Origin of the sequence: Acinetobacter sp. WC-323, assembly GCF_000314615.1 — a bacterium.
GTDB lineage: Bacteria > Pseudomonadota > Gammaproteobacteria > Pseudomonadales > Moraxellaceae > Acinetobacter > Acinetobacter courvalinii.
Map to the genome: position 1 here is coordinate 1 of NZ_AMZS01000037.1, position 56,709 is coordinate 56,709.

Genomic DNA, 56,709 nt, shown 5'->3' on the forward strand with positions numbered 1-56,709 from the left:
TCAACCAAACTTCGGCGATGATAGCCTGACCATTTTTTCCATAGTGTCCTACCTAAACGTTTAATTGTTCGAAGTAATTCATTTCGCTCTAGCGAGCTACTCTTTGTATCTTTCCATGGTTTCGCATTTTTTCTAGGTGGAATCACCGCATGTGCTTGCCGATCTGCAATGACCTGACGGCATTGCTTGGTGTCATAAGCTCCATCGGTATAAACAGAGTCAATCTGCTCATCTTGTGGAATCTGATTAAGTAAATCACCAAGCACCTGTGAATCACAGACATTATTGGTTGTGAGCTGAATAGCGCGTATTTGTAGGGTTTTGGCATCTATACCAATATGTAGTTTACGCCATTGGCGACGATATTCAGCTCCATGTTTCTTGCGTTTCCATTCGCCCTCACCTAGAAACTTCATCCCTGTAGAGTCTACGAGTAGATGCAGCCCATCGCTACTTTTTTGGTAGCTGATTGCAATATCAATATGCTTTTGTCTTCTACAAAGCGTACTGTAATCTGGTGCGGTCCAATTTAATCCGCAAAGTTTAATCAGACTTTGCACAAAGCCAGTGACCATACGTAAAGATAGACGGAATAAGGATTTAATCATTAAGCAGCATTGGATGGCTGCGTCGGAGTAGGTTTGATTTCGCCCTTGTTTGCCTTTTGATGGAGCATACCATTGCGTAGCAGGATCAAACCAAAGGGCAATATTTCCGCGATTAATGAGTGCTCGGTTATATGCGGGCCAATTGGTTGTGCGGTAGATTTTGTGTGTAGGCTTCTTCATTTGAAAATTATATCGCTGAAAAAGCCTTTACAGATAGGTTTGTGCAACAAAGCCAGTATCGATCCAAATGATCATTGGCGTGAAAGCTATGTGACTCGTCCTTATTATCAGGAAGCTTCACTGGATACACCAGACCTCGATTACGATCGGGACTTTTCCAAAGCATATGAGTTAGGCAGCCGCGCACGATCTGAACACGATCGTAATACCCAGTTCGAAGATGTAGAAGGCAATCTGAAAGAATCTTGGGAAGAGCTGAAAGCCGAATCAAGATTAAAATGGGAACAGGCCAAACAAGCCATCAAAGATGCCTGGGATAAAATGTAGTCCCTGCTCTCCTATAAAAAAATGAGCTTATTTAAAACATAAGCTCATTTTTATTGCGTAGAATATAAGCACTTACAAATTATAAGAAAGAGTAAATCAATAATGGATCTTATCGGTGTTTTCATCCACGATACGACTTGGGAGCTGGTCGTAGAAATCATCATTCGCTGTTGTGTCATGTTTCTGCTTATCCTGATTTTTTTGAAGCTGTCTGGGAAACGTGGCATTCGACAACTTTCAATCTTTGAGGTCGCTATCATTCTGAGTTTAGGCAGTGCCGCCGGCGATCCAATGTTTGTTGATGATGCACCGATTGCCCAAGCTTTCGTGGTCATGTGTACCATCATTATTTTATATCGCCTGGTGACATGGGCCATGATGAAAAGCAAGAAAGTGGAAATCCTGCTGGAAGGAAAACCACTTTGTATTGTCGAAGATGGCTTGATGGTGATACAGGATATGAGAAAAGAAAAATATTCCCATGATGAATTTTTTGCAGAAATGCGCCAGCAAAGTGTTGAACATCTCGGACAAGTCAAAGTCGCTTTGCTTGAAACTGATGGCTGTTTAAGTCTGCTGTTCTATGCCAATGATGACACAAAATGGGGATTGCCACTATTTCCAAACCATTATAAAAAGACAGATCAACTAAATCCGGCACTTTTTTATTCGTGTATGTACTGTGGTATGACCCAACATTTAAAGCATTTGCAGCAAAAATGCCCACGTTGCAAAGGAAAAGATTGGGCAGAGGCTTTAAATACGCCTCACATCAACTAGCAAAGAGTCTTCACACTAGCGTGCAATGTGGCGCCTCGTTTACGGTACGGCGCAGCACATTTTTTCAACTGCCAATACGGAAAACTTTTCCAGTCCGTGGATGGGTAAAGGTTAGGTCATCATTCAGCGGGATCACTTTATCGGTAATGACCACTTTAAATAAAGGTGACCAGGAAAAATCATTTATATTTACATCTATCGGGGGCAGTTTTTCATAAATCTGCTCCACAATAATTTTATCTCCTGCTTCACTACTCGCATCAACTTCTTTTAACATATATTGTTTCGACATCTTAAAAACTCCTGTTTCAAAATAATCGTGGCAAAATACGAAAGATTATTTTATTTCATTAAATCGGTTCTTTGTCTTTAAAGTATGAAATAATTTCTTCACCACTATTTTTAGTTTTACTCACAATATTACCTGAATCATCATAATAATAATTCGGCATCACTACCTTATTTTTTAGTTTTGTTTCAGTCTTCTTGGTAGAAACAATCAGTTTCTCTACAAAGCCTGATAGCCACAGTATGTATTCGCCTTTATTTTTACTTTTTGGTAAAATACTCACGTCCAGATCAATCGATAATGCTTTTGATTTCATTAATAAGTCTTCGAAATTAATATAATTATAAAGCATTTTAAAATCTGAATCTTTGGCAGCATTCCTTAACTCAATCATTAAATTATTAAGATCTTCTACATGATCATCAGTGAACTCATATTTTGTTTGAACCTGATCATAAATTTGTTCTGCTATTTTTAAATATTGATGCATGACATTATTCCTTTATATTCTATTTAGGAATTTTGCAGTATTTACAGTAATCAATTGTTAATATTGTTTTAAGTTATGAAATAGCCCTTAAGCTTCATATACATAAACACTACATGATAAGTGAATTAAAATGCATTAACACAATTTAATGTGATTAAAATCACAATAAAAACTGTCTAGGCTATTATTTAATTTTTGGTCCGCTATCAATAATAAAAATGACTAAAGTATGAGCTTGGTACTTTAGTCATTTTTCCCAACGGGTCTTTTGACTTATGAAGCTGGGGATTGTCCTGAATTTGAAGTCGTATTACCTGTCTGCACACCTGATGTACCTTGATCGTTCATCATTGCTGGTGCTGATGAATGCTGCATATCATCATGCATTTCATTATTAGGGCTTACAGGTGCTGCCTCCATAGAATGAGGTGTGGTGGTTTCACCTTTGGTCATTGGATCATCGGCATCCCGGTTTTTATCACAGCCAGCAAAGGCAAATACACAACATAATGCTAGACTTTTCACGTATAAATTCTTCATTTTTCATTACCTCTCACTTGGTTAATTGAGTAACTCAGATGAATCTTAAAGAACTGCTCTATTCATCCATCATCCACACACACTTCTTTTTACGTTCATGTTGCAATCGGCTTTTTCGACGCTCAGATAAATGTTTGTGATGTTTAGCTGAATCTCGCTCCCACTCATCGATATCCATCATGCTGTCTAGGACATATTCAGCGTTATAAGGGGACTTGGAACCGATCAATTGATTATCTTTGGTACTCATCTATTATTTCCTTATACTTATACTCGACTTTATATTTAGCAAAATTTAGGCTTAATATAAGGGAAGCTTGATTACAAGCTTCCCTTTCAAATTATTTCAGGAACTTGCTCAGCACTTTCTTGCCTTTTACGCTATCGCCCATGCTCAGATCATCATCTTTTTTCTCATCAGATAATTTATTTTTATCTTTATGAGACTTATAATAACAACCTAGAGCAACACCAGTTCCTAAAGTCAAAATCGTTTTTAACATGTGGCACCTCTTAATGTATTTAAGCAACCTCTATACTGAAGATTAATCATGTAAATTTCCCTGTTACTTTTTTTACTTTTCTTAAGAAATGCAATCTTATGTAATTATAAAAATTATACACCACAACCAAATATCATTTTAACTTATTGAAAAATACATATTAAATTCAGAACCTATGTGTTTCTATATTATTCAATATATATCTCGAAACAAGTTAATAGAAAGGTATAACAACTTTCAAAACCAAAACAAATGATATAAAGAAATTAATTTCGATGCATATATGCTCATACTTTCATAATTATTTGGGAAAGGAGAAATAATAATGGCTAAAATCAAAGCTTTTGAAGCGGGTTCAATTCAAACATTAGAACACACCATCAATGACTGGCTGAGAAATGAACTTACCCAGAATAATCATCAGGTCAATATTAAATTTATGAGTCATTCGTATGGCAGTGAAAATGACCAAAAGTTTACAGCATTAATTGTTTATGAATATTGCTAATTGAGCACAAACGCAAGGTCTAATATTGCGAAAAATAATATTAGACCTTGTTGGGTTATATATTATAAAAAGCTAGATAACAGATAAAAACAGAACAGCACCTTGAGCAAACCTAAGTTATTCTTCCAATACTGCTATTTAGTTGCATAAAGCTCCTATTACTCACAAGAACAGGCACAACACTCACAATAAAAAACCTAAAACTCTTCATAATCTCTACATAGCTTGGATTTCGGGAGAGTAAGATATGCCACAATATTTACGTATAGCTGAAACAGTTTATCGACAAGTAAAGGAAAATAAAGACTTCCGGCAGGATCCATTAGAAAATTTAAATAATTTAATGATTGAGATTCGAAAAGAACTCAAAGGGTCTAAATTAAAATTACTTTATAACTTTATTGACTTTGAAGAATGTCTGAACAGGCCCAATGCTGAATGTAAGGTTAAACTGGATGTGAGCCTTATTCCGGCGATAAAAAATGAAGGTGAATTCATCTTGTGGTTAGCAGGTTTTATCCAAAGAATTACCACCGACGGAAAGAGAAAGCTCCCGCCTATTCGTAAAGAGATTCCTCCAGAATTTAAATACACCTCACCTAAAGCACCTCAGAAAACTGCACCTGTTCAGCCAGAATACTCTAAAAGTGGCGAGCTGATTAATTCCTATTTTAAATCAGATGAATTTATGGAAGCATTTAATAAAAGCCACTAATTCAAGAAAATAGAAGTGGGCTCTTGACCGTTCACACTTCTATGATTTGCTGACCAGTTTCAGCTACCGCCTGTACGGGCGGTTTTCTTTTTTCTACGCATACCACTACATAAAAAAACCCTGTTCTTAAAGAACAGGGCTTGGAGACTTCAACTTTAAACCATTATTTGGATAGATCTGTCGTCCGGTTCCATGCATCTCGTGAAGCATGGCGTGCTTCATCCCAAGATAAACGCGAGTCCGCTTTCCCTTCTTGATCCCAGTGTGTTCTTAATTCTGGTTCAACATCTTCAAAGGCCACGTCTGGCTCATAGCCATAACGTTTTTCATAGCCTACCCGATAAGCACCACGATAATCACGATCATAGTCCAGATCAGGATACTTGGCTTTGGCCTCATTATAATAAGGCTGATTCAGGTAATTTTCGCGCCAGTAGGCATCTTCTACAGTCGGATCAATCGCCTCACCCACCGCATTACCGGTTAAACCACCAACAAAGGCACCTACGGCACCTCCTACCAGTGTACCCACAGGTCCACCTGCACTACCGATTGCGGCACCTGCTACCGCACCACCTGCTGCCCCAACACCTGTTCCAACCGGATGCGAACCTGGTTCACCGGTAATTGGATCAGCATTTAATTCTTTTTTTACTTCATCAGATGAGTTCTTAATACGCTCACGATCATATTGGTCATTATTTGTCATGGTTATTCTCCTTAAAAAAATAATTTACTTGAAACCTTATGCTTAAATAGAAGTTTCAATTCATGTACGCTTTACAGTTTTAGACTAGATAACTTCTTTGTTAAAAACCGTTATAAGAATTTTTTTTAAGTTAATGACGATGATTTAAAGTAAAGCAGGAAATATATTGAAATAGATCGAGAAACTTAATGAAATAAAAACCCTCATAAAGAGGGTCTTAATACATTAACTTTTTTACATTTAGCTCAGACTATCTTTGTCTTTATTTAAATATTTTATATATTCGGCCTGATATTTTTCTGCCAGCTCCAGTTTTTGATCATCTACTAAAATTTTACCCGCTTGCTGGAAAAAACTATGTTCTTCCTCTTTAAGATGATGATGAACCACTTCAGATAATTTCTTGGCTATCGCCAGCCATCCCGGATTACTAAACTCGGTCTCTGTAAGCTGTTCGAGCAACTCATCCATTTCATGGTGCTCTGCTAAAGCATGACGGGTAATATTCAGCCCCGCATCAGACATCATTAATGGAATATAAAGATAGCGATCTTCAGCAACCGCATGAGCAAATAGTTCATTTTTTAATAAATCAAAAAGCTCTCTTCTTTCAGGGCTATCGCCCGAAGTTTTCACTAACTTTTCAGAAAACTCTCTTTGCTTTTCATGGCTTTCTCGTAAAGCTTCAAATATGGTTAATACTTTTTCACGTTTTGGCATTGTTGGTCTCTTTGGGCTATAGTGAAAAATTTACACTAAAAATCAGCCAGATATAAAATTCTACAAGCTTGCTCTATTTCTTATCTGGAACTGATTTTTATCTACGAAAGGAGTATTGAACGGGTTCAATACTCCTTCATGATCGTAACACTGAAATTAGTGTTGATTGAAGCCATTTAGAAAATCTCCACTCTTGAAATAGGAGATAATTTGCTCACTGTTTTTATCTGGGCTCATCACATTGATCTGCCTGAGATCACTAGTGACGGTAAATTCAGGCGGAATATTATCGACGATAGGAGGAATCCTTTTTTTCCCACCGACGGTAATTTTTTCAATAAATCCTGCCAGCCAGAGCACATATTCATCCTGATATTTATAATTTGGAATCAGACTGACATCGATATTCAGGTAACCATCTATAAGCTGGTTCTTAAAACCAGAATTAAACTCAATAAAATTGTAAATAAGCTTCATATCGGTACCCTTCAGCTCTTTACGGATTTGTTTGAGTAAATCATTGATATATTCGACTGGGGCTTGCGTAAACTTTTTTTCGTCTTTAAGGTTCTTATAAACTTTTTCAGCAATACGCAAATATTGTGGCATTTCGAGGGTCCTCCACTTTTTTGTATTCTGGCTTATTATCTAAAATTCAGTTTTTCTATTTGTAATCATTCTTACATTTATTGTGTTGTTTATTGCTGCTTTGCTACAGATTCATATTTTGTCATAAATAAGTCATCTTAGCTTTACTAAAGCTTGCGTTTTATCTTCAAATAAAGAGGTATCGCACTTATTTTATAAGAGAATAATTCTCATATCTAACAATTCGTTACTTGTGGTTCAGGCAGGTTCTTGGCATCGTTTGTCAGTTGCTTTATTTTTAGGAATCTCCTGCCAATGGCTAGTCCAGCACAAGCGATAAGACATAAATTACTTAACACTTTCTTTTCAAGACATTCTGTTTGGTTTCTTTGTATTTTCATTGCTTTAAGTATTACCTGGTTCAAAACAATTTATACCCCGCATAGTATTTATTATTTTATTTCAGACACCTTGTTAAACGGACTCTGGCTGGTAAGCAGTTTACTCAGCCTGGTCGGCCTGCATGATTTATTACAAAAGAAACATGCCATTTTAAGAAACTATCCGATTCTTGGGCATTTCCGCTTTATTTTTGAAGATGTCCGCCCGGAAATCCGTCAGTACTTTATTGAGTCCGATCAGGATGCATTACCCTTTTCGCGCATGCAACGTAGTCTGGTCTATCAACGTGCCAAGAATGAGAATGCAGATAAACCCTTTGGTTCCATCATTGATGTGTATGATCCCAATTACCGTTTTATTGTTCACTCGATTGCACCTTGTCCTCCCTCTGATCCAGCGTCCTTCCGCGTACAGATTGGTAATGCACAATGTAGCCAGCCCTACAGCGCATCGATTATGAATATTTCTGCGATGAGTTTTGGCAGTTTAAGTGCCAATGCAATTCGTGCCCTCAATAAAGGTGCCGCGCTGGGTAAGTTTTATCATGACACAGGCGAAGGCAGCTTAAGTCCTTATCATTTAGAAAATGGTGGTGACATTGTCTGGCAAATTGCCAGCGGCTATTTCGGCTGCCGTACTCCACAAGGTCTGTTTTCACCGGAAAAATTTGCTGAACAGGCGAAAAACCCGAAGATCAAAATGATCGAGGTGAAACTGTCTCAAGGTGCAAAACCGGGTCATGGCGGTATTTTGCCAAAGCATAAGATTACTGAGGAAATTGCTGCAATCCGTGGTATTTCGCGTGAGCATGACTGTATTTCACCATCTAAGCATCCAAGCTTTAACACCCCGATTGAAATGATGCATTTTATCCAGCAGCTTCGTGAACTGTCGGGTGGTAAACCGGTTGGCTTTAAGCTATGTATCGGTCAGCCGTGGCAATTTATGAGCATTGTCAAAGCCATGCTGGAAACTAAAATTGTTCCTGATTTTGTGGTGGTTGATGGTTCAGAAGGCGGTACCGGTGCCGCACCAATCGAGTTCAGCGACTATATTGGTACACCGTTAAGAGAAGGTTTGCGTTTTGTACATAATACCCTGGTCGGTGCCGGTTTACGTGATCAGATCAAGATCGGTGCCAGTGGTAAAATGATCAGTGCCTTTGATATTGCCAGCACTTTTGCCTTGGGCGCAGATTGGGTCAATTCTGCACGTGGCTTCATGTTTGCGGTAGGCTGTATTCAGGCACAAAGCTGTCATACCAACCAATGTCCAGTTGGCGTTGCCACCCAAGATAAAGACCGTCAAAAAGCACTGGATGTACCAAGTAAAGCCGAACGTGTTTTTAACTTCCATAAAAATACCCTGCATGCTCTTTCTGAAATGATTGCAGCTGCTGGCCTAAATCATCCTTCAGAAATCAAGGCACACCATTTAGCTCAACGTATGAATGATCGTGAAATTAAAAACTATGCACAGATCCATTTCTTCCTGAAAGAAAATGAGTTGTTACTGGGCGATTTGAAAGATGAAGACAATTTCTACTATCGGATGTGGAAACTTGCCGACCCAAATCATTTCTAATTTATGTAAAAAAGCCACTTTAAAGTGGCTTTTTTATGGCTTGTATAAAAATCAATTACCGGCTAATCAAGCGATAAATGCCAAAGATTGCAAGCATCAGGATCAGCAGAAATTTCAGATAAGCAGTCCAGTTGTATTGTGAGCCCTTACCCTGCCAGATTTGTACTTCTACAGACTGGAACTGCAGGTTTGAGGCTTCTATCAATTCCGCATGCACTGCATAATTGATTCCGTTATTTGACTCACTTACTGAAAATGGATCTGAGCTCACCACCAGCAATATCGGCTCATTGGCATCGTAATGATGCGAATCATTGCTTTGAAAGACTTCAGGATGATAGCCATTTGAAGTTTCACTTTGAACACCCCCAATCCACTTCAACACGGTTTCTCCGGCTTGCACGGTGCTCCCTTTCACAACCAGCACAAAACGATAAGGATTTTGGGCTGCATCAGCCTGAAAGCTGATTCCGACATTCGGTCTTTGAAAGGTGTCTTTTGGAGGATCACTGACTGCCTTGTTTAAGGCCTGAATCTCACTCGGAGTCAACAGGATCGAGTTCACCAGCTTTTCGCCATATTCTCCAGCTTTAGGCGCATGCCTCACCTGACCACATGCAGTGATGATGATGCTGATACTCACTATTAATAAAATTCGAATCCAATTCATATGCAAATTGAGATGAGCATGTTTACCAAATCTTTGCATTTAAAATACACTCACCGCAATATGACGATCCAGCATCCAGCGAATCACCGGGCCTTGTTTTTCCACAGGTAAAGACAAAATATATTCGAACGTTCGTATCACGACTTCACACTGTTTATTTTTGTCTGGTGCAGTCTCACCGGCATTGAGCAGATCGGCATCAGCCGCATAATCCTGTCTTAACTTTTCAGCAATTTCAGTCCATTCTGGTGGCGCTTGCATACGATCGACCACTGAACGTGAACCTTGATGGGTTAACATATAATTCAGTGCGGCAGCGGTCTGTTGCTGCGTAGCAATACTGAGTAAATTTCTTCGTTGATCGATTGTGGTTTTAGCGTACAGCGGAAATGCGATAGGAAAGCAAGCACCCTTGCGTTTGGCATCATAAAGTTGCTGTAAATAAGCTTTTGTCCATAACCGTTGCCCTTCATCATCTGCCTGCTTTTCGACTATCTCCCGAAGCTTCCACCACAATGTGCTGCTGACTGTGGCCAGCATTTCTTCAGGTTGAACGGTCGCATTGGCCGTTTGCTGAATCGTTTCGTAATCTTTAATTGCATGTTGTTTAAGTGGTTGTAGTAAAACAATCTGATCCAGAAGGTTCTGACGTTGTTCAACTGGACTGTTCTGTGCAGCTTGTCCTGATGTTAACTCGTGCTGTGAACAACGATTTAACAAAAAGAAAACAGCGAAAATTACCCCGATGACCATCAATGCTGCTCTCATTGCGCATTTCCTTGTTATTTTAATATGTGAAAATAAATTACTTTAAGATCAAAACGTCATTAACGTTTAATTGAACAGGTGGAACTGGTCTGCGTCACCAAAGTATTGGTAGCGGCATTGCAACTGAGATAAATTCCCCCATCTTCAGTACACACGCTTGCGGCATACAGCTGAGGATTATTTTCCAGTAATTGCGCTGGTCGATCTGTATAACGGGCGAATCTCTGCAATGCCTGAATGCGTTGTTTACATTGGCTGAACTCAAGTATGGTTTTTTGAAATTCGGATCTAGAGGTCACTGTTCTGGTTGTATTGCTTGCCAGATCCTGCGTATAAGCATTGTTCTCATGCGTGATGGCTTGCTGCCGTTGTTGTTGCAGCTGCCGGCAATCACCGCTAAAGCCATCAGCCGCCGAACCGGTACACGCTGTTTTCTGGCTTGCCTGAATCGCACATGGCCGACTTTGATAGGCTGTACCCTGACGGGTTACACATTTATACAGCTCTTCAGCACAAACCGGAAAGGTCGCACCGAGCAGAATCAAGACACAAAAACCCCTTAATGTACCTTTTTTCATGATTTCCCCGAATATCTAATTCATTGATATTTTTTATAATATTCGAGATTCTATCACTTAAATAATGGCTAAAAAAGCGAAATCAATAATAATAATGGTTAGGTTTGGCATGCAAAAATGCCGGAATCAGCCCTGTGAGTGCGGCACGAATATCTGCCCGTTCATTGATCAGCTGATGTGAGCCTTCTTCCAACATCAACAAGGTCTGTAGTCTAAACTTACGGCGGATGTATTCAATGTTATAACGCCAGTCCACCGTTTGATCGAGCGCTCCCTGCGCCAGCCATACCGGAATACGGCAAGCCGGACGCTGTTCCATTTCCAGCATCCATTTCGACATCGCCAGAATCCAGTCCATACCCATCATACGAGGCTGTAAAGGATCGGTTAAACGGATAAAACGCAGAAACTCGGGATTGTGATTATTACGACGGAAATGTCGTGGTACCTGACTCTTGATACGGCGAATAATGCCCAGCCCGACCGAGTTATGCCACCATGCCGTTTTCGCAGGCCGAATTAACGGAGAGAGCAATAATACCCGATCAACAATCGGGTCTTCACGCCGTTCAGCAAATTCCAGTAAATGATGCATCCAGATGGCACCGCCCGTACTTTGACCGATTCCCAGCCACGGCTTCGGTAATTGTCTGGCGCCACGTACTGCATCATAAACCGCATGCAAGACTTGCTGATAATGATCAAAATTTTGAATACTGGCCGGTGAACCATTGCTCAGCCCATGCCCCGGAAGATCATAGGTCAGCACGCTAAAGCCCTGATCCAGAATTTCCTTGATAATCGGCTGATAGATGCCACTATGTTCCAGATAACCATGCAACAGGCAAACGGTACCCTGAATCTTTTGCTGCTTCGGCTGGAACACCTGTACATGTAAACGGAACAATGGCATTTCCACATAACCCTGCCAATGCTCGCAATCCAGCACGTTTAAACCATAGAGTTTACGATAGGCCTGTAGTGGTTTAGATGGTTCAGCAATAACGGATAAATCCAAAGGTTCCAGCACCTGCGGCGTGGTTTCCCGATTTGGCACAGGTAAATCCAGTTGTTTTAGAATTGTCGGATTTAAAAATGGAATATTGGACATTAGGGTATCTCTCGACAATCACTTGAACCAATCAACATATCACGAATTGTAGCCAGCATTTCGTAGTTCGCTCGGCGACTGTGGTCATAGTTTTGTTCGCTCGGACGCCAGTCTGTTAAGGTCGTTGGCATAGGTGCAATCACAGGAACCGTTTCAATACCGCTTAAGGCAAATAAACGGCGGGTACGCGGCATGTGATATTCATCGGTAATCAGAATCACTGTCGGTGCACCGCCTTTCTTTTGCAGCAATAACGAGCTGAATCTGGTGTTTTCACAGGTATTCATACTTCTATTTTCAAGTAGCTTGGCTTCTATACCGCGCTCTTTGAGCCATGCCTGCATATAGGGTGCTTCAACGCCGCTCAAGACAATTGGTAGAGCATATTGCTTTTCGACTTCAAGGGTTTTCTCCAGACGCAAACGGGTGTAATTGTTGACCACAATATCTTTACCGTTCGCGCCGAGTGTTAAACCACCACCCAGCACCACAATCGCATTGGGCTGAGACATACTTTGTGGTTCAGGTACACCGTCTTTATTCTTTTTCAGCTCAACCAGATCTTTATTGGTTTCATCCTTATCCTCTTCATTGACGGGTAACTCAATAGGATAGGTCTCAAGAAAAGCCATATATTTACCCATCAGCGCCTGATTGTCCGGGGTATTCCACTGTAAAAAGTCTAATGGTGTAGTGATGGTCACCGCTGAACTGGCCTGATCCTGATCAGCTCGCTCCCCCATCAATGGAATAGCTGTCTGCTTCTTTTCTTCAGCACTTTCTTTTTCCTGCTCTTCAGCAATCAGCTGTTGAAGCAATTTATAACGGGCCTGAATTAACCTTAAATCTTCAGATTGTTCAGACTGAAAGGACTTTTCCATCAGCTTGAGATAGGCTTGGCGTGCAATCCACAGATTCGAACCCGGTTCCAAAGTCTCATGCTCACTTAAAGCGGCCGGCTTCTGGCTTTGTGCAGCGACTTCATTCACGTCGACAGGCACAAAGCGGTTCAGCCCTTTCACCACCAGTTGTGAATAAAAAGGCGAATATAAAAAAAGTACAAAACAGCCCAATAGCACAAAGAGTATGGTAATTACCCGTACTAAACTGACCATCCAATGCACTTTAGCCATAAATCTCCTCATCCACGATGGGCTTGAATCAAACCACATTCACTATATAACACAGGTTCAGGCTCTAGCTGAATACTAAACTTTTGTTTTACATCACTTTGTACAGCCTGATAGGTTTTTTGTACGTCAGTGAGTGCGGCGTCGGCATAGTTGACCAGGACCAAGGCCTGTTTATGAAACATGCCAACTGGCCCTAATTGCTTACCTTTCCAGCCTGTTTGGTCAATCAACCAGCCTGCTGCCACTTTAACATTGCTGTTCGGCTGTGGATAATGCGGTATGTTTGGAAATTGTTGAGTAATTTTGTCAAATTCGGTTTGCGACAAGACCGGGTTTTTGAAAAAACTGCCCACATTTGGAAATTCTTTAGGATCGGGTAATTTGCTTTGACGAATCAGGATGACCTGATTTTGCAAATTTTCTGCACTGAGCTGATCACCTACTGCTTGTTTTAAATCCCCATAATTTAATCTGAGATCTGCTTTTTTCAGTAATTTAAAAGTGACACTCACAATGATGTAACGGTTAGGATCATCCTTGAAAATGCTATGACGATAGGCAAACTGGCATGCCTGAGCCGGAATCGAATCAAACTGCTTCAGTTGACGATCGTAAACCTGAACAGAGTCAATAAACTCTCCTGCTTCAACCCCGTAAGCACCAATATTCTGGACTGGCGATGCACCGACCAGACCCGGGATCAAAGCCAGATTTTGTAAACCGAACCACTGCTGCTCGGTGCTATATAAAACAAAGTCGTGCCAGACCTGACCTGCACCCACTTTAACACTAACCGTATCGGCATCCTGAGCAACAACTTCAATGCCCTGAATATTCAAATGAACCACTAGGGCCTGTATATGCTGTGGCAGTAATACATTACTCCCGCCAGACAGTACCAGCACATTGAGCCCGTGCTGCTCAGCAAAATCCAGCGCTGCAATGATGTCATCTGCCTGATTGATCTGGACATAATGTGAAGCAATAGCATTAAGATTTAATGTATTTAAACGCTTAAGCGAAACCTGCTGTTGTACTTGCATGTTAAATTAAATCCTATAACCCTGCTTTTAATTGCTTTTTAAAAATATCGACCCATGCCTGACTGCTCGATTCACACTGATCCAGCACCCGATCAAAACCGTCTACACCGCCGTAATAAGGATCTGGAACTGCCTGCTGGCCAAATTCAGGATCATGTTCACTCATCAAGGCAATTTTTGCCCGAATCTGCGCTGCACCAAATTGCTGGGTTGCTTTTTGCATCAGCGCCTGAATATCATCAAAGTTCTCATGATCCATTGCCAGAATCAGATCAAACTCCACAAAATCATCTAACTGGATTTGTCTTGCGCGCAATGCTGACAGATCATAACCACGTTGCATTGCATGTTGCTGACTGCGTGCATCAGGTGCCTTGTTGGGATGATAATTACTGGTGCCTGCCGAATCGATCACCACGTCCAAGCCATGGGCATGACAATAATGTCTGAGAATTGCCTCTGCAGTGGGAGATCGGCAAATATTGCCTAAACAGACACATAACACCTTATATTGTGCTGTCATTAGCTATACATTCCAACATACTGTTCTATAAGGAGATTAAAATATTGCATGCAAAATTCCTGCAAAATAAAGGCAAACCTGTTCAATGTGATTCTGCATGAGCTGACCACGTTGATCTCAGGCTATTCTGTCAAAAATTGCGTTGATTTGAAAGGAAATAGTGTTGATCTCTTTTGAATATTCTGTATGAATATGTTCTTTTTCGGAACGAGTAATACATTATCGCCATCAATCAGTCTGCATAAGCCATTCATAATCACCAGACAGATCAACCAAATTTATTTCTAAAGAGCGAGTATGCTCATCTGAAAGCTTAAGAAATCACTTTTATGCTCAGAAAATATCTCTTGAGTTAAGCCAAATAAGGCTAGGTCTTTGAGTTCTTATTTTGATCAGAAAAAACTTAAAGGATATAACAGAGATGTCAGCATTTTTAATTATTATTGGATTTATTCTGGCTTTGTCCGGAATGATCTTTGGACCGCATCTATTTGCTAAGCACATAACAAATATCCAGGAAGCCAAAGCCATGAGCTTTTTATGTATGCTGCCAGGCGTATTGAGCTTGGCAATTGGTTTCTATCTGAGACAAGTACTAAAAACGTCCTGCTCTTGCATTTATAAGATTAAAGTTAAAGTAAAGCCCTGACTAAATCATTAAATATACATACAGGTCTGTATACAAACCCAATTATCAATTACCATAAAATGTAACAATACAATTTCATTTTAATTGCAATATATATCACATGATTTATACATTTTTATAAATCTAATTATTACTTTAAAAATCTTAACTTGAGGGTTTCCCATGAAAAAGATACTGCTTACATTCACTACATTACTGGCAATTTCTACTGCTGCAATGGCAACTGATCTCAGTCCGAAGCATGACACGATTCGCGGCGGTGGTTGTGGCTTTAGCTGTGGTGGTGGCCATTAACATCTAAAATTAATATACAACCTCAGCACAGCCAGTAAAGGCCCTCATTAGAGGGCTTTTACCCCTCGTCTAAAACCAAAAAGACAATCAAAACATAAGTTTCATTTATTTATATATGATCTAGCCACCAAGAGAATTAACCATGCCAAAGCTGATACACAATGGCCAATCGTTATACTATACAGATTCAGGCCGCGGTCCGATCACCCTGATATTTTCCCACGGTTTATTGATGGACAATGAAATGTTCAATCAGCAGATTGAATTCTTTAAAGATAAATATCGTTGTATAGCCTGGGATGAAAGAGCGCATGGTCAAACAGCCAGTGATTCAATTGAAGCATTCAATTACTATGATTCGGCAGATGATCTGGTTGCTATTCTGGATAAATTAAATATACAGAAAGCCATCCTTGTTGGCATGAGTCAGGGTGGCTATCTATCACTACGCTGTGCTTTAAAGCATCGTGATCGGGTAAGTGCTCTGGTGTTGATAGATACACAGGCCCAGTTAGAAGACCCTGAAAAATTAATGAATTACAAACCTTTGTTTGAGCAGTGGATCGATCAGGGCCTGACACAAGATATCGCTGACTTTATCGCCCATGTCATACTCGGAGCAGATGCACCTGAAAGATTTGTATGGCAGGAAAAGTGGAAAAGCTGGCAACCGCATAATTTAGCCGCTGCCTTTAATGCGCTGCTAGATCGCAAAGATATTTCTGAAGATATTGCAAAGCTTAAGCTGCCCGCAATTGTTATACATGGAGAAAAGGATATCGCAATTGGGCTAGACCGCGCTAAAGATATGGCTTTACGCTTAAATTCAGAACTGGCCGTGATTCCGGAAGCTGGGCATGCAGCGAATCTGACCCATGCCGAACAGGTCAATCAGGTCATAGATAATTTCCTTAACACCCTCACTCAGGATTCATGATCAGTAGAGTTAACAAACAGAATCTAGAGTTAAAAAATCAAATGACTAACTACACACTAGCAATGATGAATCTTGATCTGATCTATTAAAGTATGTGCAGCATAAAATAGTGTGTAGCATTAACTTTTATTAGATTAACTTTACATTCTGAAATGTGAGCAGCCGTTTGAATTGTATAAAATACAAACTAAGCAGCTCAGCTATTGTTAAAGGTATTATTTTTGAAGATTAAAGCCGTTGTTCTTCAGGACGAAGAATTAAAAATTCATAAACTCCGGAAAGTTCAAGATTCAGTTTATGATTCTGCCAAAAAGAGCAAAGTCTCAACCTGGCTATGGATTTATGCTGAAACAGCAGAATTTTTCAATTTCCATATCTGGGAAGAGCTGGACAATGCTTATCTCAATAAAGTCATTCATTATAAAAACAAGTTTTACAAAGTGATTGAAATCGACCCGACAGATAAGGTCCGTTATTCTTGAACCCTCCATCTGATCGGAAACTTCCCGGCTTTTAATAAAAATCACCTTAAAGATAAGGATGAATACCGCGCTGGTTTAGTCCTACTCTTTTACGAATATAACTTTGATTTTCATGCAGAAGTGCTTCTAGCATGCCCTGCACATTTTGCTCATTCAGCACTGAAGGCATGAATTCTTCGCAGCCTAAACCATGAAAGAAAATATCGACCTTTGAGCTTTTTTGAACATACTTCATCGACCAGTTCTTAAAGCTGTACTTCCTAATTTTTTTGATTTCAAATTCAACAATATCCTGATGTCTTGGATCTCTTTTGATGCTTTCAAATAGAGGTAAAACAATAAAGTCTTCCCCTTCTAGACATTGGAAATATGCATTATTTGCATAATACAGTACCCCAAACACCAGATTTTTTGCATTAAAGTCTCTGGCCCTAGTCAGGATATTACTGAGATCATCAATCAAATCGTCAGCCAGGCCTTGTCGTGAACTTGCATAGCACAATTGAATTTTCATGTTTTTCTCACCTATTGCATGCTATGAATCAATTGACTTTTAATCATTTAGCTCAAAGGCATAGGGTTCGGTTGCATATTCGGCAGCAAGAAGCGTTATGAATGAAGATATTGAGTCTGTGGTCAGTAAAAATGGATTAAAATCGTCTCTATGATGTTCCAGGAAAAAATCACTCAATCTTTTATTGATGGGTGCAAATTTCATATTCCAGTGCTTAAATAGTCCGAAATCGCAGTTTTGATAAAATAAAATTTCGCAGTTTTTATGGCGCTCATCTTTTAAAATTTTCTGATAAAAAAGTTCATCTACTATACTTTTACGCCCTTCTAAGCACTGAACAAAATATCCATGACCATAGTAAAGAACACCCGTAATATCATTACGAGAATTAAAATCAACTGCTGTATCAAGAATTGTTAATAAATCCTGTTTCAGGTCAGGATAGATATTTGTCGCCTTACTTGCATATAAAACTCTAACGAATTCCATCTGGGACGTGCTCACATCTAAAAAATTAAAGGGAGATAGATAAATAATTCACTTAAATGAGGGAGTTATAGTGTTTAATGTCCACATATACAAAGCTTAATCACCACCATACAGGCTTTTGTTTTTTAATGCTATTTTTATTTTTTCCAGCTTTCTGTATGTCATATACCAGCCTTCTGTTAAAAAATATTAATCGATTTTTTTTAGAAATTTATCAATTAAAAATAAAAAATTGATTTCACTATGAATTAATGAATATTTTCTGAAACATTGTGGTTATTTTTTAATCAAATGTACGATATTTCTCATAATCATGTACGCCAAAGCTTATACCGATCCATTTTCCAATCCCTATAATTTTCTCATACACCAGCATTTCGATAATCCATTATTTTTATTGAGTTTAAAATAATAGCCATGATCATTTTAAACGATAAAAACCCATATAAAGGCTTACTTTAAATAATGGTGTAGACCCACACCCTACCTTTGAGATGAGGCCCTTAAAGGTAGGGATTTTCTTATGCTCAGCAATAGAGGCAAAACGATGAATATCATCAAGAATTTTTTTATTTTTGCTGTTTCGGTAATCGTTATTTCTGTATTGATCATCTTGTTTGATAAAATCGGAATGAATAAAAACTTCAATCTGTTATTTTCATCTGTTCTATATTCAGTTTTTATTACTCTGTATTTTAAGCATATTGCCATCAGTTTATTATGTGTGTTTGCATATTACTCGCTATTATTCCTACTTACTGATTCATTAGAAGTTTTTTGGATGCTTTTAACTTCACTCTCGACATGCATTTTAATTGAATTTGTAATGCCAAAACTCAAGAAAGATGTCCTCATATCGTTTTATAAGACCAATAGCTTATAAATTTATCCACATGTCAATCACGATCCCGTCTACCCTAAGGATTGGCTAAAGATAGATAAAGACCCGCTACTTCGTAGCCAATAGAAGTGGTGTATGCATACAGATAAATTAAATAAAAATCCATGCAGATGGGATAAATTGTTGAACATCAATAATTAAAATCAAAACGCTCTTATAAGATTGAAAAGAGCGTTTAAATAATTAATTTGAAGTTATCAACTTATAGCGCGCGCTGATTCACCCTTTGTGAAAGCTGTTCAGCAGATTCCTTTCTCTCTGAATAACGATTTGTGAGGTACTGACTTTGTCCACGCGTAAGTAACGTAAATTTATAGAGTTCCTCCATCACATCCACAATGCGGTCGTAGTAAGAAGAAGCTTTCATACGTCCATCCTCTTCAAATTCCAAAAATGCTTTAGGAATCGAAGATTGGTTTGGAATCGTAATCATCCGCATCCAGCGCCCCAAAATACGCATCTGATTCACGCTATTAAACGACTGAGACCCTCCACTGACTTGCATCAATGCCAACGTTTTGCCTTGAGTTGCACGAATTGCACCGCCAGCAAGCGGAATCCAGTCAATTTGTGATTTAAAGATTGAGCTCATAGAACCATGCCGTTCAGGTGAACACCACACCATACCTTCCGACCAAGCCAAGAGCTCATGTAACTCTTTAACCTTTGGATGCTCAGTGTCCGCATCTTCAGGTAAAGGCAAGCCTTTAGGATGAAAGATTTTTACTTCAGCACCAAACTGCTCCAGAATCCGTCCTGCTTCCATCACCGCTAATCGGCTGTATGAACGTTCGCGGTTAGATCCATACAACAACAAGATACGTGGTGGATGATCAAGCTGTTTAGCTTGTACATTTTCTAAAGTAGGTTGATCAAGAAGATTCATATCTACATTTGGGAGAGTCATAAAAATTAAACCTCTTCTTTAAAAAACTTTTTTCTAAGCCACAAAGACACACTGACTAAAGCAATCAGCACAGGTACTTCCACTAGAGGGCCAATCACCGTGGTGAATGCCACAGGTGAAGCTAGACCAAAGGTTGCAATTGCAACAGCCAACGCCAGTTCAAAATTATTACCTGCAGCTGTAAAAGAAATTGCTGTGGTTTTAGCATAGTCATTCCCCATCCATCTGCTCATAAAAAAGCTGATAAAGAACATCATCACAAAATAGATTGTGAGCGGGATCGCAATACGAATTACATCTAAAGGCAGACTCACAACTTCCCCACCTTTCAAGCTAAACATCGCCACAATCGTAAACAATAAAGCCAATAAACCCAGGGGACTGATTTTAGGCAAAAAGACATTTTGGTACCAATCTAAACCCTTAGCTCGAACCATAGTCAATCGTGTTATAAAGCCAAGGAAAAATGGAATTCCTAAATACACGAATACCGCATGGGTGACTGTCCAGAAATCAACATTGATCACTTGTCCTGCCACACCAAAATAAGGGGGTAACAACGTCAAGAACAACCAAGCATATGTACTAAAGAATAAAATCTGGAAAAGACTATTAAAAGCCACCAAGGCAGCGACGTATTGATGATCACCACAGGCCAAACCGTTCCATACCAGAACCATGGCGATACAGCGTGCCAATCCAATAAGAATTAAGCCGGTCATATATTCAGGATAACTATGCAAAAAAAGGACAGCCAATAAAAACATTAAGACTGGTGCAATTACCCAGTTTTGTACCAAGGAGAGTGTCAATGTTTTCTTGTCTTTAAAGACCTGTGGTAGAGCCGCATAGTCCACTTTGGCCAAAGGTGGATACATCATCAGAATTAACCCTATTGCAATCGGGATATTGACTGAATCCACACTCATTTGATCCAAAGTAACGGAAGCTTGTGGGAACAACACACCTATCGCAATCCCTATTGCCATGGCAATAAAAATCCATAGCGTAAGGTTACGATCTAAAAATGATAATCTGGGTTGAGCCATGAGATTCTCATTCAATATCAGAAATTCGATTGAATGCAGCAATCAATTCAGGACGTGTCATGCTCACTGTATCCAGTTTAAATAAAGCATCTAAACGACGATTGATATGATCGACAGTCACTTGGAATGCTTTTAGCTTTTGTTCTTTCGGTAAATCCAAATGTGAAGGATCAGCCAAGCCCCAATGAGCTTTGATTGCCCCACCCAAATAAAGCGGACAAGCTTCCTGTGCTGCTGCGTCGCAAACTGTGATGACCACATCAGCTTGATATTGCTCACAGTCATCTATGGTTTTACTCCACAATCCCTGTGTGGAAATCCCCATATTCTCAAGCGTTTCGATTGTTAAAGGATGAACTTGTCCGGATGGTTTACTGCCAGCACTAAATGCCTTCCAGCCATCAGTTGCACGCTGGTTAAATAAAACTTCTGAAAGGATACTTCTGCAACTGTTACCGGTACATAGAAATAAAAAATTCATTATGTTTACTCACATTGAATTAAAAGAGGCGAATTAACGTTTGCATTTATTATTTTCTCGTCATCCTGATTCGCAATAACGCTTAGAACAGAAAGTGCCCATTCAGGCAGATCCGGATTTAAGCTGTAATACACCCACTGCCCTTTTCTTTCGTCTAGCAATATGGAAAGGTTTCTTAATAGGGCTAAGTGTCGAGAAATTTTCGGTTGACTCAGTTCAAGTTGTTCTGTGAGTTCACAGACACAAATACTGTTTTTAGCGACAACTAACCTCAAAATATCCAAGCGGGTTTGATCTGAAAGACATTTAAAAAAATCAGTTTGATTCATTTTCAAGCTCAATACATACTTTCATATAAATATACGCATATCCACATATTGAAACAAGTCATTTAAGCTAAAATATTTTGCTTTCATAAAATGCCCACTGCTTAACATTAATTTTTTAAATTTATGTTCTTTTAAAAAGTTAAATGATTAAATCTCAGCTATTTACTCGATTACAGTCCATCAACCTCAAATCTACTCAAATAAGACTGTTCTAGACTGGCTGGTCAATAGACAGAACTGTCTATATTTATTTGATAATATGCCGTGGAAAATTGCCACTGTGAGTAAAGTTTATTATGCCAACACGATATATCGTTGTAGGGTGTCCTACAACTGGTGGCGGTAAAGTCATCACAGGCAATCCTAACTTTTCAATCAATGGCCATGCGATTGCCTGTATTGGCGATGAAGCAACCTGCCCCAAACACAGTTGTGTATCTATCATTATTACAGGTGACGCCACAACTCAGCTTGGTGGTCGATCGGTTGCTCGTATTCATGACTCACTTTCTTGTGGTTGTAAGTTGCTACAGCTTGAAAATGCCTCATCGTGATGTAAAGGCGCTGATACCTCTCTCAATTTCACGACCAAGCCAGATCCTGAACAAGATGCGCTTATCGCTCTCATTTATCGAATAGACTACTCTTTATTCGAACCAGTCAGTTTTTCAGCCAAAGAAACACCAAAAATCTTAAAAAATAAATATTTTTCAATTATTTAAATCCATAAACCTATAAAACCCATCCCTTATTCGGGACGACAGATAGCGCTTAAAATTACACTGTTGAAACGCATCTTATGTTAATTTATTGGAGCAATAACCTAGAGTCGCATTATAAAAATGATGTATGTATGATGAAAAAATAAGGATGTATGTATGAACCCGTTTCAATTTCAAACCGTTCCCAACATCATTGCGGGGCTAGGTTCGATACAAGAACTTAAAAATATTTTAACCCAACACAACTATCATAACGCCCTGATCGTGACCGATGCCGGCATGATTCAGCATCAGTTGCATCAACCGGTTCTTGAGATTTTAAAAGAAATTGATCTGGCATATCTCATCTATTCAGATATTCAGGCCGATCCACCTGAACATATTGTTCTGGAAGCCGTGGATTTTGCCAAACAGGAAAAGATCGATGTGATCATAGGTTTTGGCGGCGGTAGTTCCATGGATGTGGCCAAGATTATCGCTTTGCTTGCACATCCAGCGCAGCAACAGCAGCTCAGTGAAATCTATGGCGTGAACCAGGCAAAAGCGCCGCGCTTACCTCTTATCCTGATTCCAACCACGGCAGGTACCGGTTCAGAAGTGACTCCCATCTCGATTGTCACCACAGGAGCCACCACCAAAATGGGCGTGGTTTCTCCGATTCTCTATGCTGATGTTGCCATTTTAGATGCTACTTTCACACAAGGACTCCCTGCCCATATCACGGCGGCAACAGGTATCGATGCCATGGTGCACGCGATTGAAGCGTACACCTCGAATATTAAGAAAAACTTTTATGCAGACATGCTGGCGAAGAATGCACTCAAATTACTGAATCAGAATCTGGCAAAAGTCCTCAAGAATGGTGCCGATCTGGAAGCACGCCAGAATATGCTGGTAGGTTCAATGCTGGCTGGTCAGGCTTTTGCCAATGCACCCGTTGGCGCAGTGCATGCGCTTGCTTATCCATTAGGTGGACATTTTCATCTTTCGCATGGGCATACCAATGCGTTGGTTCTGGTAGAAGTTTTAAAATTCAATGCGCCCAAAGCCAAACAGCATTATGCCGAGCTCATGCAACTGTTAGATCCACGAAGTACGGGATGTACCGATGGCTTATGTGACCTGTTTATTGATCATATGCAAAACCATCTGGATCAAAGTGGCCTGACTCTGAAATTAAAAGATCTGGATGTTCCAGAGGCCAAACTGGCCCAATTGGCGAAAGATGCCATGCTACAAACCCGCCTCTTGCAAAATAATCCAAGAGAAATGACCGAACAAGATGCTTTACAGATTTATCAGGCGATTTATGCATGAGCAAACCCGTTTTAAAAACCCGGCAACAATTTAAATTTTTTTTCCCGATTCAGACCCGTTGGGCTGACAACGATATCTATGGTCACGTCAATAATGTCACTTACTATAGTTATTTCGATACCGCTGCCAATTCATTGCTGATTCAAAAAACCGGATTTGATATTCACAACAGTGAAATTATTGGTCTGGTCGTCGATTCGGCTTGTAGCTTTTTACAGGAACTGTCATTTCCGGAAATGATTGAAGTGGGTGTGGCGATTGGCAAAATAGGAAATTCATCTCTTAGATATGAATTGGCGATTTTTAAACAGGGTCAGCCGCAAGCGGCTGCACAAGGGCATTTTGTGCATGTTTTCGTTGATCGTGAAAATCGAAAAAGTACTGCCATTCCAGAGAAAATGCGGGAAGTTCTCGAGCAATATTTGCTGCCTAGTGAATGAAGTTAATATAAAAAAGGCAAAGCGATTAAGCTTTGCCTTTTTATTAAGACTTAAGGCTTCAATTGAATATTGTGCAATTCCGCATCAAAAGTTTCTACCAGACTTTTAATGGTGGGTTCTTGATGTAACAACTCGACAGCACGATTAAAGGCTTTTTGCTTACGTTGATTCTGCATCAACAACGGCGTATTTGAGTCCACTGCACCGTATTGCACATTAAAATGGGTTTGTGGCCATTGCGTTTTTAAGGCATCTTCCAGACCATGCTGTAACTGTGACAGCATGCCTTCATACTCCTGAGGAATCACCAGAACACAGGTGCCGTTAATTTGCCCTTGCATCACACCATGCTGTGCCAACTCCTGTACGGCAGGTGAAAGCTGGCTGGTTCTAAACCAGTATTCCCATTTTTCCAGATTCCACTCGCCCTCCAAAGTCTGCTCACGCAACTTGAGAATGTCTTGTGGCATTAAATCGTCTGATATTGCTGGAGCAGTAGCTACGCTTGTAGCTGTTGCAACCACAGTGTCTACAACCTGTTGCTTGATAACAGCAACTGAAGACTCTGCTTCCACTACAGGTTGCGGTTCAAGCTGCAGCTCATCTACGGGAGCAGAATTTTCAACATTCTCTTCAACCGGGAAAATCAGAACTTCTTCCGAATCGGTAATACTCGATTGAACGATTTCTGTCTGTGCTGAAGTTTCCAGACCGATCAACTGGCCCGCTTCTGCATCAAACACCATCAGATTATTGTCTGGTTTTTGCGCAGCAGGTTCAGGTTCAGGTTCAGGTTCAGGTTCAGGTTCAGGTTCAGGTTCAGGTTCAGGTTCAGGTTCAGGTTCAGGTTCAGGTTCAGGTTCAGGTTCAGCATTAACTGCTTGTTGCAGAACCGCAAGTTGATTTTCTGTATTTACATGTTGTACTGGTTGCTGAACTTCTGCTGCAATCTGGGTTACAGGCGTTGCACTTACAGTGACTTCATTTAAGCTCATCGGTCTAAATGCCAATAAGCGTAACACTGTCATTTCAAAGCCTTGCTCTTGCGTCACTGCCAGCTGTAACTCTGCCCGCCCTTTGCATGCAATCTGATAATAAAGCTGTAAGTCCTGAGCGGAAACTGTCTTAGAAAGCTGTAAAATTTTCTGATTGATTTCTTCACTATACTTCAGCGCAAGATCTGGCAAGTATTGCAACAAAGCCAGTTCATGTAAGGTTGAAACCAGTTGATCCAGCACCAGAGACACATCGAGGGCTTGCTGTCTAAATTGTAGAAGTAGCTGACTCACACGCGCTTGCTGATTTTGATGAATCGCCAGAATCAGGTCGTAAATAATGGTTCGGTCAATCAGGCCCAACATGTCTTTAACATCTTGGTGATGTACGGCACCTTGACCATAGGCAATTGCCTGATCCGTTAATGACAAGGCATCACGTAAAGAACCTTGTGCAGACTCGGCAATTTGCCAAATCGCATCCTGATCTGCGTCTATCTGTTCTTTATTCAGAATTGCGGTTAAATGCTCGGTAATTTCATCGACGGCTAATGGACGCAAGGTAAATTGCAGACAACGCGAAATCACGGTAATCGGTAATTTTTGTGGATCTGTGGTTGCAAACAGGAATTTGACATGCTCAGGCGGTTCTTCCAAGGTCTTTAACAAGGCATTGAATGAATGCGTTGAAAGCATGTGCACTTCATCGATCAGGTAGACCTTGAAACGACCTTGCGTTGGCGCATAAGGAACATTGTCGAGTAACTCACGGGTATCTTCCACTTTGGTGCGTGACGCCGCATCAATTTCGATCAAGTCGATAAAGCGGCCTTCATTTACCGCCTTACATGTGGTGCATACTTCACACGGCGTCGAGGTGACACCGGTTTCACAGTTTAAGCATTTGGCTAAAATACGGGCAATCGTGGTTTTCCCCACGCCACGCGTTCCTGTAAACAAGTAAGCATGATGCAAACGACCGCGTTCCAATGCGCTGGTTAACGCACGAGAAACATGGTTTTGCCCCACTAACTCATTGAAATTACGTGGACGGTATTTTCTTGCCAGTACTTGATACATGTATGCTCCTTTTCGCCTGTTAAGCATACTGTTTTTTTGAAAGACTGTGAACGAATACGCGTTCAATTGATCAAGATTAAGTACTTTATCTGATCTTTTCTGTGGTTTTCATCACTTTCATACAAGACTTGCACCAACATTCAACTCAAGGGACAATACACACCAATTTAAATGTTGTTGGTTTCATTTCCCATGTCTCAATCTTTAGCGGTACTCGGCGGCATTACCGCAGAACAGTTTCTTAATGAATATTGGCAAAAAAAACCTTTACTGGTTCGTAATGCCATGCCTGAAATTATTGGCCTATTAGAACCAGCGGACGTACAAGAGCTGGCGCTGGAAGAACATGTCACGGCCCGTCTGATTCGTCAAAAAAACAAGAATCCAAATGAATGGCATGTGAAGTCTTCACCACTCACCAAAGGTGACTTCCAGAAATTGCCTAATCTATGGACCTTACTGGTTCAAGCCGTTGACCATTACTCCTTCGATATCGCAGAGTTATGGAAAAAATTTCCGTTTATCCCGCAATGGCGTCGTGATGACATCATGGTGTCTTATGCGCCCAAAGGCGGTTCTGTTGGAAAACACTTCGATTTTTATGATGTGTTTCTGATCCAGGGTCACGGTCACCGTCGCTGGCAACTTGGTCAGATGTGTGACGAATCTACCCAGTTGATTGCTGACCAGCCATTAAAGCTTTTGGCTGACATGGATGTGCATTTTGATGAAGTACTTGCGCCAGGCGACTTACTCTATGTCCCGCCGGGTCTATCACATTACGGCGTTGCTGAAGATGATTGCTTAACCTTTTCCTTTGGTTTCCGTATGCCAAATCTTTCTGAAATGATTGATCAGGTCAGCGATAAATTTGCAGAAAACACCCTGCTCAAGAATCCATTGGCAGATATCGCACGTCAACAGACAGCACATCTAGGTGAAATTAATAGCACTGAATTTGCTTATTTAAAAACCCAACTCCTAGACTACCTCACTCAAGCACCCGAGTTTGATGCAGCCATCATGGCCTACATGAGTGAAGCAAGCTATCCAAACAATATTCCGGAACCTGAAGAAGTAGATGCGAATGATGTAGCGGAAGTGATTGGTGCAGATTACCAGATCATTTTGGAGCCTGCTTCAAGATTACTTTACCGGAAACAGGACGATTCTTTCGAGTTTTGGGCCAATGGTGATACGGTTTGCATCTCGGCAGCGTTCATGCCTTATTTAAAACAAATTGCAGATGGTGAAAGCCTATTACTGGATGAACGTTTTAATGAAGCGGATATTCTGGAAGATATCGCACTCTTGCTCAACAATGCCATTGTAATGCTATTACCGCCAAATTAATCCATATCTCCTCAAATATTCTGGCCCGATAGAGAAGCCTTTTCTCTTTCGGGCGACGCCAACGAAAGCCCCTAAAATAAATCCCTACTTTTTATATTGATTACATTTTACTGCTTGAATAAAGTCGTTTTTTAAATAGACTCAAATTAATTCATTACAAAAAATATTGAATAGAAATCATGCTTATATAACTGCAAGGAGTTTCACTTGTGTTTAAAAAAATATTAGGTTTTTCTTTTCTCACCACTGCATTGATCTTGCAAACCAGCCATGCCTGTACCCGTGCGGTTTATCTCGGAAATAATGATCATATTATTACTGCCCGATCGATGGACTGGAAAGTGGATGTCGGTACCAACCTGTGGATTTTACCCAGTGGCGTAGTTCGAGACAGCAATGCCGGCCCTAAATCGCTGAAATGGAAAGCCAAGTATGGCAGTGTGATTGCCACAGGCTATGATATCTCCACTACAGACGGCATGAATGAAGCCGGATTGGTCGCTAATGTTTTATGGCTGGTTGAATCTCAGTATCCCGATACCAAACACTCGAGTAAACCGCAGCTGAGCATTTCTGCCTGGGCGCAATATGTGCTGGACAATTATGCGACTGTCGCCGAGGCTGTCAGCGCTTTAGAAAAACAACCTTTTGACCTGACTACCGACAGTGTGCCGGGTGAACAGCGTCTTGCCACCTTGCATTTATCCATTTCAGATAAGACCGGAGACAGTGCAATCATTGAGTACATTGGCGGCAAACAAGTGATTCATCATCATAAAAAATATCAGGTCATGACTAATTCACCCACCTTTGATCAGCAACTTGCATTAAACAGCTACTGGCAGCAAATTGGTGGAACGGTGATGCTACCGGGTACTAACCGCGCAGCTGATCGTTTTGCCCGTGCCTCTTTTTATATCAATGCCATTCCCAAAAATGACAATCCTAAAGATGCCATTGCCTCAGTGTTTAGTGTCATCCGTAATGCCTCCGTACCTTATGGATTAAATACTGCAGAAGAACCGAATATTTCTTCTACCCGCTGGAGAACGGTCGCGGACCATAAACAGCAACTTTACTTCTTTGAATCTGCGGTTTCACCCAATGTATTCTGGGTAGATTTAAAGAAAATCAACTTTAAAGATGGTTTAACGCGTAAACTTGATCTTGGAAAAGATCAACAAAATACCTTTGCTGGTGATGCCACCAATCAATTTAAAATATCAAAACCATTTGAATTTCTTGGCCCACAACTACACCATTAACACTGAACCCTAGAGAGTTGAAAACATGAAAAAACCTTAAGTTTACTGAGTCTTTGTCTTGTGATGAGCGGATGCTCGACCTTGCCCGACTCTGCGACACAATCAACAGGTAATTTGGCGACAGCAGGCTCTTTAAACTGTAAAGCAAACGAACTTTGCCCCAATGTCTTTGTGGAATGGGATCAGCAACAGAAACAGCAATTAAGAGTTGAAACGGTGCTCAACAGCAGTTATGACTATTATGATATTAAAGCAATTACCTTCCTGCTTGATGGCAAAGCATTTTCATATCCGGCGACTGGCCCAACCCAGCAGAAAAATATTAATCGCCTGATTCCAAGACGCTCTTCAAACAGTTTTATTGTTCCAAGCTCGTTTCTATATGAACTCAGCAAAGCTCAACAGGTCGAGCTTTCAATCGAAACCGACAAAGGAAATATTCAGCGTTCAGTTTATGCGCCAAACCAGCCATCAATGCTCTATCAAAATTTTGTCAAGTTGATCGCTGGTCTACCAGCGCCTGCCAACAAATCGTAAAAAAGAAAATTATACGATTAAAGTCAGTTATTTATTTTAACTAAAATAACTGACTTTTAAATATTACAGTTTTATTAAAAATTCGGATTCCGAATCAATTTTCAAAAAGATCTCTGTGAGAATTAAATAAGCCATAGCAAACAACAATTAAACTCTTCTCATTATTTTCCAAACGATAAAGATTATTTGCATCACAGCACATATCTTATAAAAACAATTAGATGAATTATCACCCATTCATTACCCTCCCTGATTTTATTTAAAACTTCGTCTAAATAAACTAATTCCAGATTATTTCTTAAATATTCATATCTTTAATTTTTATACTGCCCTTAAAAAGAAAGCCTGAAGGATCAATTAAATAAATAATATTATTTTTCCCTATGATATTTTTTAAATACCATGTAGAATCCCAGCGAAAATTGCATGATGAAATGCAACTTGGTGCTCTTGGTGATGGGCTAACTTGAGGCGTTATATGTCAAAAAAAGAAGATATTATTAACACTGCATTAAGACTTTTTAATTCGCACAGTTACAACTCGATTGGCGTCGATCGTATTATCAGTGAATCTGGCGTTGCAAAGATGACTTTTTATAAATACTTTCCATCAAAGGAAAAGCTGATTGAAGAGTGTCTGATACAACGTAATATCAACCTTCAGGCCTCTTTGAATGCAACTTTGGCGGAGTGTGACCAGTCAGATCACCTAAGCCAGCTTAAGGCGATTTTTCAATGGTATGCTGCATGGTTTAATAGTGAAGACTTCAATGGATGCATGTTCCAGAAAGCTTTAGAAGAAGTCATCAAAATCTATCCATCGACCTTGCAACCTGCAACCCAATACAAGATCTGGTTAACTGCACTGGTGCAAAACTTGCTGACCAATCTCGAAATTCACAATCCGACTCATCTCGCCACGCTGATTGTCAGCATCTTGGATGGGATGACGATTCAAGCTCATGTCAACAAACATTCCGTTGAGATGAATGAATACTGGAAACGTGTTGAGCATCTGATCAATTTTGAAAAAGAATTTGCATAAGCCTGGTTATCCCTTTATGAATAAGGGGATAATCATTCATTAAATTTAAGCAGAATCTGAATAAAGAATTGAAAAAAATAAAGCGTGATTTATAATTATTATTGTGGCTCACGCTTGCGTCTGAGTGTAAAAAGAATAATAAGTATTATTACCCTCTGGCGGTTGTACTTTCGCACTCCCAATCCTTTTTATGCAGACAGATCGTTCTGTCTTGTTTTCTATTATATATACTTTCTATTAAAGCACAATCTTTTTTTCAATATTTTTATATTTGTTAAATATATTAAGCACTTAATTTTATTTTACAGTTTAACTAAAGAATAGCTTGGCCTAAAAAACTGGCCCGATTCTCAAAATGCGACAAAAAACACATTTAATCACCATAAAAACAACTTAAGCACACTATTTCCAAGAATCAAGAAAAGCACCACATTTTGAATTGTTTTATCAATTTTACTTATATGTATTTTCATTAAAAACCATTGCAATTATGCAGTTTTACTACAATTTTCTCCTATGCTGACTTTATACTAGCCACGGCTGTAACGTAACGAGTGTAAGTATGCAAAAGGATTTTGAAATCGACGCAATGAGAGAATCAGCAGGTACAATCGTCAATGTACTTAAATCTCTCGCCAATACCGATCGGTTAATTATTTTGTGTCATTTAGCTAAACAAGAGCTGAATGTTTCACAGATTGAGGAGATTACGCAAATCTTCCAACCTACCCTGTCTCAACAGCTAATGATGCTACGGAAAAGCAATGCAGTGTCTACCCGCCGTGATGGTAAACAAATTTTTTACTCCATTCTCGATCCGAAATTAAAAGCAATTTTAAATACCTTGTATGAACATTATTGCCCTCAAGCATAATTTTTGAGGAAATTACAATCAGCATCACTTTCTTTAGCATTTTTTCTGCATAATATATATGAATTTATGATTTAGACTATGATGCATGAAATTGTTCAACCAAAATGTTTCCAAACTTTTTCCTGCACGAAAATGGCTAAGTGAATATCAGTTTTCATACTTTAAGTCGGACTTAATTGCCGCGCTGATTGTGCTGGCAATGCTGGTACCCCAAGGTATGGCCTATGCCATGCTGGCTGGGTTGCCACCGGTTATGGGGATATACGCCAGTATATTGCCCATGATTGTTTATGCCTTTACCGGAACCAGTACAACGCTGTCCATAGGCCCCGTTGCCATTATTTCCATGATGGTCTTTGCTGCATTAAATCCACTATTTCCCGTGGGCTCTACCGCTTATATAGAAGCTGCCTGCCTATTGGCGCTTTTGGTGGGCATCATTTCGATGATTCTGGGGCTATTACGTTTCGGATTCCTAATCCAGTTGATTAGCCATCCGGTGATTCAGAGTTTTATCATTGCATCGGCTCTGTTAATTGCATTGGGACAGCTCAAGTTTCTGCTCGATATTCCGCTACAAGCCACAAATATTCCAAAATTTATCCTGAGCTTATCTCAAAATTTTCACCGGATCACAGTTTCAGGGATGAGCTTTGGCCTGCTCTCGGTATTGTTACTTTTTTTGCTTCCCAAATTTATCCGCTCGGAATTCCTCAACAAAGTCCTGCCTCTGCTTCTGGTCGTCGGCTCCATTGTCTTACTCAGCCTTTGGAGTGAAAATAATCTGGGCATTCAAACCGTAGGGATCATTCCAACAGGTTTACCCGGCTTACAGTTTCCAACATGGAACCTCAGTTTAGTCCAGCAACTGTTACCCAGCGCTTTTATGATTGCCATGATTAGTTTTGTTGAATCACTGGCCATAGCTCAGGCCACCGCTTTGCAAAAACGCGATGATTTAAATAGTAATCAGGAACTGATTGCTTTAGGTCTGGCAAATATTGTTGCTGGGGTAAATTCAGGTTTTGCGGTATCTGGTAGCTTATCCCGTACTGTGGTCAATGCCGATGCAGGTGCAAAGACCCCAATTGCGGGTGTACTTTCCTCATTGTTCATGATCGCTGTGAGCTTATATTTTACGGGGTTTTTCCAGAATTTACCTTTAGCTGTGCTGGCTGCAACCATTTTTGTTTCTATCTGGAAACTGGTTCGCCTGAGCCCATTTATTGAAACCTGGAAATATTCAAAAGCCGACGGCCTCGCCATGTGGGCAACATTTTTTGGTGTCACCTGTATTGATATCTCGACAGGATTGATTATTGGTATTATTTTAACCTTTGTTCTATTGCTGTGGAAAATTAGCCGACCGCATATTGCAGTGATTGGTCTGATTGAAGGGACCCAGCATTTCAGAAATGTGTCACGTTATGATGTCATTACGACCCCAACTGTGGTGGCTTTTCGTGTAGATGAAAATCTGACCTTTTTAAACGCACATGTGTTAAAAGGTCATGTGATTACAGAAGTCAGTCAAAATGCAGAGCTACAACATGTGGTAATCAATTGCTCAAGTATTAGCAACATTGACCTGAGTGCTGTAGAAATGCTGGAAGATCTTAACCGTGAATTGGCACAGTTAAATATTCAATTGCATTTGTCAGAAGTGAAAAGTTTTGTGATGGATCGACTGGTTAAATCTGAACTGACCACGCAACTCACAGGCCAGATTTTTCTATCACATTATCAAGCAATACAAACACTTTCGCCTGATATGCTTGTAGAATAAACAATTTTACCGGATTATTTTTTATACAAAAGGATGTGTCATGTTTTCCTAATTTTTTTTTAAAAACATTGTCTTAATTTTTTCAATATTTTTAAAGTAATTGAATTGCAAAAAAAATTTTATTATTCACGGTTCTTAGGTATAGAATACCGCGCTTGTTTAACCTTAAACCGTGCATAGGTTTATAAGGCCTTTATATGTTTAATGTACTGTCTCGCTTGAGTTTAGTTAGCAAAATTATTATCGCTATTTTTCTAGGGATCGGAGTAGCTCTGCTCTTTCCTAACTTTACACCCTATTTAAGTTTATTGGGTGAATTATTCATTAAAGCATTAAAGTCTGTTGCACCGATTTTAGTTTTTGTTTTAGTCCTTTCTTCGATTGCAAATTTCCAGATCGGACAGCACTCTAATATCAGACCTGTTCTGGTGTTGTATCTTGTGGGAATGCTGCTGGCGGCATTTAGTGCAGTAGCAGCAAGCGTGATGTTTCCAAGCCAGCTATTTTTACACTTACCTGCTGAAAGTGGGCTTCAAGCACCTGGTAGCCTGGCAGAAATTTTAAAAAATTTACTTTTAAGCTTTATTGCCAACCCTGTTCAAGCTATCAGCGAAGCTAACTTTATCGGTATTCTGGCGTGGGCGATTGGTCTAGGTCTGGCTTTACGTCATAGTTCGGATAACACCAAACAGGTATTGACTGATGTTGCCGATGCGGTGAATAAGATCATTCATACCGTGATTGGCTTTGCCCCAATCGGCATTTTTGGTCTGGTTGCGGTGACCTTCGCAGATGCAGGCTTGGCGACATTACAAAGCTATGCACATCTCTTGTTCGTATTAATTGGGACCATGTTGTTTGTCGCGCTGGTGATCAACCCGATCCTGGTTGGGATTACCATGAAAGCCAATCCCTATCCGCTGGTATTTACCTGTCTCAAAGAAAGCGGCATCACTGCATTCTTTACCCGTAGCTCTGCTGCCAATATTCCGGTGAATCTGGATCTGGCACAACGTTTGGGTGTAAACGAAGCAACAGCAAGTGTATCTATCCCGCTTGGTGCAACCATTAACATGGCAGGCGCTGCCGTGACCATTACGGTACTCACTCTTGCAGCAGTGCATACTTTGGGTATTCCTGTTGACCTAAGCACCATGATCATTTTATCTGTAGTGGCAGCAGTCTCTGCTTGTGGTGCCTCAGGTGTTGCGGGCGGGTCTTTGCTCCTGATCCCTGTTGCTTGTAGCCTGTTTGGTATATCATCTGAAGTTGCAATGCAGATCGTTGCGATTGGTATGATTATCAGTGTATTGCAGGATTCAACAGAAACAGCGCTAAACTCATCAACCGATGTCCTCTTTACCGCTGCTGTAGATTTTAGAGACCGTCAAAACCCATAGGTATATATGCCACTTCAACGTTTACCCAACTGGATTCAACTTGGTGCTTTTTTTCTTGCACTGAATGCCGGAATGGTAAACGTTTTAGGCTTATTTACCGTGTTGCATCAATCTGTTTCACACATGACAGGCAATGTCAGCATTCTGGCTATGAGTTTGCTGGACTGGCAGCCTGAACATTTTATCTATCTCAGTCTGGTCATTCTCTGCTTTATCACAGGGTCATTCTATAGTGGCCTGATTCTGGGGAATGGCAATCTGGCCTTTGGTCGTCGTTACGGCCTTCCTCTGAGCCTGGTGGCTATCTTTCTGTTGCTGACCTGGTTGTTGCTACCTTACTTTCCGCGTTATGGCCTGCTCTGGGCGTGTGTAGCCATGGGCGTGCAGAATGCCATGGTCAGTCATTACAAAGGTGCCATTATCCGGACAACGCACCTTTCTGGCGTTCTCACCGATATTGGTCTGGCTTTAGGATACAAAGCCCGTGGCTTACATGTAGAAAAACGCCGTATTTTTCTACATCTGCTTATTTTTATCGGTTTTTTATTAGGTGGACTCATTGCGAGTGCACTTTATCCTTATTTAAAATTAAATAGTTTTCTCATCCCTGCCGGCTTAAGTCTGGGGATGAGTATGACATACTGGATTTTTTATTTTGGTTCTTCATCAAACTCACATCTGGATTGAATTATGGTTAAAAATGCATTGCAGGCCCAATTATTAAAAGCTGGTTTGGTGGATAATAAAAAAGCGAAAAAACTGACCAAACAGGCTCAACACGGGCAACGGACCGGACAAAATGATGATGCGACTCTGAAGGCGGAGATTGATCGTGCCAAACAGGAAAAATTAGCCAAAGATCAGGCGCTGAATCTGGAAAAGCAGAAGATCCTGGAAGAGAAAGCCCTAAAAGCTTCGATTATCCAGATGATCAAGCAGCATAAAGTACAGGATATTAAGGGTAATGTGACCTATCATTTTATTGATGAAGGCAAAATCAAGAAAGTCTATCTTTCACAACAGGTTTATAACGCACTTGTTTCAGGCTCACTGGTGATTGCCAAAGATCAGGACAGTTATGCTTATCTGCCTAAAGCATTGGCAGACAAGATTGACCAGAAAATGTCAGGTTTTATCTTGGTGAATAACAATAGCGAAAACAATGATCAGGCTACCGATGAGGAAGATCCATACGCAGCTTATGTGATTCCTGATGACTTGATGTGGTAAAAGACCACGGCGTTATGTAAAAACGCCTTACAGAACGTATATAAACTGTGATCAGATTATTATAAATATCAAATACACCTTACAATTCTGTCTTAAAAGAAATGTAAGGTGTATTCGTTTGGATTATTTAGGTTTTATCCGTGATATTCGGGTTGAGTTAAGTCATTATTCCTGGCTTGAGATGATATTGTCCTTAGCTGTTTTAATTTTATTTGCAGCGCTTGCGAACTTTATTGCAAAAAGAATTATTGTTCGTGGCATTCGCCATCTGATTACAAAATTTAAGTCTCCAAACCAATCTATATTTGCACAACACAGTGTTACTCGCCGTTTTGCAAATATTGTTCCTGCCATCGTCATCATGAATGGTATCAGTACGATTCCTCATCTGCCTGCAAAAATCGTAAGTCTGGTACAAATGGGGGCGCAAGCATTCATTTTCCTTACACTTGCCCTTACGGTCAGTGAAGCTTTAAATATTTTTAACCTGATTTATCAGCGCAATCCAAAATCAAGAAACAAGCCCATTAAAGGCTATTTACAGCTGGTTAAGCTGATCCTGTTTGTGGTGTGTGGCTTAATGATCTTGGGAACTTTCCTCAAGAAAGATGTGTTTACCCTGCTTGCCGGTTTTGGTGCTATGGCTGCAGTGCTGATGCTTGTATTCCAGAACACCATCCTTTCGTTAGTTGCCAGCGTACAGATTGCTTCTTATGACATGGTACGTATCGGAGACTGGATTGAAATGCCATCTTTAAATGCGGATGGCGATGTCATTGATATGTCATTACATACAGTGACCGTACAGAACTTTGATAAGACTTTTACCACCATCCCCACCAACAAACTGGTGACAGATACCTTTAGAAACTGGCGTGGTATGAGTGAGTCCGGCTGTCGTCGTATTAAACGCTCTCTTTTCCTCGATCAAAGTAGCGTTCACTTCATGAGTGACGAAGAGCAGCAAAAGCTAAAAGATTTTCTATTACTGGATCAATATCTGGATGCCAAGAAATCTGAAATTGAAGAGTTCAATAATCACTTAAGTAACCAGTCGCGTTATAACCAGCGTCGTTTAACCAACCTTGGTACATTCCGTGCTTATGTTGAATTTTATTTACGTCAGCATCAAGGTATTGCACAGAACCAGACCATTCTGGTACGTCAAATGCAGCCAACGAGCGAAGGTCTGCCATTAGAGATCTATGCATTTACCAATACCATTGCTTGGGCCGCTTATGAAGCCATCCAGTCAGATATTTTCGATCATCTGATTGCGATTATTCCGGAGTTTGGTCTGAGAATTTATCAAGCACCATCAGGTCATGATTTTCAATTACTTACGCCAGAGCATGAAAACAAAGTTTAAATAAAATATTAAAAAAGCACCTTCGGGTGCTTTTTTAATGGATTTCGAAGTACTTCTTACACCCTTCCATCCATTCTTTAGACACAGGTGCTTCACGGGGGTATTCGGTATTTGCCAGTTTACAATCTTCCACCTTCTTTAAGCCATTGTCCGCTGGAAAAGTATAACCATAATAACCATCACTATTGCGCTGATAGCCTCCTGTTTGTCTATAGTCCAGATACAGGTAGCCCATACATAATAATAGGATCCCTAAGATTACAAGCATCACCCCTTTTAAGCTCATTGTTCTGCTCTATGGCCTATTTTTCAACATTATAATCATATTTTATTAACATTTTAGGATAAAAGAATCTTATCTTCTTAATGAGATCAGGCTCCTTTCTCACATTATATAACCAGCAATATTTTATAAATCACATAAAAAAAGCCCTAAAAATTTAGGGCTTTTTTGCTCTTTGTATTCAGTCCCACTCAAGCTGAAACTGGATATTGGTATTGGTAAAATTAGGATTCAAAAACACGCGGTAACCTGCGGCTTTTAACTCAGAGACCACAATGTCTGCGTCCTCACTACTGACTTCATGCTTGGAAAATTGTTGTAAGGCATCGCGATCGCCGTCATTGGCTCTTAATTTAATGGTACTTGAAATCTTGGAGAGAATTTTATCTACAGTTAATTTTTTAACATTGACATTTGAAATTGCAGTAGCTCGTGATGCAGGTAACAAAATTTCTTCGTTCACTGTATTCCGCCTGTGATATCAGAATAAGAAAAAAATATAATATGTTCTATTTCCACTTTTTCAAGTGTTAAAATTGAACTAAACGACATATTTTGGCGCATATCAAGAAATTCTGTATGCAGCTTGATTGATGAGTACAGCTTAACGCAAATCATCTAACTGTTTTAAAGCAAGTTTTACCGTGTAATTTACTTGATCAGGATTAGTTTGTTTTCGAGACGTGATTGCTGCTGACACTTTTTTATCAATATTATGCCCAGCCAATTGCTTTGCATCCTGACTATTGAGATAACCTACCGTTAAACCTTGAACTTCCACCCTTATGGCATGCTGATCAGATGGATTGGAAGATTCAGACAGCACTCTCGCCGCGACTTCGATCAATTTGGATGCAGGAGCTGTGTTTTCTACAATTGTTTTTAAATTAGTCTGATAAGAAGATTCTCTCACAATCTCGAACGTATATAAGACATTATCAACAAAAGAGGCATCTTCTGAAGCAGAGGTAGATAAACTTTCATTATTTTGAAATTTTCTGGCAAATAATATGATCAATAAACCAATGACCAGCGTAATTATTATTGTCCCCATAAAAATCTCCCCAATGTTTAGAGGTAGATATAGCATGTGTAAATTATGATAAATTTCTATTGTTTGTATACGGATCGCATTTAGTCTGCAAGATTTGTTATTTTTCTTTGCTCATAATATTGCAAAATACTACTCACCTTAAGCAGCAAATACCCAAACAATAATCCATTCATAATAATGCCGAGCCCAACAGCAATAATTTTTCCAGACCAGACTTGAACAATATCCAGATTCTCATTTCTGACTTCGATTTGCCCAAAGAGTACAATAAAGGCAAGGCCAGCGATACAACCTAATATCATGACAATCCAAGCAATAAAAGTATTGGTTGTGCTTTCCCTCAGTTGGGATTGGGTCTCACTCATATTGTCCCCGGAATAGGCCTAATGATTAACATTATGTGATGAATATATCAAATTATATACAGAGAAAAAGCTCCATATTGGAGCTTTTTTATTGCAGTTCGTTATTGTTTATTTACAGATGATATCCAGCTTTTCAGCATAGTAATCTGTCGAAATCTTCAAATCATTCATCAATTTTTCTTTGGTGTAATCTTTTGGCGCCACCTTTAACAAGGCTGGAATATATTTCGATTCATATAACTTCGGATAGTCCTCACAAAGCACTTGGGTCTGCTGTTGTTTAGGTGTGTCAGGATTATCCAGAATATCCATATACTCGGAAATTTTATTGTCTACGCTCTCGAAGCTTTCCTGTGCCTTTTCACTCTTTACTTCAGGCTGCTTATTACAACCTGTAAAAAGGATTGCAATCAAACCAAAGAATAGAATCTTGTTTTTCATAAGGATCTTTTAAATTCTGGAAAGTAATACAAGTGAGTGTATATCAGTTTTCATTTGAATAAGTGACAATTTCGTTTTCAGTTTCTTGTCTATTTCGTAAAGTTTAGTTTTCGGCTTTTGATGGCTCCATTCTATTTATATTAGTCAGTCATCTATCTCAAAAAAGGCTTTGCAGCTCAAAGCCTTTTTCGTTATAAGATTAATTTTATAAATAAATTTCAGGTGGATACGGCGTATCGTCACTAATTGGGGAATATAAGCTCTGCCCTACAAAGAAACCGTTTGGAGCCTGTGCAATATCAATGGTGACTGAATCGGCCATAACCTGAGGATAGGCCCAGATGAACTGTTTCATCAGTCCCAAGGGTTGATTATTTTGCATATCACCAAAGATACGCTGCCAGATCGGTGTTTGGTAAGGTTTACTCGCATCAAATCCATATAAATGCGCAATAGATGAATCAGGCACAAACCCTGCTAAATACGCGACCTTATCTTCCGGATAGTTCAAATCCTGAGTTGGAATCTCAGTCACAGCCTGATGTGCCAATCCCAAACGCGCTTCTAAAATCCAGTCATAGGCTTCCGTCATCAGATAATCAAAATTCGGATATGCATAATATTCACGTGGATAATTGATATCCGTCACCAGAGTTTCGATTGGGGTGCGAATGGTCGGGAAGAAAATCAGCGGAGATACTTTTGCCTGTGGGTATTTGGTCTTAACCACCGACCGAATATCCTGACAGGTTTGTCCTAACTTGTTTCTTAACCAGCTTTTAAACTGATCATACGGCGTTCCGGTCTTGTTCATCGCTTCATAAATGGTGCCCAGATCTGGCGCATATAAACCAGTATCCGCATTAAAAGCCAGTTTGGTTGGGTAATCATAGACACATGGCAGATCTGTACCCTGGTTATACCACCACCACGGTTCGCCAATCTGCATATTCACTTCACAGCCGCCGGCAACCAGGGTATCGGCAAACTCAATAAAGGCTTTATGTAAATAAGCCTGCGCATTTTGATCACATGGACTAAAGAAGTAACTTGGTGGCTCATAGCCTGTTCGACCCAGATTATTATTCCAATCCCGCTGAGCCCAGTATTCATTGGCACCCAAGGAATACATTTCAAAGCTCACCCCAAAGATAGGCTGCATATCGGCACAATGGAGTGCCTGGGCAAAATGTTCGTGCCATTTTCGGGTACATGGATTAACGACATTGGCATTGCTGACTAACGGATCAGGAATCTGCCATTTATTGATATCAGCATTCCATGCCATTTCAGGATATTTCGACATGCCACAATAGTGATTGATCAGACCGTGATACCCCAAAGCCGCCATATTATCGACCAGTCGCTGAGGGTTGAGATCATAATGATCATCATAACTGGTACATAGACCATACTCATGCGCAGGTACTGAGACCCGATTTAAAGCCAGCTTGGCATTCGGGCCGGTAGTTACGGAGTTGGTTACCCGAATGTACCCCTCTTCTGCCTGTGCTAATGGCAGAGTTGAATGCCCGTTATAACTGAGGGTAAATCCAGAGAAAGAAATACGCTGAATGTTACTGACAGGAAATGGATCTGTTGCAGAGAAGCCCGCCTTGACAGTATCCCAATTAATATGAATATGGGCTGATCGTGAAGCAGGCTGATCGGCATAATTAAACAGCACAATATAAGCGACCTTATCTACTCCATTTTCATGATATTGCACAGTCAATGTCGGGGTTAAAGCGGGGTTATTTAACGTTGGCATACTGGCCGACAATTCAATATCAAAATCCCAGATTGTACCGCTGTAATCATATTTGGTCTCATAGGCAAGAAACTGATGATCTTTTGCATCATAAGAATCCCAGCTAATCCCCACCAGGTCAGTGCTGGTACGAGAACGGAAAAAGGCTTCAAAACCGTTAGCAAAATTGGTAATGGCAAAAGACATGGTTTGCGGGCCATCAACTCGCCAAAACTTTGGGCTAAACCGATCAATGCTCGAAGTTGTAACAGTTAAGCTAGGAGATTTTTTAAAGTTTTTTTCAAAGTTATTCGTCATTTGATAATGCTCTCATTTAATAATTAAGTTTTCATGTTAAGTAATCTTGTTATTTTTGGCTGTTTGCATCGGTAATCTTTGATCAAAAACCCAGCACTTACATGGAGTTTATGTAACTTGAATTTTTGAATTCATAAAAAAAGCTTATCTATTGATAAGCTTTCCAACAACAGCCTTATTTTGATACCTTTCCTTGCAGCCCGATATTGTTATATGCAGCTCAAATAAGCTGCTTATCTCAAGCTAGACAGTGAACAGCTTAAGCCGCCATTCGTCTACATTCTATGGCACATTGATGGCAGGTTTCGGCACACTGTTGACAATGTTCAGAAGCGTGTTTGATACACTCTTCAGTGCACCAGTCACATATTTTTGCACAGATCTGGCACATATCCGCCAGAAAGATTGATTCTCGTTGATGAGCTTTGGCACATAACATACAGATATCCGAACATTCCAGACATCGGGTAATGCACTCCCGCATCATTTCGACTTTTTCTTCTTGTAAACAGGCGGACGCACAAGTGGTACAGGCCAATGAACAAACCAGGCAAGCTTTGGCGCAATCTGAAAACTGGATAGAGTCCATCTTATTCTCCTTAGCTAAATCATCAAAAATGCTTAGTAAATAAGCTAACCAGATAAAGTGCTGCAAAACATAAGGATTCGGTTATAAAAAGTAAGCCATGTTTTTTTAAGTAATCGAATGAAGCAAAGATCTCTCGATCTGACTTTTCAGCGAAAGAAGCAGTCGCAGTATGCGATAGATATCTACGGAAAAAATTAAGAATAGTCCGGGCATTTTTTGTATGGAATTATTTTATTGATGCTGATAAAAAAACGCTCAAAATCAGCAATGAAGATGAGCGCTTTATATTAAGCAGGGTCACTCTATAAAAATTAATCAGTGCCCATAAATATTTTTGTGCAAGATGTCTGAAAGCCAGTGAATAAAGCCTGTTTTATTCTTAAACTGCGGCGTATCGAATAAATTTACATTCAACTCAAAATGATTAAAATTAATAAATTTATAGCTCCCGCCGCCTAAAGAAACCACATCGCTGTGTGGATATTTGAGCGTTTTTAGCGCTTCGCTAAAGAACAAGGCTTTAAGCGCTATCTCACTATTCTTGTGCGCCTGATAACTTTGAGACTGAAGGAATAAATCATATTCTTGATCTAAACGTGTCATGATTTGGGAAATAACCACTTTAGACTCCTTTATTATTGGAACACCTGTTATCGCATACAAAACAGTAAAAGCCCACCTTTTGATGGACTTTTATAGTATTAAATTGGTATGACTAGTGCAGGATTAACTCTTCATCTTTAGCAATCACGACCGAAGTGAGCATTGGAATGCCCAAGATCACCGGGACCATAATGATCCATAAATCGGTTATTAAATGACTTGAAAAGAAGAAATGGATGACCATGGCCACCAACGCCAATACACTCAACAATACACCCATGAATCGAACTGCAAATTTAATCAGCATTTTTTGATCCTATATAATTGTCAGTACACTTCATCAGTATACGCCTAGCATTTCGATCAAGATACCTGCTTTTATACAACCGATATATCACGCAAGTACCTATCCTTGCACCTGAGCTTTTCTCCTCTCTATTGCTGATTTTCTGCTATGCTACAGAACAAGCTGAATTAGTACTTGATATTAGAGGAAACCGAAATGCTGCGATGGTTTGAAAAGCTAGTCGATCCATACCCCACCAAAGACTTAAACAAACCATTACCTACGACCTTTTTTGCTTTCGTTTGGCAATCGACTCAAGGCATTCGCCCTTTTCTATTTTTACTGATTGCATGTACTGCCGCAGCAGCATGTTTTGAAGCTTTATTCTTTTCCTATATTGGTAAATTGGTCGACTGGCTCACTAAAAGTCAACCCAGCACCTTTTTACAAACCAATCAACAGAACTTAACCATTCTGATCAGTATTCTGTTTGCCAATATTTTCTTTGTCAGCCTGCAATCGATTATTAAACACCAAGTATTATTCAGTAATTTTCCAATGCGTATGCGTTGGCGTTTTCATAATTTATTACTGCAACAAAGCCTGGACTTCTTCCATACCGATTTCGCTGGACGTCTTTCTGCCAAAGTCATGCAGACTGCACTGGCGGTACGCGAATTCTGGATGATTCTAGGGGATATGCTGGTTTATGTACTGGTCTATTTTGTGACTATTAGTCTGGTCATGGGTGCAATTTCGCCAGTGTTGATTGTGCCGCTGATTTTATGGTTAGCCTTATTTATTGGCATTGCCAGCTATTTTATTCCACGACTTGGCAAAATCTCCCAGCAACAGGCCGATGCGCGTTCCGTCATGACCGGTCGAGTTACCGACGCCTATACCAATATCCAGACAGTTAAGCTCTTCGCTCATGCGGGTCGTGAAAGCCAATATGCCAAAGAGTCGATGCAGGAATTTATGGTGACCGTGTATAAACAAATGCGTCTGGGGGTGAAATACCAGATCAGTATTCGTGTACTCAGCGCATTCCTGTTTATTAGTGTGATTGGAACCTCGGTCTGGCTTTGGACACAAGGTCAGGCAGCAATCGGGGTCATTGCTGCAACCACGGCGATGGTACTCAAGTTAGACAGTCTGGCCGAATTCATCATGTGGCACATTACCATGCTGTTTGAAAATGTCGGTACCATTCAGGACGGGATGAAAACTCTGGGCAAACCGATCCAGATTCAGGACAAGGAAAATGCCTCTGAGTTACAGGTACAGCACGGCGAGATTCGTTTTGAAGATGTCAGCTTTGCTTATAACCAGAAGAATGTCATTGATCATTTTAACCTGACCATCAAACCGGGTGAGAAAATTGGGATTGTTGGTCGTTCCGGTGCGGGGAAATCGACACTGATTCAACTGTTGCTGCACTTCTATAACATCAACCAGGGTCGTATTTTGATTGACGGTCAAAATATTCATGATGTGACTCAAGATAGTTTACGTGCCAATATTGCCTTGGTAACGCAAGATACCTCGCTGCTACATCGTACCGTCGCCGAAAATATTAAATACGGTCGGCCGAATGCAACTGAAGCTGAAATTCAACAGGCGGTCAGAAAAGCCAAAGCGGAAGAGTTTATTCCGCAGCTAACAGATATGAAAGGTCGTGTTGGTTTTGATGCTTATGTGGGTGAACGTGGCGTGAAACTGTCGGGTGGACAACGTCAACGTATTGCCATTTCACGGGTTTTCCTGAAAGATGCACCGATTTTAATATTGGATGAAGCTACCAGTGCCCTTGATTCCGAAGTCGAAGCCGCAATTCAGAGCAGTTTAAATGACTTGATGGTTGGCAAAACGGTCATTGCAATTGCCCACCGTTTATCTACTATTGCTCAAATGGATCGTCTCATTGTGCTGGATCAGGGCAGAATCGCGGAACAAGGCACACATGAGGAGCTGATTGCTCAGGATGGCTTATATGCTCAACTGTGGAAACGCCAGACAGGCGGTTTTTTGGTTGAACAACGGGTAACGCAGGACACAGAATAATGTTGTATTTAGAAGACCTTAATATTGGCGATCGTTTCATCAGCCGTGAATATGAAATGACACTAGAAGAAGTTAAGCAGTTTGCCAATCAATACGACCCACAACCCTTTCATACCGATGAGCAGGCTGCTGCCCAGCATCCTATTTTTCAGGGATTGGCAGCAAGCGGCTGGCACACCTCAGCCGTGACCATGCGACTTTGGACAGAATGTTTTCCGGTTGCTGGCGGCTTACTGGGAACAGAATCGAGTTTACGCTGGCCAAGACCGACACGTGCAGGAGATAAAATACACGTTGAAGTTGAAATTACCGCAATCGTGCCGTCTAAAACCAAACCCGATCGTGGTATCGTCAGCTACGTAACCCAAGCTTTGAACCAGCATGGTGATGTGCTATTAATATCGACAACTAAAATTTTGGTGTTTAGAAAAGTAGCTTAAGACTTGGACATGCAGTGACTGTTTTGTCCAACAATTTTTATGATTGATTATTTTATTTCATGTAAAGATGTTTAAGACTTTAATGTTTAAAAGATATTGGCAAAATTGATGAGCGCCACGGAAAGCCCATGAAAACAAGCACAACTCGTCAAGATCAAGGAATACCAGGCGTTTATGGTTTATTGCTATTAGACGTTGTTTCTCGCTGGGGATATAGCGATGAAACTTTATTTGCTCCGTTTCATTTAACGAGTGAACAACTGGCTGATCCAAACTATCGAATTCCAACACCGATCGCCAATGAACTGGTGAAACACTCTTTGCGCCTGACGGGTGAAAGTACACTGGGTTTCCATCTCGGTACGCAAATGCGGATTTCCATTCATGGCTTTATCGGTTATGCCATTATGACAGCGCATGATATTACCGATGCCATTGCACTGGCCAGCCGCTTTATTCAATTACGTCTACCCTTTCTACAGCTATATTTTTCGACCTTCGGCCCTAAAGCCACTTTGCAACTGCAGTGTGATATCGAAGTCGAACCTTTGCGCACCGAAATTATTCTAGGTCTGACCATTGGCATCATGACCATGGCCAGAGCGCTAACCGGAATAGAAGATTTAAGTGGTGAAGTGGATCTGGATTTCCCTGAACCAGCAGGCTTTGAAAAATATCGGGACAAACTCAGCAGCAGCATTCGTTTTAATCAACCGCATTTAATCTCAAGCTTTGATAAAAAATATCTGGGTTTGAAAATGGTCAATGCCGATCCGATTGCCAGCCAGATTGCTATTAACCAGTGTGAAACAGAACTGTCAGCACTGGGCGAACGCCGACGACTGGCCATGCGAGTGCGGGATATTCTGACCAATTCAGAACAGCATTATCTCAGTATCGAAAGTGTGGCTGAACGTTTGCATATGTCCGACCGTACCTTGAAGCGTCAGTTGGCAGCAGAAGGTACTTCTTTTTCCACTTTAGTGGATGAAGTACGTTATCGTCATGCCACCTCCCTGCTTTCCCGCACCGATTATAGTCTGGAACAGATTGCAGATGAGCTTGGCTATTCTGACGTGGCAAACTTCAGTCGTGCCTTTAAACGCTGGAGTGGCCGTAGCCCAAGTAACTGGCGCAAAGATCCATACTTATAATAAGTTCAACGGCGAAAGCTTTTGTTTTTATTGAAAAGCATGTATAAACCAAATAAAAATGATACGACAGATTGTTAAGGAGTTGTCATGAATCATCCAGCAGAATTGAAATATGCACGTACGCATGAATGGGTAAGAATCGAGGGTGACCTCGTTGTGACTGGTATTACCGACCATGCACAAGATGAGTTGGGTGATTTGGTCTACGTGGAAACCCCAGCAGTGGGCAGTCATGTCACCGCAACTAAGCAAGCGGGTATTGTCGAATCAGTCAAAACTGCATCTGATATTCATGCACCTGTTTCAGGCACAGTGGTTGAAGTGAATAGCGATCTTGGAGATGATCCTGATTTTGTCAATGATGAACCTTATGGCAAGGGCTGGATTTACAAGATCAAACCGGACAATATCGCCGATGTTGAAAAACTGCTTTCAAATAGTGAATACGAATCAGGTTTATAATCGAATAGATCTGAACAAAAAAGCCCGGCTGATTTGACCGGGCTTTTTTTTAAATGAATGCACGTGGTGGTACCTTGCAGCGCTCATACTTGCGTCTAAAATCTGAATTTGACGACACAAAAACGATCAAGTCACAGCTTAACCCTTCAACCCTCTTTCCGGACAATTGACTGAATCATTTTTTCTTTTCTCGCCAATCCTCCATCTTGAAAATTCGATAAATAAACAATCAAAATTTCTGCTACTTTTTTTATATCGAAAAGCACTCAACATTATATTTTTTTAATGTCGAATTTCTCTGTAGCGTTGCCTTTGTAACATCATGTGTCAATATTTTTGCCTAGTTTTTGACTGCTTCAATTTAATCTACATCTGTACTTTTTATAAATTGTAACTTTTGAAAACATTGTGCGTAAATTTCAATCATCAACCCGATCATTTTTGCTGAAAAAAACCGCGCTTTTTTCAAAAAAAAATTAAGATTCATAGAGTTATTTTAAATTACATAAAATATACAAATAAAATACACAAACATAACAGTATTTTAAAAATCATTTGTGCTTGAATCTGTGACCTTATCAATCCCAAGAATAGTCATTCATTTTTTTAGCTATTCAGTTGTGATTGCAAATTATGGATATGTAAGGACAGGCATCCATTATGAATTTTTCGAATCCCACAGTTGTTGTATTCGTGGTGTATATCCTGGCCATGCTTGGCATCGGTTTATACGCCTATTTTTCTACTAAAAATCTTGATGATTATATTCTTGGAGGCCGAAGTTTAGGCAGTTTTGTAACCGCATTATCTGCGGGTGCATCTGACATGAGCGGCTGGTTACTCATGGGCCTACCTGGCGCTATTTACTTAACGGGTTTATCTGAATCGTGGATTGCGATCGGTTTGATTATCGGTGCATGGCTAAACTGGTATTTGGTGGCTGGACGCTTACGTGTCCATACCGAAGTACAAAACAATGCCCTCACCTTACCTGATTATTTTACTGGTCGTTTTGATGACCAGAAGAAAATCTTACGCGTCACTTCTGCATTGATTATTCTGGTATTTTTCGCAATTTATTGTGCTTCTGGCATGGTCGCTGGTGCACGTTTATTCGAAACATTGTTCCAATTACCGTATAGCACAGCGTTATGGCTTGGTGCATTTGCAACCATCGGTTATGTTTGTATCGGTGGCTTCTTGGCAATCAGCTGGACCGATACCTTCCAGGCTGGCTTGATGATTTTTGCATTATTATTACTCCCAATCATCACTTACATGTCGCTGGGAATCGGCATGGAAGAGTTTACTGCTGTTGTTGAAAGTGTTCGCCCACATGCCTTTGATTTTGCGACAAATTTAAGTGTTGTTGCGATTCTTTCTGCAGCTGCATGGGGCTTGGGCTATTTTGGTCAACCACACATTCTTGTTCGCTTCATGGCTGCTGATTCTGTGAAATCAATTCCAGCGGCTCGCCGTATTGGTATGACCTGGATGGTTTTATGCTTAGCGGGTGCAGTCGGTTCAGGCTTTATCGGTATTGCCTACTTCCAGATGCATCCTGAATTTGCCGCAGCAGTAACAGCTAACCCTGAAACGGTGTTCATGGAATTGACCAAGATCTTATTCAACCCTTGGGTTGTAGGCGTCATTCTTGCTGCAATTTTATCGGCAGTCATGAGTACCTTGAGCTGTCAGTTACTGGTCTGTTCGAGTGCCTTAACTGAAGATTTGTACAAAGGCTTTATCCGTAAAAATGCGTCACAAAAAGAACTTGTTTGGATTGGTCGTGCCATGGTACTTGCAGTTGCAATGCTTGCACTGGTACTTGCTCAGAACCCAGACAGTAAAGTACTTGGTCTTGTTGCTTACGCCTGGGCTGGTTTTGGCGCAGCATTTGGTCCATTGATTATTCTTTCATTGTTCTGGAAACGTATGACCCTGAACGGTGCATTGGCAGGTATGGTTGTGGGTGCTGTAACCGTTATCCTTTGGAAAAACTTCTTCGGTGCTACAGGCATCTACGAAATTATTCCGGGCTTCGTTTTCGCCTTGATCAGTATTGTGGTGGTGAGCTTGCTTGGTAAGGCGCCAAATGCTGCTGTAACCAGCCGCTTCGAACAAGCTGATGAAATTTATGCGCGCGAAATGAAATAATTTTGCTGAAAAATTTAAGGGGCTTTCGAGCCCCTTTTTTTATTTAAAATTTTGTCCGTGATTTAATTTTTATTTTCGAGCTGTCTTTCACCACCTGCATCACCGGATAACTACGGGTTTCCTTCACCCCTGGCAACTGCCATAAAATCTGTCCTGCAATGCGACGGAACTCCTCCATCCCCGCGCTACGCAATTTAATCAGAAAATCAAAACCGCCACTGACCATATGACATTCCACGATTTCAGGATACTGCGTGACTGCGTCAATAAAATCATCCAGTACATGCGGTGTGGTCTTATCCAGCAACACTTCCACAAAGACCAGAAAATTGGCATTGAGCTTATTCGGATTCAGTTTCGCCTCATACCCCAAGATAAACTCATCCTTCGTCAATTTCTGCACGCGCGCCATCACCGCAGTCGGTGACAGGTTCACGAGTTCCGCCAATTTACTATTGGAAATCCTTCCATCTGTTTGAAGAATATCCAGAATTTTCAGATCAGTTCGATCTAATGTATAAATAGGGCCATTCAACTGAATTTTCCTCTAAAAAATAAGCAAATTATAGTGAGTTACTCGGGATTTATTCTGTAATCATAAATTATCTAAACCTCTCTGCTCAATATGTTTTAGAGATTGTTATTGGAATTTAGCATGAATACATTGGATACTCCCGCACAAATGGACACAGCTCACGCAGACGGTTATATCACCGAATTTAAAGAAAAAAGTGAGTTTGAGCAACGCATCAATACGGCATGGCGCCGTGCAGAGCCTGAAGCAGTCGCTGTACTTGCTGAAGCAGCCAACATTTCCCCTGAACTTGACCATAAAATTTATGAGCTCGCATTTAGCTTAGCGCACAATTTGCGTGAGCGTAAAAGTTCAGCGGGTAAAGCTGGTATCGTTCAAGGTTTACTTCAAGAATTTTCACTTTCTTCACAAGAAGGTGTAGCACTGATGTGTTTGGCAGAAGCTTTGCTTCGTATTCCAGATACTGCAACACGTGATTTATTGATCCGTGACAAAATCAACCAAGGTAACTGGAAAGAACACGTTGGTCAAAGTAACCTGATGTTCGTCAATGCCGCTGCCTGGGGTTTGATGTTAACTGGTAAGTTGATGGAAACACCAAAGCAAACCAGTTTATCAAGTGTTTTAACTGGCCTATTGGCACGCAGTGGTCGCGGTATCATCCGTAAAGCCGTTGATGTTGCCATGCGTATGATGGGTGAACAATTCGTTACCGGCGAAACCATCGGCGAAGCGCTTGAACACGCAAAACCATTTGAGCACAAGGGTTTCCGCTACTCATACGACATGTTGGGTGAAGCAGCCCTAACTGAACATGATGCTGAACGCTATTACAACGACTACACCCAAGCTATTCATGCCATTGGTAAAGCATCGAACGGGCGTGGTGTTTATGATGGTCCGGGTATTTCAATCAAGCTTTCTGCATTGCACCCACGTTACCAACGTGCGCAAATTGACCGTGTTCATCATGAACTTTACAACAAAGTTTTTGAACTGGCGTGCTTGGCAAAACAATACGATATCGGTTTAAACATCGATGCTGAAGAATCTGAGCGCTTGGAAATCTCGCTTGAATTGCTTGAACGCCTATGTTTCGAACCGAAACTTGCCAACTGGAAAGGTATTGGTTTCGTGATTCAGGCCTACCAAAAGCGCTGTTTCTATGTGGTTGATTACATCGTTGATCTTGCAAAACGCAGTAACAAACGCCTGATGATCCGTTTGGTGAAAGGTGCGTATTGGGATAGCGAAATCAAGAAAGCGCAAATCGATGGCATGACCGACTACCCTGTGTTTACCCGTAAAGTTCACACTGACTTGTCTTACATTGCGTGTGCGAAAAAATTACTTGCTGCACCAGATCAAGTGTATCCGCAGTTTGCAACACATAATGCGCAATCGCTTGCAACGATTTACAACCTGGCCGATCCAAGCAAATATTATCCAGGTCAATACGAGTTCCAATGCTTGCACGGTATGGGTGAGCCATTGTACGAACAAGTGGTTGGTTCTAAAGAAGACAATAAACTTGGTGTGCCATGTCGTGTTTACGCACCTGTGGGTAACCATGAAACTTTGTTGGCTTACTTGGTCCGTCGTTTACTTGAAAATGGTGCCAACACCTCATTCGTCAACCGTATTGCGGATAAAACTTTAAAAGTTGAAGATTTAATTCAATCTCCAATCAAAGATATTCAAACTTCAGCGAAAGACGAAGGCCAGCTTGGTTTAAAACACCCAGCGATTCCACTTCCGCATGATCTTTATCCATTACGTCCAAACTCAAGTGGCTTTGATCTCAATAACGATCAACCGTTAGCAGACTTGGATGCAACCGCACAAAAGCTACGTAACCAGATTTGGAAAAGTGCCCCGTTACTTGGTTTTGAATCAGCAGTCCATGATGAAAGTAATGCGCTTGCAATTACAAACCCTGCACAAAACAGCGAAGTTGTCGGTTATGTCAATGAAGCAACCAGCGCTGATGTACAACTGGCCTTAGAAGCTGCGGCACAAGCAGAACAAAGCTGGGCAGCCACTGATAAAGTTGAGCGTGCTGCTTGCTTAAAACGTGCTGCTGACTTGATGGAAGCCCGTATTCAAGAGTTGATGGTTTTACTTTGCCGCGAAAGTGGTAAAACCTATGCCAATGCGATTGCAGAAGTTCGTGAAGCGGTCGATTTCCTACGTTACTACGCAACTCAAATTGAAAACCTGCCTGCAAATGCACAGGTGAAGCCATTAGGTACCGTATTGTGTATCAGCCCATGGAACTTCCCTCTTGCAATTTTCTCGGGTCAGATTGCAGCTGCATTGGTAAGCGGTAACTGTGTTATTGCCAAACCGGCAGAACAAACACCACTCATTGCAGCACAAGCAGTGCAAATGCTTTGGGAAGCTGGCGTGCCACACGGCGCTGTACAGCTTGTCCCAGGCCGTGGTGAAACAGTCGGTGCGCAATTGAGCCAGGATGACCGCATCCAAGGCATCATGTTCACAGGTTCGACTGAAGTTGCAAAAATCTTGCAAAAAACGGTGGCAAAACGTTTATCTCCAAATGGTCAACCTATTCCGTTAATCGCGGAAACCGGTGGTCAAAATGCGATGATCGTAGACTCTTCTGCACTGACTGAACAAGTGGTTCTCGATGTTGTCAGTTCTGCATTCGACAGTGCCGGTCAACGTTGTTCTGCACTTCGTATCTTATGTGTACAGGAAGACAGCGCTGCAACCGTCATCAAAATGTTGAAAGGTGCGATGCAACAGTTGATCGTCGGCAACCCTGCGATCTTAAAAACCGACATTGGTCCTGTGATCGATACTGAAGCGAAACAAACCATCGATACGCACATTCAAAAGATGAAATCTAAGGGTTACCCTGTTCATCAATTGATGTTCAACGATGCTGCAAGCCAACAGGCACTTGCACAAGGTACCTTTGTTCCGCCAACAGCAATCGAATTACCAAACCTTGATGATCTTGAGCGCGAAGTATTTGGTCCGGTATTGCATATCATTACGTATAAGTACGGTGAACTTGAGCAGTTGATTGATCGTATCAATGCCAAAGGTTACGGCTTGACCATGGGTCTACATACCCGTATCGATGAAACCATTAATACGGTGATTCAACGTGCTGAAGTGGGTAACTTATACATCAACCGTAACATCGTCGGTGCAGTGGTAGGTGTACAACCGTTTGGTGGTGAAGGCTTGTCTGGTACTGGTCCGAAAGCCGGTGGTCCACTTTATATGTACCGCTTGATGGAACATTGTTCAGAGAAAGTATTGGCGACCCCATTTGCGGTGAAAGCTGAAATCTCTCAGTTTGATGCGGTATCAAATGTTGCTTACCAAAGCTTGCTAGCTTGGGCAAAACAACACATGGCTCAAGCAGTACCGACAATTCCAGCATTTGGCGTAGGTAAATTCTACGAGTTGCAAGGTCCGACTGGCGAAAGTAACCAGTACATTATCCTGCCTCGCCATCGTGTGCTTTCGATTGCCAATGATGATGCTAGCCAGCTTCAACAATTGCTTGCGATTTTCGCTGTTAGCAGTACAGCTGCGGTATTGAAAGACAATGCTTTCTTGGTAAAACACAAAGCGTCTTTACCAAAAGATGTTTTGGATGCAATCACTGTGATTTCAAGCGTTGAAAAAGATGCCTTTGATGCCGTGCTTCATCATGGTTCTGTTGAACAGTTGCAAGATTTGCAAACTAAAGTTGCTGCCCGTTCAAGTGCGATTGTTGGCATTACCCAGCTGCAAGCCAATGAGCAGATTCCTTTAGAACGTCTTGTGATTGAACGTGCCATCAGCGTGAATACAGCTGCAGCTGGCGGTAACGCAAGCTTGATGACTTTATCTGAAGACTAATATTCGCCTTTTCGAGAGATATTAAGTCTCTCACTGACCCGAATCATGTTTACATGGTTCGGGTTTTTTATTATGTTTTAGTTGATCTTTATTGCAATTATAAAAATGAGAACCTGGAGATGCAATTTTTCCCCGCTACTGAATATCAGCCTCACTGTGCCCAGCTTTTTGAAGATTATAAAACAAAGATCAAGCAGCTTATCCCTTTTGCCATTGTTGAACATATTGGCTCATCCGCGATCCCCAATGCAATCTCAAAGGGTGATCTCGATATTTATATTGAAGTCCCCGCTCAACAGTTTTTAGATGCCATTAAAGAATTGCAACAACTTAATTTTAAAGAAAAGCTGGATACATTACGTACCCATGAGCTATGTATGCTGCAATCACAAGCGCATGATGTCGCCTTGCAAATCGTTGTGACGGGCTCGGAATTTCAAAATTTTCTTACTTTTCGGGATCAACTACGACGTCACCCAGAGCTGGTTCAGCAATACAATCAACTCAAATAAAGTTGTTCAGGTACTTCACCAGAGCAGTATCGTCAGATTAAAGCAATATTTATACAGAATTTACTGAATCCCCATCCAGCTTACAAATAAGCAAATTTGATAATTTCCCTGCACCTTGTAACACTTTTTTTGATACCATTCCTGTTTAGATTTCACCTATAGTTTTCTTGTTTATGACCATCTCTTACCAGCAGCAACTTCAAGAGAAAGTTGAACGAATCACCGCACAATTTGCCCCGTTCAATCCACCAGCTTTAGAAGTGTTTCAATCACCCGAACAACATTTCCGTATGCGTGCAGAATTCCGTCTCTGGCATACCGAAGATGATCTGTTCTATGCCATGTTTGAACGTGCTGAAGATAGAAAGCAAAAAGAAGTTGTTCGTGTGGATGAGTTTCCGATTGCAGATCAAAGCATTAATGATTTAATGCCACGTCTGTTAGAAGAATTAAAAGCAGCCCCAATTCTATCGCAACGTATTTTTGAAGCGGATTTCCTTGCAACATTAAGCGGAGAGATGCTGGTTACGCTGATTTATCACCGTAAACTGGATGCAGAATGGGAAACGGCAGCAAAAGCGTTAGCTGAAAAACTGAATATCAAGATCATGGGGCGTAGCCGCGGCCAAAAAGTGATTATTGGCGATGATTATGTGGTTGAGCAGCTCAATGTTCATGGTCGTACTTTTAAATATAAACAAATTGAAAGTAGTTTTACCCAGCCAAATGCACAAGTGTGTCAACATATGCTGGAATGGGCATGTGATGCTGCACAAGGATCTCAACAAGATCTTTTAGAATTGTATTGTGGTAATGGTAACTTTACCCTACCGTTGTCTTTAAAATTTAATCGTGTACTTGCCACTGAGCTGGCTAAATCTTCGGTTTATGCGGCACAATGGAATATTGAGCAAAACCAGATTGAGAATATTCAGGTGGCGCGTTTATCTGCGGAAGAGTTTACCCAAGCCTATCAGGGCGAACGTGAGTTTAGACGCCTGCAAGAAGCTGAAATTGATATTCAAAGCTATGACTTCGATACAGTTTTCGTCGATCCGCCACGTGCAGGCATTGATGATGAGACGCTGAAACTGCTACAGGAATTCAAGCGTATTCTCTATATCTCATGTAATCCGGAGACCCTGCATGACAACCTCAACACACTGACTCAAACCCATCGCATTGTAAAGTTCGCTATGTTCGATCAGTTCCCTTTTACCCATCATGTTGAGTCGGGTGTTTTACTTGAGAAGATTTAAACAAATTATTTCAACGTAACAATAAATTATAAAGGGTTTCAATAACCCTTTATTTTTGCTCAAAGTATCTGGATAAAAAAGTGATATTTTTCAAAGGTCAAGTCATGATACCGTCATAATTTCGTTTGAGATGAGCAGACTCATCGAAAAAATTGAAGTTCAACTGCTGCTTTTATCACTTAAGCTGACTTGTATTTTATTTTAAAGTGGCTATATTTCGAGCTATGTTAGGTTGTTAATGAAGGCTCTATGAGTTTTTGGCAAAAATTGTTCAATGCAGACGAACAATATAACGAACACAAGAACCAGACTTCTTGCGTGGAAAACGATTGTTCTTGCAAAACCAATGAACAGCTACTCGATGCTTTAGTCAAAGCAACAGATGAGGATGTCATTAAAGGCATTAAGAAAGTACTGATTTCTCGGGGTTATAGCCGCAAAGAATTACTTGCGATGATCAAACCACCGATTCAATAAAAATAAGCCCCTCATCTCCTTAAAAACAGGAGATGAGGGTGTCGTCATCAAGATTTACACTTTTCCCGATTCACTTCTGCTACCATCGGTCCCAGATTAAATCGCTTATCATGGCGTTTGTTTTGTATTGAATACATACTTGAAATCGATCCATCCAGATATAACGCATGATCTATTTTCAACTGTTGCTTAAAAAACTGCGCAAACTGGTAAAAACTTACCCGTTGTTGTGAAATCACAAAATACAGCTCATTATTTTTTATGCCCACCCCATTTCTGATTTTAAGTGAAGTTGAGTCCGGTAAAAATTGATCATTGATTTTACCCTGATAGACCAGCATCGGCCCTGACTGGGTCGCAAACTGTGCCTGAAAACCTGAATGTGCATAATCAGCCGTGGTTTTGATGACGGCACGGCGATCATTCCACGCCACAACTCCATTCGGTTGCATAAAAAAATTACCAAAGCCTTTCGCCTGATTTAACTGACGCAGCTCTTTGCCCTGTTCGACATATAATCCGACGGGCTGAAAGTCAGCATGATACATTCCCGCATTCATGGCAAAATTGAGTTGAGCACAAGCCGGCAATGCTTTTTGTAAAGTTGCAAACTTTTGATAGTAGCGATTGCTTTCAGGATTTTTTAAAAATAATTCCAGTTGATCCAGATGGTCGACTTTAATGACATCGTAGCTGTTTTGATTAAATTGAATGGCTTGCTGCTGCATCGCATATGCAGATGGAACAGCTAAAAATGTAAAGGAAAACAGTAACCAGCTTTTCATTATGCGATATATTTAAGATGAGATCTGGCTATTTTCTCACAACAGCAAATCATGCTGAATGGCGGATACAAACTCCACA

64 protein-coding genes and 1 pseudogene are annotated in these 56,709 nt (G+C 40.6%); 31 read left to right on the forward strand and 34 right to left on the reverse strand.

Going from position 1 to position 56,709, the window contains the following annotated elements:
- A partial coding sequence (locus ACINWC323_RS10310; protein WP_009507051.1) for an IS5-like element IS17 family transposase occupies positions 1–788 on the reverse strand: 788 nt, incomplete at its 3' end.
- A gap of 9 nt (positions 789–797) precedes the next feature.
- Here ACINWC323_RS10310 and ACINWC323_RS10305 point away from each other — a divergent pair.
- Together ACINWC323_RS10305 and ACINWC323_RS10300 are read left to right on the forward strand one after the other, a co-directional pair.
- Positions 798–1,115 (forward strand): hypothetical protein, encoded by a 318-nt coding sequence (locus tag ACINWC323_RS10305; protein ID WP_155758130.1) that lies wholly within the window; start codon positions 798–800, stop codon positions 1,113–1,115.
- Positions 1,116–1,217: 102 nt separating this feature from the next.
- A complete protein-coding gene (locus tag ACINWC323_RS10300) occupies positions 1,218–1,895 on the forward strand; it encodes a DUF421 domain-containing protein (protein ID WP_032881395.1) in 678 nt (225 codons plus the stop codon).
- Between the two features lie 64 nt (positions 1,896–1,959).
- On the opposite strand, the gene ACINWC323_RS10295 is transcribed toward ACINWC323_RS10300, so the two are convergent.
- The 5 genes from ACINWC323_RS10295 to ACINWC323_RS20260 form a co-directional block, all read right to left on the reverse strand.
- Complete coding sequence (locus ACINWC323_RS10295; RefSeq protein ID WP_005285420.1) at positions 1,960–2,187, reverse strand: hypothetical protein; 228 nt, start codon at positions 2,185–2,187, stop codon at positions 1,960–1,962.
- Between the two features lie 58 nt (positions 2,188–2,245).
- Complete coding sequence (locus tag ACINWC323_RS10290; protein WP_009511636.1) at positions 2,246–2,674, reverse strand: hypothetical protein; 429 nt, start codon at positions 2,672–2,674, stop codon at positions 2,246–2,248.
- A 273-nt stretch (positions 2,675–2,947) separates the two neighbouring features.
- Positions 2,948–3,214: a hypothetical protein gene (locus ACINWC323_RS10285; RefSeq protein ID WP_005230077.1), complete on the reverse strand. Its 267-nt coding sequence runs from the start codon at positions 3,212–3,214 to the stop codon at positions 2,948–2,950.
- Between the two features lie 58 nt (positions 3,215–3,272).
- Positions 3,273–3,464 carry a hypothetical protein gene (locus ACINWC323_RS10280; protein ID WP_009511681.1) on the reverse strand — a complete coding sequence of 64 codons (192 nt, stop codon included), beginning with the start codon at positions 3,462–3,464 and terminating at the stop codon, positions 3,273–3,275.
- A 91-nt stretch (positions 3,465–3,555) separates the two neighbouring features.
- A complete protein-coding gene (locus tag ACINWC323_RS20260; RefSeq protein WP_009511715.1) occupies positions 3,556–3,717 on the reverse strand; it encodes a hypothetical protein in 162 nt (53 codons plus the stop codon).
- A gap of 325 nt (positions 3,718–4,042) precedes the next feature.
- Here ACINWC323_RS20260 and ACINWC323_RS10275 point away from each other — a divergent pair, with 325 nt between their 5' ends.
- Together ACINWC323_RS10275 and ACINWC323_RS10270 are read left to right on the forward strand one after the other, a co-directional pair.
- Entirely contained in the window at positions 4,043–4,225 is a 183-nt protein-coding gene (locus ACINWC323_RS10275) for a hypothetical protein (protein ID WP_005230073.1), read from the forward strand.
- A gap of 247 nt (positions 4,226–4,472) precedes the next feature.
- On the forward strand, positions 4,473–4,940 hold the full coding sequence (locus ACINWC323_RS10270) for a hypothetical protein (protein ID WP_009511729.1): 468 nt from the start codon (positions 4,473–4,475) through the stop codon (positions 4,938–4,940).
- Positions 4,941–5,103: 163 nt separating this feature from the next.
- Here the strand turns inward: ACINWC323_RS10270 and ACINWC323_RS10265 are convergent, their stop codons facing one another.
- The 3 genes from ACINWC323_RS10265 to ACINWC323_RS10255 form a co-directional block, all read right to left on the reverse strand.
- Positions 5,104–5,649, reverse strand: a complete 546-nt coding sequence (locus ACINWC323_RS10265) for a glycine zipper domain-containing protein (RefSeq protein WP_005230070.1) — start codon at positions 5,647–5,649, stop codon at positions 5,104–5,106.
- A 240-nt stretch (positions 5,650–5,889) separates the two neighbouring features.
- Positions 5,890–6,369 (reverse strand): hemerythrin domain-containing protein, encoded by a 480-nt coding sequence (locus tag ACINWC323_RS10260; protein ID WP_009511573.1) that lies wholly within the window; start codon positions 6,367–6,369, stop codon positions 5,890–5,892.
- Between the two features lie 156 nt (positions 6,370–6,525).
- Positions 6,526–6,978: a hypothetical protein gene (locus ACINWC323_RS10255; protein ID WP_009511604.1), complete on the reverse strand. Its 453-nt coding sequence runs from the start codon at positions 6,976–6,978 to the stop codon at positions 6,526–6,528.
- 294 nt (positions 6,979–7,272) lie between these two features.
- Between ACINWC323_RS10255 and ACINWC323_RS10250 the strand changes: the two genes are divergently transcribed.
- Positions 7,273–8,943: an FMN-binding glutamate synthase family protein gene (locus tag ACINWC323_RS10250; RefSeq protein ID WP_009511669.1), complete on the forward strand. Its 1,671-nt coding sequence runs from the start codon at positions 7,273–7,275 to the stop codon at positions 8,941–8,943.
- Positions 8,944–8,998: 55 nt separating this feature from the next.
- Here ACINWC323_RS10250 and ACINWC323_RS10245 read toward each other — a convergent pair whose 3' ends face one another.
- The 7 genes from ACINWC323_RS10245 to ACINWC323_RS10215 all read right to left on the reverse strand — a co-directional run bounded on the left by ACINWC323_RS10245 (position 8,999) and on the right by ACINWC323_RS10215 (position 14,769).
- Positions 8,999–9,652: a hypothetical protein gene (locus ACINWC323_RS10245; protein ID WP_009511584.1), complete on the reverse strand. Its 654-nt coding sequence runs from the start codon at positions 9,650–9,652 to the stop codon at positions 8,999–9,001.
- On the reverse strand, positions 9,653–10,381 hold the full coding sequence (locus tag ACINWC323_RS10240; RefSeq protein WP_009511626.1) for a hypothetical protein: 729 nt from the start codon (positions 10,379–10,381) through the stop codon (positions 9,653–9,655).
- Positions 10,382–10,440: 59 nt separating this feature from the next.
- The gene (locus ACINWC323_RS10235) at positions 10,441–10,959 is read right to left on the reverse strand and encodes a hypothetical protein (protein ID WP_009511643.1); all 519 of its coding nucleotides are present in this window, start codon (positions 10,957–10,959) and stop codon (positions 10,441–10,443) included.
- Positions 10,960–11,041: 82 nt separating this feature from the next.
- On the reverse strand, positions 11,042–12,070 hold the full coding sequence (locus ACINWC323_RS10230) for an alpha/beta hydrolase (protein WP_005230055.1): 1,029 nt from the start codon (positions 12,068–12,070) through the stop codon (positions 11,042–11,044).
- Positions 12,070–13,203, reverse strand: a complete 1,134-nt coding sequence (locus ACINWC323_RS10225; protein ID WP_009511624.1) for a YdcF family protein — start codon at positions 13,201–13,203, stop codon at positions 12,070–12,072. The genes ACINWC323_RS10230 and ACINWC323_RS10225 overlap by 1 nt, the downstream gene beginning before the upstream one ends.
- An 8-nt stretch (positions 13,204–13,211) precedes the next feature.
- Positions 13,212–14,246, reverse strand: a complete 1,035-nt coding sequence (gene murB, locus ACINWC323_RS10220) for a UDP-N-acetylmuramate dehydrogenase (protein ID WP_005285400.1) — start codon at positions 14,244–14,246, stop codon at positions 13,212–13,214.
- Positions 14,247–14,259: 13 nt separating this feature from the next.
- Positions 14,260–14,769 (reverse strand): low molecular weight protein-tyrosine-phosphatase, encoded by a 510-nt coding sequence (locus tag ACINWC323_RS10215; protein ID WP_009511686.1) that lies wholly within the window; start codon positions 14,767–14,769, stop codon positions 14,260–14,262.
- Positions 14,770–15,580: 811 nt separating this feature from the next.
- On the opposite strand from ACINWC323_RS10215, the gene ACINWC323_RS20475 reads away from it, so the two are divergent.
- From ACINWC323_RS20475 to ACINWC323_RS10200, 3 genes are all read left to right on the forward strand, one after another.
- On the forward strand, positions 15,581–15,712 hold the full coding sequence (locus ACINWC323_RS20475; protein WP_009511629.1) for a hypothetical protein: 132 nt from the start codon (positions 15,581–15,583) through the stop codon (positions 15,710–15,712).
- Positions 15,713–15,854: 142 nt separating this feature from the next.
- Complete coding sequence (locus ACINWC323_RS10205) at positions 15,855–16,649, forward strand: alpha/beta fold hydrolase (protein WP_032881398.1); 795 nt, start codon at positions 15,855–15,857, stop codon at positions 16,647–16,649.
- A 221-nt stretch (positions 16,650–16,870) separates the two neighbouring features.
- Complete coding sequence (locus ACINWC323_RS10200) at positions 16,871–17,131, forward strand: hypothetical protein (protein ID WP_005230041.1); 261 nt, start codon at positions 16,871–16,873, stop codon at positions 17,129–17,131.
- Between the two features lie 46 nt (positions 17,132–17,177).
- Here ACINWC323_RS10200 and ACINWC323_RS10195 read toward each other — a convergent pair whose 3' ends face one another.
- Together ACINWC323_RS10195 and ACINWC323_RS10190 are read right to left on the reverse strand one after the other, a co-directional pair.
- On the reverse strand, positions 17,178–17,645 hold the full coding sequence (locus ACINWC323_RS10195; RefSeq protein WP_009511737.1) for a BLUF domain-containing protein: 468 nt from the start codon (positions 17,643–17,645) through the stop codon (positions 17,178–17,180).
- A 39-nt stretch (positions 17,646–17,684) separates the two neighbouring features.
- Positions 17,685–18,134 (reverse strand): BLUF domain-containing protein, encoded by a 450-nt coding sequence (locus ACINWC323_RS10190; protein WP_009511693.1) that lies wholly within the window; start codon positions 18,132–18,134, stop codon positions 17,685–17,687.
- 547 nt (positions 18,135–18,681) lie between these two features.
- Between ACINWC323_RS10190 and ACINWC323_RS20380 the strand changes: the two genes are divergently transcribed.
- Positions 18,682–19,017 carry a hypothetical protein gene (locus ACINWC323_RS20380; RefSeq protein ID WP_005285384.1) on the forward strand — a complete coding sequence of 112 codons (336 nt, stop codon included), beginning with the start codon at positions 18,682–18,684 and terminating at the stop codon, positions 19,015–19,017.
- A gap of 220 nt (positions 19,018–19,237) precedes the next feature.
- Here ACINWC323_RS20380 and arsH read toward each other — a convergent pair whose 3' ends face one another.
- Genes arsH through ACINWC323_RS0118965 form a run of 4 tightly spaced genes read right to left on the reverse strand, consistent with a single transcriptional unit; the run spans position 19,238 to position 21,801 of the window.
- On the reverse strand, positions 19,238–19,942 hold the full coding sequence (gene arsH / locus ACINWC323_RS10185; protein ID WP_009511640.1) for an arsenical resistance protein ArsH: 705 nt from the start codon (positions 19,940–19,942) through the stop codon (positions 19,238–19,240).
- A 5-nt stretch (positions 19,943–19,947) separates the two neighbouring features.
- On the reverse strand, positions 19,948–20,991 hold the full coding sequence (arsB, locus tag ACINWC323_RS10180; protein ID WP_009511751.1) for an ACR3 family arsenite efflux transporter: 1,044 nt from the start codon (positions 20,989–20,991) through the stop codon (positions 19,948–19,950).
- Positions 20,992–20,998: 7 nt separating this feature from the next.
- Complete coding sequence (locus ACINWC323_RS10175) at positions 20,999–21,472, reverse strand: arsenate reductase ArsC (protein WP_009511600.1); 474 nt, start codon at positions 21,470–21,472, stop codon at positions 20,999–21,001.
- A gap of 5 nt (positions 21,473–21,477) precedes the next feature.
- Positions 21,478–21,801 (reverse strand): ArsR/SmtB family transcription factor, encoded by a 324-nt coding sequence (locus tag ACINWC323_RS0118965; RefSeq protein WP_032881399.1) that lies wholly within the window; start codon positions 21,799–21,801, stop codon positions 21,478–21,480.
- A gap of 296 nt (positions 21,802–22,097) precedes the next feature.
- On the opposite strand from ACINWC323_RS0118965, the gene ACINWC323_RS10170 reads away from it, so the two are divergent.
- The 3 genes from ACINWC323_RS10170 (at position 22,098) to ACINWC323_RS10160 (ending at position 24,280) form a co-directional block, all read left to right on the forward strand.
- Positions 22,098–22,355, forward strand: coding sequence for a PAAR domain-containing protein (locus ACINWC323_RS10170; RefSeq protein ID WP_009511595.1), 258 nt, complete (start codon positions 22,098–22,100; stop codon positions 22,353–22,355).
- A gap of 324 nt (positions 22,356–22,679) precedes the next feature.
- A complete protein-coding gene (locus ACINWC323_RS10165) occupies positions 22,680–23,840 on the forward strand; it encodes an iron-containing alcohol dehydrogenase (RefSeq protein ID WP_009511613.1) in 1,161 nt (386 codons plus the stop codon).
- The gene (locus tag ACINWC323_RS10160) at positions 23,837–24,280 is read left to right on the forward strand and encodes an acyl-CoA thioesterase (RefSeq protein WP_009511723.1); all 444 of its coding nucleotides are present in this window, start codon (positions 23,837–23,839) and stop codon (positions 24,278–24,280) included. Before ACINWC323_RS10165 ends, ACINWC323_RS10160 begins: the two co-directional genes overlap by 4 nt.
- 50 nt (positions 24,281–24,330) lie before the next feature.
- Here ACINWC323_RS10160 and dnaX read toward each other — a convergent pair whose 3' ends face one another.
- Positions 24,331–26,355: a DNA polymerase III subunit gamma/tau gene (gene dnaX / locus ACINWC323_RS10155; protein WP_009511695.1), complete on the reverse strand. Its 2,025-nt coding sequence runs from the start codon at positions 26,353–26,355 to the stop codon at positions 24,331–24,333.
- Between the two features lie 192 nt (positions 26,356–26,547).
- On the opposite strand from dnaX, the gene ACINWC323_RS10150 reads away from it, so the two are divergent.
- The 10 genes from ACINWC323_RS10150 (at position 26,548) to ACINWC323_RS10105 (ending at position 37,214) form a co-directional block, all read left to right on the forward strand.
- Positions 26,548–27,708: a cupin domain-containing protein gene (locus ACINWC323_RS10150; protein ID WP_009511705.1), complete on the forward strand. Its 1,161-nt coding sequence runs from the start codon at positions 26,548–26,550 to the stop codon at positions 27,706–27,708.
- A gap of 209 nt (positions 27,709–27,917) precedes the next feature.
- Complete coding sequence (locus ACINWC323_RS10145; protein ID WP_009511590.1) at positions 27,918–28,973, forward strand: linear amide C-N hydrolase; 1,056 nt, start codon at positions 27,918–27,920, stop codon at positions 28,971–28,973.
- A gap of 63 nt (positions 28,974–29,036) precedes the next feature.
- The gene (locus ACINWC323_RS10140) at positions 29,037–29,510 is read left to right on the forward strand and encodes a hypothetical protein (protein ID WP_009511611.1); all 474 of its coding nucleotides are present in this window, start codon (positions 29,037–29,039) and stop codon (positions 29,508–29,510) included.
- 478 nt (positions 29,511–29,988) lie between these two features.
- A complete protein-coding gene (locus ACINWC323_RS10135) occupies positions 29,989–30,555 on the forward strand; it encodes a TetR/AcrR family transcriptional regulator (RefSeq protein ID WP_009511582.1) in 567 nt (188 codons plus the stop codon).
- 562 nt (positions 30,556–31,117) lie between these two features.
- A complete protein-coding gene (locus ACINWC323_RS10130) occupies positions 31,118–31,429 on the forward strand; it encodes an ArsR/SmtB family transcription factor (protein ID WP_005285354.1) in 312 nt (103 codons plus the stop codon).
- 85 nt (positions 31,430–31,514) lie between these two features.
- Positions 31,515–33,215: a SulP family inorganic anion transporter gene (locus tag ACINWC323_RS10125; protein WP_009511617.1), complete on the forward strand. Its 1,701-nt coding sequence runs from the start codon at positions 31,515–31,517 to the stop codon at positions 33,213–33,215.
- A 197-nt stretch (positions 33,216–33,412) separates the two neighbouring features.
- Entirely contained in the window at positions 33,413–34,615 is a 1,203-nt protein-coding gene (gene sstT, locus ACINWC323_RS10120; RefSeq protein WP_009511655.1) for a serine/threonine transporter SstT, read from the forward strand.
- A 6-nt stretch (positions 34,616–34,621) separates the two neighbouring features.
- A complete protein-coding gene (locus tag ACINWC323_RS10115; RefSeq protein ID WP_009511578.1) occupies positions 34,622–35,302 on the forward strand; it encodes a YoaK family protein in 681 nt (226 codons plus the stop codon).
- A 3-nt stretch (positions 35,303–35,305) separates the two neighbouring features.
- On the forward strand, positions 35,306–35,845 hold the full coding sequence (locus ACINWC323_RS10110; protein ID WP_009511731.1) for a DUF2058 domain-containing protein: 540 nt from the start codon (positions 35,306–35,308) through the stop codon (positions 35,843–35,845).
- A 118-nt stretch (positions 35,846–35,963) separates the two neighbouring features.
- The gene (locus ACINWC323_RS10105; RefSeq protein ID WP_009511736.1) at positions 35,964–37,214 is read left to right on the forward strand and encodes a mechanosensitive ion channel family protein; all 1,251 of its coding nucleotides are present in this window, start codon (positions 35,964–35,966) and stop codon (positions 37,212–37,214) included.
- Between the two features lie 34 nt (positions 37,215–37,248).
- On the opposite strand, the gene ACINWC323_RS0118970 is transcribed toward ACINWC323_RS10105, so the two are convergent.
- The 9 genes from ACINWC323_RS0118970 to ACINWC323_RS10075 form a co-directional block, all read right to left on the reverse strand.
- Positions 37,249–37,500 (reverse strand): hypothetical protein, encoded by a 252-nt coding sequence (locus ACINWC323_RS0118970; protein WP_005229996.1) that lies wholly within the window; start codon positions 37,498–37,500, stop codon positions 37,249–37,251.
- A 178-nt stretch (positions 37,501–37,678) separates the two neighbouring features.
- Positions 37,679–37,960 (reverse strand): hypothetical protein, encoded by a 282-nt coding sequence (locus ACINWC323_RS10100; RefSeq protein ID WP_009511677.1) that lies wholly within the window; start codon positions 37,958–37,960, stop codon positions 37,679–37,681.
- 141 nt (positions 37,961–38,101) lie between these two features.
- Positions 38,102–38,551 (reverse strand): hypothetical protein, encoded by a 450-nt coding sequence (locus ACINWC323_RS10095; protein ID WP_009511687.1) that lies wholly within the window; start codon positions 38,549–38,551, stop codon positions 38,102–38,104.
- An 80-nt stretch (positions 38,552–38,631) separates the two neighbouring features.
- Positions 38,632–38,916 carry a hypothetical protein gene (locus ACINWC323_RS0118975; RefSeq protein WP_032881401.1) on the reverse strand — a complete coding sequence of 95 codons (285 nt, stop codon included), beginning with the start codon at positions 38,914–38,916 and terminating at the stop codon, positions 38,632–38,634.
- A gap of 108 nt (positions 38,917–39,024) precedes the next feature.
- Positions 39,025–39,357: a hypothetical protein gene (locus ACINWC323_RS10090; RefSeq protein ID WP_009511753.1), complete on the reverse strand. Its 333-nt coding sequence runs from the start codon at positions 39,355–39,357 to the stop codon at positions 39,025–39,027.
- Positions 39,358–39,562: 205 nt separating this feature from the next.
- Positions 39,563–41,425, reverse strand: coding sequence for a non-contractile tail sheath protein (locus tag ACINWC323_RS10085; RefSeq protein WP_009511684.1), 1,863 nt, complete (start codon positions 41,423–41,425; stop codon positions 39,563–39,565).
- 259 nt (positions 41,426–41,684) lie between these two features.
- On the reverse strand, positions 41,685–42,014 hold the full coding sequence (locus ACINWC323_RS19730) for a four-helix bundle copper-binding protein (protein ID WP_009511711.1): 330 nt from the start codon (positions 42,012–42,014) through the stop codon (positions 41,685–41,687).
- Between the two features lie 315 nt (positions 42,015–42,329).
- Positions 42,330–42,635 (reverse strand): hypothetical protein, encoded by a 306-nt coding sequence (locus tag ACINWC323_RS10080; RefSeq protein WP_009511679.1) that lies wholly within the window; start codon positions 42,633–42,635, stop codon positions 42,330–42,332.
- 94 nt (positions 42,636–42,729) lie between these two features.
- Entirely contained in the window at positions 42,730–42,924 is a 195-nt protein-coding gene (locus ACINWC323_RS10075) for a hypothetical protein (RefSeq protein WP_009511606.1), read from the reverse strand.
- 195 nt (positions 42,925–43,119) lie between these two features.
- Here ACINWC323_RS10075 and ACINWC323_RS10070 point away from each other — a divergent pair, with 195 nt between their 5' ends.
- The 5 genes from ACINWC323_RS10070 (at position 43,120) to putP (ending at position 49,180) form a co-directional block, all read left to right on the forward strand.
- Positions 43,120–44,967, forward strand: coding sequence for an ABC transporter ATP-binding protein (locus ACINWC323_RS10070; protein WP_005229978.1), 1,848 nt, complete (start codon positions 43,120–43,122; stop codon positions 44,965–44,967).
- A complete protein-coding gene (locus tag ACINWC323_RS10065) occupies positions 44,967–45,407 on the forward strand; it encodes a MaoC family dehydratase (protein WP_009511585.1) in 441 nt (146 codons plus the stop codon). The genes ACINWC323_RS10070 and ACINWC323_RS10065 overlap by 1 nt, the downstream gene beginning before the upstream one ends.
- A 128-nt stretch (positions 45,408–45,535) precedes the next feature.
- Complete coding sequence (locus ACINWC323_RS10060) at positions 45,536–46,561, forward strand: AraC family transcriptional regulator (protein WP_005229974.1); 1,026 nt, start codon at positions 45,536–45,538, stop codon at positions 46,559–46,561.
- Positions 46,562–46,648: 87 nt separating this feature from the next.
- A complete protein-coding gene (gcvH, locus tag ACINWC323_RS10055) occupies positions 46,649–47,023 on the forward strand; it encodes a glycine cleavage system protein GcvH (protein WP_009511647.1) in 375 nt (124 codons plus the stop codon).
- A gap of 660 nt (positions 47,024–47,683) precedes the next feature.
- A complete protein-coding gene (putP, locus tag ACINWC323_RS10050; protein WP_009511620.1) occupies positions 47,684–49,180 on the forward strand; it encodes a sodium/proline symporter PutP in 1,497 nt (498 codons plus the stop codon).
- A gap of 43 nt (positions 49,181–49,223) precedes the next feature.
- On the opposite strand, the gene ACINWC323_RS10045 is transcribed toward putP, so the two are convergent.
- A complete protein-coding gene (locus ACINWC323_RS10045) occupies positions 49,224–49,715 on the reverse strand; it encodes an Lrp/AsnC ligand binding domain-containing protein (protein WP_005229968.1) in 492 nt (163 codons plus the stop codon).
- A gap of 120 nt (positions 49,716–49,835) precedes the next feature.
- Between ACINWC323_RS10045 and putA the strand changes: the two genes are divergently transcribed.
- From putA to ACINWC323_RS10025, 4 genes and pseudogenes are all read left to right on the forward strand, one after another.
- Positions 49,836–53,597: a trifunctional transcriptional regulator/proline dehydrogenase/L-glutamate gamma-semialdehyde dehydrogenase gene (gene putA / locus ACINWC323_RS10040; RefSeq protein WP_009511691.1), complete on the forward strand. Its 3,762-nt coding sequence runs from the start codon at positions 49,836–49,838 to the stop codon at positions 53,595–53,597.
- 119 nt (positions 53,598–53,716) lie between these two features.
- Positions 53,717–54,199 (forward strand): annotated as a pseudogene (locus tag ACINWC323_RS10035) (GrpB family protein).
- Between the two features lie 83 nt (positions 54,200–54,282).
- Positions 54,283–55,368 (forward strand): tRNA (uridine(54)-C5)-methyltransferase TrmA, encoded by a 1,086-nt coding sequence (gene trmA, locus ACINWC323_RS10030; RefSeq protein WP_009511644.1) that lies wholly within the window; start codon positions 54,283–54,285, stop codon positions 55,366–55,368.
- A gap of 249 nt (positions 55,369–55,617) precedes the next feature.
- Entirely contained in the window at positions 55,618–55,845 is a 228-nt protein-coding gene (locus tag ACINWC323_RS10025; protein ID WP_004653128.1) for a hypothetical protein, read from the forward strand.
- Between the two features lie 47 nt (positions 55,846–55,892).
- Here the strand turns inward: ACINWC323_RS10025 and ACINWC323_RS10020 are convergent, their stop codons facing one another.
- Positions 55,893–56,630 carry a phosphodiester glycosidase family protein gene (locus tag ACINWC323_RS10020; RefSeq protein ID WP_009511571.1) on the reverse strand — a complete coding sequence of 246 codons (738 nt, stop codon included), beginning with the start codon at positions 56,628–56,630 and terminating at the stop codon, positions 55,893–55,895.
- Positions 56,631–56,709 lie beyond the last annotated feature (79 nt).

Excerpts from the sequence above, each read along its gene's own strand:
- ACINWC323_RS10300 (WP_032881395.1), top strand. The coding sequence starts at position 1,218 with ATGGATCTTATCGGTGTTTTCATCCACGATACGACTTGGGAGCTGGTC.
- ACINWC323_RS10295 (WP_005285420.1), bottom strand. The coding sequence starts at position 2,187 with ATGTCGAAACAATATATGTTAAAAGAAGTTGATGCGAGTAGTGAAGCA.
- ACINWC323_RS10290 (WP_009511636.1), bottom strand. The coding sequence starts at position 2,674 with ATGCATCAATATTTAAAAATAGCAGAACAAATTTATGATCAGGTTCAA.
- ACINWC323_RS10285 (WP_005230077.1), bottom strand. The coding sequence starts at position 3,214 with ATGAAGAATTTATACGTGAAAAGTCTAGCATTATGTTGTGTATTTGCC.
- ACINWC323_RS10280 (WP_009511681.1), bottom strand. The coding sequence starts at position 3,464 with ATGAGTACCAAAGATAATCAATTGATCGGTTCCAAGTCCCCTTATAAC.
- ACINWC323_RS20260 (WP_009511715.1), bottom strand. The coding sequence starts at position 3,717 with ATGTTAAAAACGATTTTGACTTTAGGAACTGGTGTTGCTCTAGGTTGT.
- ACINWC323_RS10275 (WP_005230073.1), top strand. The coding sequence starts at position 4,043 with ATGGCTAAAATCAAAGCTTTTGAAGCGGGTTCAATTCAAACATTAGAA.
- ACINWC323_RS10270 (WP_009511729.1), top strand. The coding sequence starts at position 4,473 with ATGCCACAATATTTACGTATAGCTGAAACAGTTTATCGACAAGTAAAG.
- ACINWC323_RS10265 (WP_005230070.1), bottom strand. The coding sequence starts at position 5,649 with ATGACAAATAATGACCAATATGATCGTGAGCGTATTAAGAACTCATCT.
- ACINWC323_RS10260 (WP_009511573.1), bottom strand. The coding sequence starts at position 6,369 with ATGCCAAAACGTGAAAAAGTATTAACCATATTTGAAGCTTTACGAGAA.
- ACINWC323_RS10255 (WP_009511604.1), bottom strand. The coding sequence starts at position 6,978 with ATGCCACAATATTTGCGTATTGCTGAAAAAGTTTATAAGAACCTTAAA.
- ACINWC323_RS10250 (WP_009511669.1), top strand. The coding sequence starts at position 7,273 with ATGGCTAGTCCAGCACAAGCGATAAGACATAAATTACTTAACACTTTC.
- ACINWC323_RS10245 (WP_009511584.1), bottom strand. The coding sequence starts at position 9,652 with ATGCAAAGATTTGGTAAACATGCTCATCTCAATTTGCATATGAATTGG.
- ACINWC323_RS10240 (WP_009511626.1), bottom strand. The coding sequence starts at position 10,381 with ATGAGAGCAGCATTGATGGTCATCGGGGTAATTTTCGCTGTTTTCTTT.
- ACINWC323_RS10235 (WP_009511643.1), bottom strand. The coding sequence starts at position 10,959 with ATGAAAAAAGGTACATTAAGGGGTTTTTGTGTCTTGATTCTGCTCGGT.
- ACINWC323_RS10230 (WP_005230055.1), bottom strand. The coding sequence starts at position 12,070 with ATGTCCAATATTCCATTTTTAAATCCGACAATTCTAAAACAACTGGAT.
- ACINWC323_RS10225 (WP_009511624.1), bottom strand. The coding sequence starts at position 13,203 with ATGGCTAAAGTGCATTGGATGGTCAGTTTAGTACGGGTAATTACCATA.
- murB (WP_005285400.1), bottom strand. The coding sequence starts at position 14,246 with ATGCAAGTACAACAGCAGGTTTCGCTTAAGCGTTTAAATACATTAAAT.
- ACINWC323_RS10215 (WP_009511686.1), bottom strand. The coding sequence starts at position 14,769 with ATGACAGCACAATATAAGGTGTTATGTGTCTGTTTAGGCAATATTTGC.
- ACINWC323_RS20475 (WP_009511629.1), top strand. The coding sequence starts at position 15,581 with ATGAAAAAGATACTGCTTACATTCACTACATTACTGGCAATTTCTACT.
- ACINWC323_RS10205 (WP_032881398.1), top strand. The coding sequence starts at position 15,855 with ATGCCAAAGCTGATACACAATGGCCAATCGTTATACTATACAGATTCA.
- ACINWC323_RS10195 (WP_009511737.1), bottom strand. The coding sequence starts at position 17,645 with ATGAAAATTCAATTGTGCTATGCAAGTTCACGACAAGGCCTGGCTGAC.
- ACINWC323_RS10190 (WP_009511693.1), bottom strand. The coding sequence starts at position 18,134 with ATGGAATTCGTTAGAGTTTTATATGCAAGTAAGGCGACAAATATCTAT.
- ACINWC323_RS20380 (WP_005285384.1), top strand. The coding sequence starts at position 18,682 with ATGAATATCATCAAGAATTTTTTTATTTTTGCTGTTTCGGTAATCGTT.
- arsH (WP_009511640.1), bottom strand. The coding sequence starts at position 19,942 with ATGACTCTCCCAAATGTAGATATGAATCTTCTTGATCAACCTACTTTA.
- arsB (WP_009511751.1), bottom strand. The coding sequence starts at position 20,991 with ATGGCTCAACCCAGATTATCATTTTTAGATCGTAACCTTACGCTATGG.
- ACINWC323_RS10175 (WP_009511600.1), bottom strand. The coding sequence starts at position 21,472 with ATGAATTTTTTATTTCTATGTACCGGTAACAGTTGCAGAAGTATCCTT.
- ACINWC323_RS0118965 (WP_032881399.1), bottom strand. The coding sequence starts at position 21,801 with ATGAATCAAACTGATTTTTTTAAATGTCTTTCAGATCAAACCCGCTTG.
- ACINWC323_RS10170 (WP_009511595.1), top strand. The coding sequence starts at position 22,098 with ATGCCAACACGATATATCGTTGTAGGGTGTCCTACAACTGGTGGCGGT.
- ACINWC323_RS10165 (WP_009511613.1), top strand. The coding sequence starts at position 22,680 with ATGAACCCGTTTCAATTTCAAACCGTTCCCAACATCATTGCGGGGCTA.
- ACINWC323_RS10160 (WP_009511723.1), top strand. The coding sequence starts at position 23,837 with ATGAGCAAACCCGTTTTAAAAACCCGGCAACAATTTAAATTTTTTTTC.
- dnaX (WP_009511695.1), bottom strand. The coding sequence starts at position 26,355 with ATGTATCAAGTACTGGCAAGAAAATACCGTCCACGTAATTTCAATGAG.
- ACINWC323_RS10150 (WP_009511705.1), top strand. The coding sequence starts at position 26,548 with ATGTCTCAATCTTTAGCGGTACTCGGCGGCATTACCGCAGAACAGTTT.
- ACINWC323_RS10140 (WP_009511611.1), top strand. The coding sequence starts at position 29,037 with ATGAGCGGATGCTCGACCTTGCCCGACTCTGCGACACAATCAACAGGT.
- ACINWC323_RS10135 (WP_009511582.1), top strand. The coding sequence starts at position 29,989 with ATGTCAAAAAAAGAAGATATTATTAACACTGCATTAAGACTTTTTAAT.
- ACINWC323_RS10130 (WP_005285354.1), top strand. The coding sequence starts at position 31,118 with ATGCAAAAGGATTTTGAAATCGACGCAATGAGAGAATCAGCAGGTACA.
- ACINWC323_RS10125 (WP_009511617.1), top strand. The coding sequence starts at position 31,515 with ATGAAATTGTTCAACCAAAATGTTTCCAAACTTTTTCCTGCACGAAAA.
- sstT (WP_009511655.1), top strand. The coding sequence starts at position 33,413 with ATGTTTAATGTACTGTCTCGCTTGAGTTTAGTTAGCAAAATTATTATC.
- ACINWC323_RS10115 (WP_009511578.1), top strand. The coding sequence starts at position 34,622 with ATGCCACTTCAACGTTTACCCAACTGGATTCAACTTGGTGCTTTTTTT.
- ACINWC323_RS10110 (WP_009511731.1), top strand. The coding sequence starts at position 35,306 with ATGGTTAAAAATGCATTGCAGGCCCAATTATTAAAAGCTGGTTTGGTG.
- ACINWC323_RS0118970 (WP_005229996.1), bottom strand. The coding sequence starts at position 37,500 with ATGAGCTTAAAAGGGGTGATGCTTGTAATCTTAGGGATCCTATTATTA.
- ACINWC323_RS10095 (WP_009511687.1), bottom strand. The coding sequence starts at position 38,551 with ATGGGGACAATAATAATTACGCTGGTCATTGGTTTATTGATCATATTA.
- ACINWC323_RS0118975 (WP_032881401.1), bottom strand. The coding sequence starts at position 38,916 with ATGAGTGAGACCCAATCCCAACTGAGGGAAAGCACAACCAATACTTTT.
- ACINWC323_RS10090 (WP_009511753.1), bottom strand. The coding sequence starts at position 39,357 with ATGAAAAACAAGATTCTATTCTTTGGTTTGATTGCAATCCTTTTTACA.
- ACINWC323_RS10085 (WP_009511684.1), bottom strand. The coding sequence starts at position 41,425 with ATGACGAATAACTTTGAAAAAAACTTTAAAAAATCTCCTAGCTTAACT.
- ACINWC323_RS19730 (WP_009511711.1), bottom strand. The coding sequence starts at position 42,014 with ATGGACTCTATCCAGTTTTCAGATTGCGCCAAAGCTTGCCTGGTTTGT.
- ACINWC323_RS10075 (WP_009511606.1), bottom strand. The coding sequence starts at position 42,924 with ATGCTGATTAAATTTGCAGTTCGATTCATGGGTGTATTGTTGAGTGTA.
- ACINWC323_RS10070 (WP_005229978.1), top strand. The coding sequence starts at position 43,120 with ATGCTGCGATGGTTTGAAAAGCTAGTCGATCCATACCCCACCAAAGAC.
- ACINWC323_RS10065 (WP_009511585.1), top strand. The coding sequence starts at position 44,967 with ATGTTGTATTTAGAAGACCTTAATATTGGCGATCGTTTCATCAGCCGT.
- ACINWC323_RS10060 (WP_005229974.1), top strand. The coding sequence starts at position 45,536 with ATGAAAACAAGCACAACTCGTCAAGATCAAGGAATACCAGGCGTTTAT.
- gcvH (WP_009511647.1), top strand. The coding sequence starts at position 46,649 with ATGAATCATCCAGCAGAATTGAAATATGCACGTACGCATGAATGGGTA.
- putP (WP_009511620.1), top strand. The coding sequence starts at position 47,684 with ATGAATTTTTCGAATCCCACAGTTGTTGTATTCGTGGTGTATATCCTG.
- putA (WP_009511691.1), top strand. The coding sequence starts at position 49,836 with ATGAATACATTGGATACTCCCGCACAAATGGACACAGCTCACGCAGAC.
- trmA (WP_009511644.1), top strand. The coding sequence starts at position 54,283 with ATGACCATCTCTTACCAGCAGCAACTTCAAGAGAAAGTTGAACGAATC.
- ACINWC323_RS10025 (WP_004653128.1), top strand. The coding sequence starts at position 55,618 with ATGAGTTTTTGGCAAAAATTGTTCAATGCAGACGAACAATATAACGAA.
- ACINWC323_RS10020 (WP_009511571.1), bottom strand. The coding sequence starts at position 56,630 with ATGAAAAGCTGGTTACTGTTTTCCTTTACATTTTTAGCTGTTCCATCT.